Origin of the sequence: Veillonella caviae, assembly GCF_003992125.1 — a bacterium.
Lineage (GTDB): Bacteria > Bacillota > Negativicutes > Veillonellales > Veillonellaceae > Veillonella > Veillonella caviae.
This window is the reverse complement of record NZ_RQUY01000007.1, coordinates 56,688-103,671: the sequence shown is the minus strand read 5'-3', so window position 1 is coordinate 103,671 and position 46,984 is coordinate 56,688. Positions and strand designations below refer to the sequence as shown.

Annotated in this window: 47 protein-coding genes and 3 tRNA genes (1 of these 50 running past the window's edge); 40 read left to right on the top strand and 10 right to left on the bottom strand. The window is 39.9% G+C overall.

Annotated elements, in window-relative coordinates; genetic code table 11:
• Nucleotides 1-383: 383 nt before the first annotated feature.
• From nikB to EO120_RS04280, 6 genes are all read left to right on the top strand, one after another.
• Nucleotides 384-1,322 carry a nickel ABC transporter permease gene (nikB, locus tag EO120_RS04305; RefSeq protein WP_127134253.1) on the top strand — a complete coding sequence of 313 codons (939 nt, stop codon included), beginning with the start codon at nucleotides 384-386 and terminating at the stop codon, nucleotides 1,320-1,322.
• A complete protein-coding gene (gene nikC, locus EO120_RS04300; RefSeq protein ID WP_127134252.1) occupies nucleotides 1,322-2,143 on the top strand; it encodes a nickel transporter permease in 822 nt (273 codons plus the stop codon). The genes nikB and nikC overlap by 1 nt, the downstream gene beginning before the upstream one ends.
• A gap of 133 nt (nucleotides 2,144-2,276) precedes the next feature.
• A complete protein-coding gene (locus EO120_RS04295; RefSeq protein WP_127134251.1) occupies nucleotides 2,277-3,845 on the top strand; it encodes an ABC transporter substrate-binding protein in 1,569 nt (522 codons plus the stop codon).
• 12 nt (nucleotides 3,846-3,857) lie between these two features.
• Nucleotides 3,858-4,655, top strand: a complete 798-nt coding sequence (locus tag EO120_RS04290; protein ID WP_127134250.1) for an ABC transporter ATP-binding protein — start codon at nucleotides 3,858-3,860, stop codon at nucleotides 4,653-4,655.
• Nucleotides 4,648-5,463, top strand: coding sequence for an ABC transporter ATP-binding protein (locus tag EO120_RS04285; protein WP_127134249.1), 816 nt, complete (start codon nucleotides 4,648-4,650; stop codon nucleotides 5,461-5,463). Before EO120_RS04290 ends, EO120_RS04285 begins: the two co-directional genes overlap by 8 nt.
• A gap of 158 nt (nucleotides 5,464-5,621) precedes the next feature.
• Nucleotides 5,622-7,187 (top strand): ABC transporter substrate-binding protein, encoded by a 1,566-nt coding sequence (locus EO120_RS04280; protein WP_127134248.1) that lies wholly within the window; start codon nucleotides 5,622-5,624, stop codon nucleotides 7,185-7,187.
• Between the two features lie 171 nt (nucleotides 7,188-7,358).
• Here the strand turns inward: EO120_RS04280 and EO120_RS04275 are convergent, their stop codons facing one another.
• On the bottom strand, nucleotides 7,359-8,288 hold the full coding sequence (locus EO120_RS04275; protein ID WP_127134247.1) for a DUF3829 domain-containing protein: 930 nt from the start codon (nucleotides 8,286-8,288) through the stop codon (nucleotides 7,359-7,361).
• 437 nt (nucleotides 8,289-8,725) lie between these two features.
• Between EO120_RS04275 and EO120_RS04270 the strand changes: the two genes are divergently transcribed.
• The 5 genes from EO120_RS04270 to EO120_RS04250 all read left to right on the top strand — a co-directional run bounded on the left by EO120_RS04270 (nucleotide 8,726) and on the right by EO120_RS04250 (nucleotide 12,020).
• On the top strand, nucleotides 8,726-9,541 hold the full coding sequence (locus EO120_RS04270; protein ID WP_127134246.1) for a sulfurtransferase: 816 nt from the start codon (nucleotides 8,726-8,728) through the stop codon (nucleotides 9,539-9,541).
• Nucleotides 9,538-9,759, top strand: coding sequence for a hypothetical protein (locus EO120_RS04265; protein WP_127134245.1), 222 nt, complete (start codon nucleotides 9,538-9,540; stop codon nucleotides 9,757-9,759). The genes EO120_RS04270 and EO120_RS04265 overlap by 4 nt, the downstream gene beginning before the upstream one ends.
• Before the next feature lie 15 nt (nucleotides 9,760-9,774).
• Nucleotides 9,775-10,530 carry an exodeoxyribonuclease III gene (locus EO120_RS04260; protein ID WP_127134244.1) on the top strand — a complete coding sequence of 252 codons (756 nt, stop codon included), beginning with the start codon at nucleotides 9,775-9,777 and terminating at the stop codon, nucleotides 10,528-10,530.
• Nucleotides 10,531-10,655: 125 nt separating this feature from the next.
• The gene (queC, locus tag EO120_RS04255; RefSeq protein WP_127134243.1) at nucleotides 10,656-11,345 is read left to right on the top strand and encodes a 7-cyano-7-deazaguanine synthase QueC; all 690 of its coding nucleotides are present in this window, start codon (nucleotides 10,656-10,658) and stop codon (nucleotides 11,343-11,345) included.
• Between the two features lie 183 nt (nucleotides 11,346-11,528).
• Nucleotides 11,529-12,020 carry a QueT transporter family protein gene (locus EO120_RS04250; RefSeq protein ID WP_127134242.1) on the top strand — a complete coding sequence of 164 codons (492 nt, stop codon included), beginning with the start codon at nucleotides 11,529-11,531 and terminating at the stop codon, nucleotides 12,018-12,020.
• A gap of 153 nt (nucleotides 12,021-12,173) precedes the next feature.
• Here the strand turns inward: EO120_RS04250 and EO120_RS04245 are convergent, their stop codons facing one another.
• The 4 genes from EO120_RS04245 to ispE all read right to left on the bottom strand — a co-directional run bounded on the left by EO120_RS04245 (nucleotide 12,174) and on the right by ispE (nucleotide 16,869).
• Nucleotides 12,174-13,430: a Glu/Leu/Phe/Val family dehydrogenase gene (locus EO120_RS04245; RefSeq protein ID WP_127134241.1), complete on the bottom strand. Its 1,257-nt coding sequence runs from the start codon at nucleotides 13,428-13,430 to the stop codon at nucleotides 12,174-12,176.
• Between the two features lie 249 nt (nucleotides 13,431-13,679).
• A complete protein-coding gene (locus EO120_RS04240; protein ID WP_127134240.1) occupies nucleotides 13,680-15,140 on the bottom strand; it encodes an alanine/glycine:cation symporter family protein in 1,461 nt (486 codons plus the stop codon).
• Between the two features lie 140 nt (nucleotides 15,141-15,280).
• Nucleotides 15,281-15,976 carry a GntR family transcriptional regulator gene (locus tag EO120_RS04235; RefSeq protein ID WP_127134239.1) on the bottom strand — a complete coding sequence of 232 codons (696 nt, stop codon included), beginning with the start codon at nucleotides 15,974-15,976 and terminating at the stop codon, nucleotides 15,281-15,283.
• Entirely contained in the window at nucleotides 15,973-16,869 is an 897-nt protein-coding gene (gene ispE / locus EO120_RS04230; protein ID WP_127134238.1) for a 4-(cytidine 5'-diphospho)-2-C-methyl-D-erythritol kinase, read from the bottom strand. Before ispE ends, EO120_RS04235 begins: the two co-directional genes overlap by 4 nt.
• 140 nt (nucleotides 16,870-17,009) lie before the next feature.
• Between ispE and EO120_RS04225 the strand changes: the two genes are divergently transcribed.
• From EO120_RS04225 to atpC, 16 genes are all read left to right on the top strand, one after another.
• On the top strand, nucleotides 17,010-17,933 hold the full coding sequence (locus EO120_RS04225; RefSeq protein WP_127134237.1) for a YitT family protein: 924 nt from the start codon (nucleotides 17,010-17,012) through the stop codon (nucleotides 17,931-17,933).
• 84 nt (nucleotides 17,934-18,017) lie between these two features.
• Nucleotides 18,018-19,673 (top strand): phosphoglucomutase, encoded by a 1,656-nt coding sequence (locus EO120_RS04220; protein ID WP_127134236.1) that lies wholly within the window; start codon nucleotides 18,018-18,020, stop codon nucleotides 19,671-19,673.
• A 190-nt stretch (nucleotides 19,674-19,863) separates the two neighbouring features.
• Entirely contained in the window at nucleotides 19,864-20,139 is a 276-nt protein-coding gene (locus EO120_RS04215) for an ACT domain-containing protein (protein WP_127134235.1), read from the top strand.
• Nucleotides 20,140-20,147: 8 nt separating this feature from the next.
• A complete protein-coding gene (locus EO120_RS04210; protein WP_127134234.1) occupies nucleotides 20,148-21,506 on the top strand; it encodes a PFL family protein in 1,359 nt (452 codons plus the stop codon).
• Between the two features lie 44 nt (nucleotides 21,507-21,550).
• On the top strand, nucleotides 21,551-22,696 hold the full coding sequence (locus tag EO120_RS04205) for a glycosyltransferase family 4 protein (protein ID WP_127134233.1): 1,146 nt from the start codon (nucleotides 21,551-21,553) through the stop codon (nucleotides 22,694-22,696).
• A gap of 65 nt (nucleotides 22,697-22,761) precedes the next feature.
• Nucleotides 22,762-23,904 carry a non-hydrolyzing UDP-N-acetylglucosamine 2-epimerase gene (gene wecB / locus EO120_RS04200; protein ID WP_127134232.1) on the top strand — a complete coding sequence of 381 codons (1,143 nt, stop codon included), beginning with the start codon at nucleotides 22,762-22,764 and terminating at the stop codon, nucleotides 23,902-23,904.
• Nucleotide 23,905: 1 nt separating this feature from the next.
• Nucleotides 23,906-24,100 carry an AtpZ/AtpI family protein gene (locus EO120_RS04195; RefSeq protein WP_127134231.1) on the top strand — a complete coding sequence of 65 codons (195 nt, stop codon included), beginning with the start codon at nucleotides 23,906-23,908 and terminating at the stop codon, nucleotides 24,098-24,100.
• Nucleotides 24,101-24,110: 10 nt separating this feature from the next.
• Nucleotides 24,111-24,542: a Tat pathway signal protein gene (locus EO120_RS04190; RefSeq protein WP_127134230.1), complete on the top strand. Its 432-nt coding sequence runs from the start codon at nucleotides 24,111-24,113 to the stop codon at nucleotides 24,540-24,542.
• 189 nt (nucleotides 24,543-24,731) lie between these two features.
• A complete protein-coding gene (gene atpB, locus EO120_RS04185) occupies nucleotides 24,732-25,406 on the top strand; it encodes a F0F1 ATP synthase subunit A (protein WP_127134229.1) in 675 nt (224 codons plus the stop codon).
• A 16-nt stretch (nucleotides 25,407-25,422) separates the two neighbouring features.
• A complete protein-coding gene (atpE, locus tag EO120_RS04180; protein ID WP_127134228.1) occupies nucleotides 25,423-25,650 on the top strand; it encodes a F0F1 ATP synthase subunit C in 228 nt (75 codons plus the stop codon).
• Between the two features lie 18 nt (nucleotides 25,651-25,668).
• Nucleotides 25,669-26,166, top strand: coding sequence for a F0F1 ATP synthase subunit B (gene atpF, locus EO120_RS04175; RefSeq protein WP_127134227.1), 498 nt, complete (start codon nucleotides 25,669-25,671; stop codon nucleotides 26,164-26,166).
• A gap of 4 nt (nucleotides 26,167-26,170) precedes the next feature.
• Nucleotides 26,171-26,722 carry an ATP synthase F1 subunit delta gene (gene atpH / locus EO120_RS04170; RefSeq protein WP_127134226.1) on the top strand — a complete coding sequence of 184 codons (552 nt, stop codon included), beginning with the start codon at nucleotides 26,171-26,173 and terminating at the stop codon, nucleotides 26,720-26,722.
• Nucleotides 26,723-26,738: 16 nt separating this feature from the next.
• Complete coding sequence (atpA, locus tag EO120_RS04165) at nucleotides 26,739-28,277, top strand: F0F1 ATP synthase subunit alpha (protein WP_127134225.1); 1,539 nt, start codon at nucleotides 26,739-26,741, stop codon at nucleotides 28,275-28,277.
• Between the two features lie 3 nt (nucleotides 28,278-28,280).
• Nucleotides 28,281-29,135, top strand: coding sequence for an ATP synthase F1 subunit gamma (gene atpG / locus EO120_RS04160; RefSeq protein WP_127134224.1), 855 nt, complete (start codon nucleotides 28,281-28,283; stop codon nucleotides 29,133-29,135).
• 18 nt (nucleotides 29,136-29,153) lie between these two features.
• Entirely contained in the window at nucleotides 29,154-30,578 is a 1,425-nt protein-coding gene (atpD, locus tag EO120_RS04155) for a F0F1 ATP synthase subunit beta (RefSeq protein ID WP_127134223.1), read from the top strand.
• Between the two features lie 3 nt (nucleotides 30,579-30,581).
• The gene (atpC, locus tag EO120_RS04150) at nucleotides 30,582-30,989 is read left to right on the top strand and encodes an ATP synthase F1 subunit epsilon (protein WP_127134222.1); all 408 of its coding nucleotides are present in this window, start codon (nucleotides 30,582-30,584) and stop codon (nucleotides 30,987-30,989) included.
• 123 nt (nucleotides 30,990-31,112) lie between these two features.
• Here atpC and EO120_RS04145 read toward each other — a convergent pair whose 3' ends face one another.
• The 4 genes from EO120_RS04145 to EO120_RS04130 all read right to left on the bottom strand — a co-directional run bounded on the left by EO120_RS04145 (nucleotide 31,113) and on the right by EO120_RS04130 (nucleotide 32,348).
• Complete coding sequence (locus EO120_RS04145; RefSeq protein ID WP_127134221.1) at nucleotides 31,113-32,009, bottom strand: hypothetical protein; 897 nt, start codon at nucleotides 32,007-32,009, stop codon at nucleotides 31,113-31,115.
• A 100-nt stretch (nucleotides 32,010-32,109) separates the two neighbouring features.
• Nucleotides 32,110-32,185, bottom strand: a tRNA-Val gene (locus EO120_RS04140).
• 3 nt (nucleotides 32,186-32,188) lie between these two features.
• A tRNA-Glu gene (locus EO120_RS04135) sits at nucleotides 32,189-32,263 on the bottom strand.
• A gap of 9 nt (nucleotides 32,264-32,272) precedes the next feature.
• Nucleotides 32,273-32,348, bottom strand: a tRNA-Asn gene (locus EO120_RS04130).
• Nucleotides 32,349-33,008: 660 nt separating this feature from the next.
• On the opposite strand from EO120_RS04130, the gene EO120_RS04125 reads away from it, so the two are divergent.
• The 4 genes from EO120_RS04125 to EO120_RS04110 all read left to right on the top strand — a co-directional run bounded on the left by EO120_RS04125 (nucleotide 33,009) and on the right by EO120_RS04110 (nucleotide 36,747).
• Entirely contained in the window at nucleotides 33,009-33,851 is an 843-nt protein-coding gene (locus EO120_RS04125; protein WP_127134220.1) for a fumarate hydratase, read from the top strand.
• A 19-nt stretch (nucleotides 33,852-33,870) separates the two neighbouring features.
• Entirely contained in the window at nucleotides 33,871-34,431 is a 561-nt protein-coding gene (locus tag EO120_RS04120) for a Fe-S-containing hydro-lyase (protein ID WP_127134219.1), read from the top strand.
• A gap of 237 nt (nucleotides 34,432-34,668) precedes the next feature.
• On the top strand, nucleotides 34,669-35,220 hold the full coding sequence (locus EO120_RS04115; RefSeq protein WP_127134218.1) for a TIGR01440 family protein: 552 nt from the start codon (nucleotides 34,669-34,671) through the stop codon (nucleotides 35,218-35,220).
• 12 nt (nucleotides 35,221-35,232) lie between these two features.
• Entirely contained in the window at nucleotides 35,233-36,747 is a 1,515-nt protein-coding gene (locus EO120_RS04110; protein WP_127134256.1) for an LPO_1073/Vpar_1526 family protein, read from the top strand.
• A gap of 123 nt (nucleotides 36,748-36,870) precedes the next feature.
• On the opposite strand, the gene EO120_RS04105 is transcribed toward EO120_RS04110, so the two are convergent.
• On the bottom strand, nucleotides 36,871-37,596 hold the full coding sequence (locus EO120_RS04105) for a Crp/Fnr family transcriptional regulator (RefSeq protein ID WP_127134217.1): 726 nt from the start codon (nucleotides 37,594-37,596) through the stop codon (nucleotides 36,871-36,873).
• A 284-nt stretch (nucleotides 37,597-37,880) separates the two neighbouring features.
• Here EO120_RS04105 and hcp point away from each other — a divergent pair, with 284 nt between their 5' ends.
• The 9 genes from hcp to EO120_RS04060 all read left to right on the top strand — a co-directional run.
• Nucleotides 37,881-39,446 carry a hydroxylamine reductase gene (gene hcp, locus EO120_RS04100; protein ID WP_127134216.1) on the top strand — a complete coding sequence of 522 codons (1,566 nt, stop codon included), beginning with the start codon at nucleotides 37,881-37,883 and terminating at the stop codon, nucleotides 39,444-39,446.
• A gap of 172 nt (nucleotides 39,447-39,618) precedes the next feature.
• On the top strand, nucleotides 39,619-40,281 hold the full coding sequence (sdaAB, locus tag EO120_RS04095; RefSeq protein WP_127134215.1) for an L-serine ammonia-lyase, iron-sulfur-dependent subunit beta: 663 nt from the start codon (nucleotides 39,619-39,621) through the stop codon (nucleotides 40,279-40,281).
• Nucleotides 40,282-40,290: 9 nt separating this feature from the next.
• Nucleotides 40,291-41,163, top strand: coding sequence for an L-serine ammonia-lyase, iron-sulfur-dependent, subunit alpha (gene sdaAA / locus EO120_RS04090; RefSeq protein WP_127134214.1), 873 nt, complete (start codon nucleotides 40,291-40,293; stop codon nucleotides 41,161-41,163).
• 163 nt (nucleotides 41,164-41,326) lie between these two features.
• Nucleotides 41,327-42,736: a CCA tRNA nucleotidyltransferase gene (locus EO120_RS04085; RefSeq protein WP_127134213.1), complete on the top strand. Its 1,410-nt coding sequence runs from the start codon at nucleotides 41,327-41,329 to the stop codon at nucleotides 42,734-42,736.
• Between the two features lie 29 nt (nucleotides 42,737-42,765).
• Nucleotides 42,766-44,715, top strand: a complete 1,950-nt coding sequence (locus tag EO120_RS04080) for a penicillin-binding protein (RefSeq protein WP_127134255.1) — start codon at nucleotides 42,766-42,768, stop codon at nucleotides 44,713-44,715.
• A 35-nt stretch (nucleotides 44,716-44,750) separates the two neighbouring features.
• Nucleotides 44,751-45,578 (top strand): bifunctional 5,10-methylenetetrahydrofolate dehydrogenase/5,10-methenyltetrahydrofolate cyclohydrolase, encoded by an 828-nt coding sequence (locus EO120_RS04075; protein WP_127134212.1) that lies wholly within the window; start codon nucleotides 44,751-44,753, stop codon nucleotides 45,576-45,578.
• Complete coding sequence (locus EO120_RS04070; protein ID WP_127134211.1) at nucleotides 45,571-45,912, top strand: hydrogenase maturation nickel metallochaperone HypA/HybF; 342 nt, start codon at nucleotides 45,571-45,573, stop codon at nucleotides 45,910-45,912. Before EO120_RS04075 ends, EO120_RS04070 begins: the two co-directional genes overlap by 8 nt.
• A 7-nt stretch (nucleotides 45,913-45,919) precedes the next feature.
• A complete protein-coding gene (gene hypB, locus EO120_RS04065; RefSeq protein WP_127134210.1) occupies nucleotides 45,920-46,573 on the top strand; it encodes a hydrogenase nickel incorporation protein HypB in 654 nt (217 codons plus the stop codon).
• Between the two features lie 103 nt (nucleotides 46,574-46,676).
• Nucleotides 46,677-46,984, top strand: partial view of a hypothetical protein gene (locus EO120_RS04060; RefSeq protein ID WP_241234875.1) — the 5' end (the start) only. 1,216 nt of this gene lie beyond the right edge of the window; 308 of the gene's 1,524 nt are visible here — the first part of the coding sequence; its start codon is at nucleotides 46,677-46,679; its stop codon lies off the right edge, out of view.

Genomic DNA, 46,984 nt, shown 5'->3' with positions numbered 1-46,984 from the left:
TGGAATGAGCTACATATGTCTACAAATTTTCCAACTTATTGGGATTAGTCACACACACTTTTTGTCCTATAACCCGTTATATTCTATATGCTTTACTATAAAAATAATAGGTGAAGTGTGTAGAGCGTGTAAATGTTTATACAAATTTTTGATAATATATCTCATAATAAAGGTGGGTAAATAGTGATTTGTGGGATATTATTCAAAAATATTAATAACTATTAGAAAACGTAATATATTGTAAAGATTATAAAATTCTGATAATAACACATACCTATAGGGGGTATGTGTATTGTAATTAAGCAAGGGGTATAGTATATTTATAATCGCAAAAAAACGATAAACTAGAGCGTTGATGCATGTTTTTTAGTTAGGAGGTGCCTATGGGCAAACGCATTGTCAAGCAGTTAGGGCAATTTATTGTCACCCTGTTTGGCATTACATTTTTAACATTTTGTCTTACCTATTTGGCTCCTGGTGATCCGGTAACCATGTTATTGGAAACGGCAGATACCATCGTATCACAAGAGTTGATCGATGAAACGCGAGCACAATTAGGCTTAGACAAGCCGTTTCTTGTACAGTATGGCAATTGGGTGTTACATGCTGCACAGGGGGATTTGGGGATGAGCTATTCCTCTAAGAAACCCGTTGTAGACCGTATGCTTGAAGCATTGCCTGGTACGGTGTATTTGGCAGGAACTGCATTATTGTTTACATTGCTTTACGCTTTGCCGGCAGGTATTCTGAGTGCAGTAAATCGTAATAAATGGGTAGACTATGTATTACGTGCTATGTCTTTTGTAGGTATCTCTATGCCGACATTTTGGCTTGGTCTTGTGCTCATTTATGTCTTTGGGTTGAAATTAGGGCTAGTACCAATTGCATCATCTCGGATTACTGCGCTTGGTGTGATTTTGCCTGCGATTACTCTTGCCGTAGTAGTTGGTTCCAAATATATGCGCCAAGTGCGGCTCGTTATTTTGGAAGAAATGAGCAAAGACTATGTTATCGGTGCTAGAGCTCGTGGCGTAAGCGAAATTAAAATCTTATTTGGGCACATTTTACCAAATGCGGTGTTGCCTTTAATCACTATCCTCGGTGTATTAATCGGGTGGCTTCTTGGCGGTGTGGCGGTAGTAGAAATGGTATTTGCATGGCCTGGTCTTGGAAACATGGCGATTTACGCTATTACCATGCGTGATTATCCGCTTATTGAAGGTTTTGTATTGTGGGTGGCTTTAGCTTATATGTGCATCAATGCATTAGTGGATGCTTCATATATTTTATTGGATCCTAGATTAAAACGGGAGAGAGCATAATGGCAGAATGTATTCAGAAACATAAACTCTTCACGATTTATAGTGTGCTTATGCTCATCATCGTTTTTATCGCTGTATTTGCGCCGTGGCTCGCACCAGGTGATGCTTTTAATTCGGATATGACAAAAGCATTACAAGCGCCGAGTGCACAGCACTGGTTTGGTACTGATAAACTAGGGCGTGACGTTTTATCTCGTATTATTTATGGTACTCAATTGTCATTATTTATGGGCGTCACCATCGTTGTAGTCATGGTTTCCATCGGTACTATCATCGGTGCTGTAGCGGGTTATTTCGGTGGCAAAGTAGAAATGGTACTCATGCGCTTAGCGGATATCATGTTGTCTTTCCCTGGCGTTGTATTGGCTATCGCTATTGCAGGTATCCTAGGTGGTTCTATTTTTAATACTATCTTAGCGTTATCCATCGTAGGCTGGGCAAAATATGCTCGTCTCGTTCGTTCTATGACTCTGAAAGTGCGGCAGGAGGAATACGTAACTGCAGCGGTTATGATGGGGGCATCTACATGGACGATTTTGCGTCGTCATATCATCCCCAATATTTTGCCTCTTGTTGTTACTACAGGGGCACTTGATATTGGGGCCATGATGATTGAGGTAGCTGGTTTATCTTTCCTCGGTTTCGGTGCTCAACCGCCGACACCAGAATGGGGTCTCATGTTGAATGAAGGGCGTCAATATTTGCAAACTAGTCCTTGGCTCATGGCATTCCCAGGCCTTTCTATTTTAATTGTTGTATCCATTTTCAACTTGTGGTCCGACTCGTTGCGTGATGTAGTAGACCCTAAAAATGAAGGTTAATCAACAATAGTATATCCTCATGTGGGATGTAGTAAGCATGGTGTTGTCGTTGCAGGCTCGTATAGCTGTGACGGTAATATAAATTGTGCTGTTTGTGAAAGCATTATATGTATGTATTTACAGGAGATAAGAAATGAAAAAATCTTGGAAAAAAGCTCTCTTAGCAGGTCTTAGCATTGTAATGATGGGGTCCTTTATCGCTGGTTGTGGTTCTGATAACAATGGTGCAGCGAATAAGGACACATTGAAAGTAGCAGTAACTAACTTTGCGTCCACATTAGAGCCTACAGAGAATTTCTTTGCTTGGGTTGTTATGCGTTATGGTGTAGGCGAAACATTGGCGCGTTTCGACGAACAAATGAAACCACAACCTTGGATTGCATCTAAATGGTCCGTATCTGACGATAAAAAAACGTGGACTTTTACCATCGATGATAAAGTTAAATTCTCTAATGGTAAAAAAGTAGATGCTCAAGCTGTTAAGGAATCCATCGAGCGTACGTTTGCAAAATCTAACCGTGCAAAAACATTCTTTGAATATGACTCCATCGAAGCGAATGGTCAAGATTTAATTATCCATACATCTAAAGAATATCCTAATATGGCTGGTCTATTAGCCGATCCGTTGTTCCTCATAGTTGATGTACAAGCTGAAAAAGATGGTCGTAACTTTGCCAAAGAAGGACCTATCGGTACCGGCCCATATGTAGTGAAATCTTTCACAAAAGAACGTGCTGAAATGGTAGCTAATGAAAATTACTGGAATGGTACAGTACCATTTAAGACTGTTGAAATTCCATCCATTGATGACCCTAATACACGCGCTATGGCGTTGCAATCTGGCGATGTGGATATGGCTGTTAATATCGGCCCTGGTGAACTCGGTTTATTCCAAAACAATGATAAATTTAAAGTAGATGAAATCGCCTCTCTTCGTGTCGTATTGGCGCGTATTAACCAAAAAGGGATTCTTGGCGATGACAAAGTGCGTGCTGCTGTGATTTCTGCTACGGATCGCAAAAACTATGCTGATGTATTGCTGAAAGGTACATTCTTGCCTGGTTCTGCACCTATTCCTCCGTCCATGGATTATGGTTTTAATGAATTGAAAGACCCTAATGCTTATAATGTGGACCGAGCTAAACAATTACTCGCTGAAGACGGTTGGAAAGATACTGATGGCGATGGCGTTCTTGATAAAGACGGTAAACCATTGACTTTCAACTTTGTTGTGTATAATTCTCGTGCAGAATTACCATTATATGCTGAAGCAGTTCAAGCGGATCTCAAAAAAATCGGCGTAGATATGAAAATCAAAACTGTAGACTACAACTTGATTGATAAAATGGGTCAAGATGGTGACTACGATATGTTGATTTCTAATATCGTAACTGCTAATACTGGGGATCCAATTTGGTTCTTGGCTAATTACTGGCATACAAATATTAACGGTTCCAATCCACAAAATGGTTCCGGTTACTCCAACCCAGAAGTAGATGCATTACTTGATGCTGCAGAAAGTGAATTCGATCCAGCTAAACGCCGCACTTATGCTATTCAAATTCAACAATTATTGATGAACGATGGTGCTGCATTATACCTAGGTTATCCTAAAACTAATATCGTAACAGGTTCCTACTTGAAAGGTGCTGTTATGTTCCCAAGTGACTACTACTGGATTACTAGCAAAATTTCTAAATAATGAGGACAACTAATGGCAGACAATGTATTATCCGTTACTAATCTTCATATTGCATATCAAGGTAAACCTGCCGTTATGGATGTTAATTTCACCTTGGAAAGAGGAAAGGTATTGTGTATCGTAGGGGAGTCGGGTTCCGGTAAAACTACTGTAATCCGTGCCCTTATGGGGCTTTTACCAGTAGGTGGTGAAGTAACAGAAGGCAGTATTGTGTTTAATGGACGTGATTTGGCAAACCTTTCTAAATCCGAATGGCGATCTATGCGTGGCAAGGATATGGCCATGATTTTTCAAGATAGTGGTAGTGCTTTGGATCCAATTCAACGTATTGGTAAACAATTCCGTGAATTATTCCGTTCTCATGTGGATATGACTAATGATGAATGTGATGCTAAAGCCATTGCCTTACTTGAAAGCGTGGCACTGCCAAACGGTACTGACATTTTGCATCGTTATCCACATGAATTATCTGGAGGACAACGTCAACGTGTTGGTATCGCCATGGCGATGGCGTTAGATCCATTGCTCTTAATCGGTGACGAACCTACATCTGCATTGGATGTGACCACACAATCTCAAGTCGTGTTAGAAATGCTAGAAAAAGCGAAGGAGCATAATTCCACCATCGTTATGGTTACCCATAACCTAGGTGTAGCGGCATATATGGCCGACTACATTCTAGTTATGCAAAATGGTCGTGTTGTTGATGCAGGTTCTCCAAAAGATATTCTCGAAAATCCATCCAGCGATTATACGAAACAGTTGAAAAACGCTGTTCCAACATTGGGAGGAGGTCGTTACATTGAATAATTACGCAGTAGAATTCAAAGATGTATGTAAACGATTCCCGTTGCCAAATGGTGACACATTAGAAGCGTGTAAATCTATTAATATTACATTGGAAAAAGGCAAATCTCTTGGTATTGTTGGTGAATCTGGCTCTGGTAAAACCACTTTAGTACGAATGCTCATGAAAATGTTGCCTATCTCAGAAGGTGAAATTTACGTAGATGGTGTTGAAATTCAACACATGAATCGTGAACAAACAAGAGCGTACCGTCAAAAAATACAAATGGTATTTCAAGATCCAATGGCGGCATTTAATCCTCGTATGAAGGTAAAAGACATTATTTGTGAACCACTGTATAATTTTGGTTTACTCCCAAAAGGTAGGGAAGAACAAATTGCTGGTGATTATCTTGAAATGGTAGATTTACCTCGTGAGTTTATGCACCGTTACCCACACGAAATGTCCGGTGGTCAACGTCAACGTGTTGCTATTGCTCGTGCTATCGTATTAGAACCAGAAATTCTCGTATTTGACGAGGCTACTAGTGCACTTGATGTTTCCGTGCAGGATTCTATCGCGTACCTATTAGCAAGATTGCAAAAAAAACGCAATCTAACCTATCTATTTATTGCTCATGATATTGCTTTCATCCGCACCATGTGTCACAAAGTGGTAGTTATGTATAAGGGCGACATTGTAGAAGAATTAGATGCATTCCATCTATCTGATGCACAACATCCCTATACAAAGGTGTTGTTAAGTTCCATTTTTGAAATTGGACAAGAACATAGACCTTTGTCAATGGATACGGTGGTAGGCTATAAATAAGCTTGAAAAACTCCGCTTACGAGGTATATTGTAAGCGGAGTTTTTTGTTGTATTTTTCTATATTATTCGGTATGATTATAAATATAATCATACCCTATAGGGTATATAAAGTGTTATTCATATGAGCATATTTGAATGGGATTACGAAGGAGGATGCAATGAAACAATGGCAGCGCTGGCTCATGGTCGGCACCTTGATGAGCATGTCCATAATAGGGTTCTTTGGCTGTGGATTACAATTTAACGACCATGACAAGGACGTATTAAAAGTAGGTGCTATAGGTTTTGCGAGCACTCTGGAACCGACGGAAAACTATTTTAGTTGGGTAGTAGTGCGCTATGGTATTGGTGAAACCCTTGTTAAATTTAACGATACTATGGGGACAGAACCGTGGATTGCATTGAAATGGTCTGTTGGTGATGATAATCAAACATGGACTTTCACTATTAATGATAAAGTAACATTTTCAAATGGCCGTAAGGTAACGGCGCAGGCTGTGAAGGAATCTTTGGAACGGACATTTGAGAAGAGTCAACGGGCGAAGACCTTTTTCAATTATGATCGCATAGAGGCAAATGGGCAAACTTTGATTATTCATACAGATAAAGTATATCCTAATTTGCCAGGCCTGTTAGGGGATCCTTTATTTCTTATTGTAGATGTTCAATCAGAACGAGAAGGGCGTAATTTTGCTGTAGACGGCCCTATTGGGACTGGTCCTTATGTAGCTACATCCTTTACGAAAGAGAGAGCAGAGCTAGAGGCAAATAAACACTATTGGGATGGTACAGTACCTTTTAAACGTGTAGAGGTGCCTGCTATCAATGATGCTAATACGCGCGCTATGGCGTTACAGTCCGGCGACGTGGATATGGCAATTAATATTGGCCCTGGTGAATATGATTTATTCAAAGATAATAAGGATTATGTTTTTGAAGAATCGTCGTCTTTGCGTGATGTAATGGTTCGCATGAGTCAAAATGGAGCTTTGGCTGATGCTAATATTCGAGCTGCTCTTATTGCAGGTATTGACCGTGAAAGCTATGCAAAAACTCTTTTAAAGGACACATTTATCGCTGGTAAAGCTCCATTGCCACCGAGTCTTGGTTATGGATTTAAACAAGTAAAAGCATCCAACCAATATAGTCCTGAAAATGCAAGAAAGTTATTAGCTCAATCTGGTTGGGTAGATACTGATGGGGACGGTTACGTAGATAAAGATGGACAAGATTTAGTACTAGATTTTTATACATACACATCGCGACCAGAGCTCAACCTCTATGCAGAAGCCATGCAAGCAGATTACAAAAAGATTGGCATTGGTATTAATATCAAGATAGTAGACTATAGTGTTATTGATGAGTTGGCAAAATCCGGAGCTTATGATCTTATGATTTCTAGTGTTGTTACTGCTAATACAGGTAATCCTGTGTGGTTCCTCAAGCAATATTGGGGTTCTAATATTGATGGGGCAAATCCTAACAATGGCTCGGGATATAGCAACCCTCGCTACGATGAGTTACTAGCTTTGGCTGGTTCTACTATGGATTCTACGACGGCACATAACGCTATCATTTCGGCGCAACAAATTCTCCTCGATGATAATGCGGCTATCTATTTAGGTTATCCTAAAATAAATCTTGTTGGTAAAAACTACATGAAAGGTATTCATACGTCGCCTTGTGAATATTACATTATTACAAAAGACTTAAAGAAGGAGTAGGTGCAGTACTTTGTGAGCCTTCTTCAGCATTATATCTAAAGGATATATATAATAGCTCTTGTCTATACATGGCTATAAGTTCTATATATTAAAAGCCCAAGCATTGACTATTAGAAGTCAAATACTTGGGCTTTTGTATTATTTTCGAGGTATTATTTTGTCCTATAACCCTTATTTTGCCTCTATTGCATCCAGGTCATTTATATTTACTGCATTAGCACGGCTAATCATGTGGTTATATTTAATATATAATTGTGTGTACGCTTCGCCATAGGAGGAATTGACGGTAATGTAATTATGTGCCTCTGCTACAAATTCTTTTACAGCCTCTTGGTATAATGTAACCGCTGTTTGCGTATCAGATTTTGTTCCTAGTTGTAATTGGGACAAACGTTTGCCGACTTCTTGGAGATTACTTTCAACCTTTTGGGTATCAGTATTACCATCGGGATCGATGAAGGCGATAGTTTGAGCTAACAGGATATTGAGTTCGATGAAGTTCACCGCATTATGGCGTTTTTCTTCAGACAGTTCTTTCATTCGTTCCATGTACAACTCGTTGTTGTGGTTATCGAGGGCTAAATCAAAGGCGCTGTATGCCGCGTTGAATTGTTTGGCTAATGGTATGTATTGCTTAGATAGATTATCACCGCCTACAAAATTATCCTTTTCAAAGGTGCGTTCTTGATAATAGGCTGTTAATTGATCCGCAAGCGGAATTAATTGATTCAATAAGGATAATACCTCATCAGACGTCATATTCACATCTTCATAAGGCGTAGTAGACTTTTCCTTTGCCGCATCTAATTGGTTTTTCAGATTTTTATAATCTGGTAATGCAATAGTCTTATTCTGCATACCATTTCGCAACTCATCTAAGGTTAGTTGTGATTGATACGCATGAATTAGACTATTATTGTTGAAAGTATCTGCGGCATCGATGTAAGGATGCAAGGCATTGATTTTATCCTCTATGGACGAACGATATAAGATGGTTGTTGCCTTATCTCCAAAGAAATACAAGGCTCCATAAATACCGCCACTAATAACAGCAATGCTAAGTACCACTGCTAAGATTAATTTAATATACCCCTGTTTCAACGGAATGTACTCCTTGTTAAACACATTACGTAATGATTGGATATACACAAGAATCCAATTAACAATATTATTATAGCATATAATTATGGGGAAAAAATTAAAGAACTATATCTGGACCTTCTAATTAAGCCTGGTATAATTAAACACAGGATTAATGTACGTAGGGAGTGTTCTTATGTTTGAATCAAAAAATATGATAAATTTTGCTAATACAGAGCTGATTGCAAATGGGGAAGGACGTAATTTTATCAAGATGAATGCTTCAGATTATGCTATATAAAAAAATAGGAGCATTTTACTGCTGTCTTTTATTGGTCATATTGGTAAATTTTATTGTATATCCCATGCCCCTCGTATATAATAGAATTATACATTTATATTTTTCAATATGAATATCTAGTAGCTAGGTATATATAATCATAAAGAAAGGAGTTAGTATGTCAAATTTTATTACTCCTACTGAGTTGTTGTCCGTTATGGATGAGGTAATTCTTCTCGATGCACGAGGGTTTCATGATTATAATAAAGGTCATATAAAAGGGGCATTTCCCATTGATTTGGATAAAGATTTAACAGGGCCTCTTGGTGAGCACGGTGGTCGACATCCGTTGCCAGATATGGATCGGTTAGCGAAAACGTTCGAAACTTTTGGTATTACCATGAATGCGAAAGTTGTTATTTACGACTCTTGGTTGTTCTTAGCTGGTCGTTTGTGGTGGACGCTACGTTATATGGGACTCGCTGATGTACGTGTCTTGTCTGGTGGGATTGAGCGCTGGGTTCAGGACGGTTATCTGCTTACTAAGGCGCCTACGCCATTGCCAACGAAACCGACAGTGTTCAATTACAAATTACAGAAGCACATGATTATGACCCGTAATGAGGTTCTCACAGCGAGTGAAACAAAATCGCATGTTATCATTGATGCTCGTTCCCCTGAACGCTATTCTGGCTCAGAGGTAGACACTATGGATGGTATGACAGGCCATATTCCTGGGGCAGTAAATCATTTTTATGAAAGTGGATATACTGCAGAAGGTCCTCGTTCTATAAAGGATTTAGAAGTGGAATTTTACAATGAAATTCATCAAAATCGTCCTCTCGTGACGTATTGTGGCTCCGGTGTCACTGCTTGTAATGCATTATTGGCGATGAACGAAATTGGTCTCAAATCAGCCCTCTATGTAGGCAGTTCTAGCGATTGGGTTACCTATGAGGATTTTCCAATTCATACGGGGGTTGAAAACTTATGAATATTTTAAAACATTTGTTGTCCATAGTAGCCTTTATTTATTTGTGTTACCACATCTATACATTTGGTCCAGGGGCCTTTAATATTACGGTAATGGTGATATTTATTCTATCTGTAGTAGCCAATTATTTCACATATCGTAATAAAAACGAAATGAAAGCTAACGCTCAATCTCGGGAAAATCGGGGTATAAATAAAGGATATCATCATAAGAAATAATAAATAGGAGTCATAATGAAATTAGTATCTTGGAATGTAAACGGTTTACGCGCAGCGGTGACGAAAGGGTTCATGGATTCTTTTAATGAATTGGATGCGGATATTTTCTGTTTACAAGAAACGAAATTACAGCCTGAGCAGATTCAACTGGAATTACCTGGGTATGAGCAATTTTGGAATAGTGCTGTAAAAAAAGGGTATAGTGGTACGGCTGTGTTTACGCGTATTAAACCAATATCAGTAACGAATGGTATTGGTATTGAGGAGCATGATCAAGAGGGTCGAGTTATTACAGCTGAGTATGAGAAGTTTTACCTTGTGTGTTGTTATACGCCGAATAGCCAACGTGAGTTGGCACGCCTTGACTATCGTATGACATGGGAAGATGCGTTTCGCAATTACTTGCTTGAACTAGATGCGAAGAAACCAGTTATCCTCTGCGGCGACCTTAATGTAGCGCACAATGAAATTGATTTAAAAAATCCGAAAACAAACCGTAAAAATGCAGGATTCTCCGATGAAGAACGAGCAAAAATGACAGAATTACTAGAATCTGGTTTTACTGATACATTCCGTTATCTATATCCTGATGCGGTAGATGAATATAGTTGGTGGTCCTATATGGGGAAAGCGCGCGATAGAAATGTAGGGTGGAGAATTGATTATTTCATCACTTCTAAACACTTGGATAAGAACATCAAAGATGCACGTATTCATCAACAAATATTTGGTAGTGATCATTGTCCAGTGGAACTTGATATCGACTTATAATTGATAATGGATTATAATCAACATGAAAGCCCCATCTGTGGATGGGGCTTTCACATATTGTCAGAATCATAGGATTGTTCACCATGATAGAGGGTAAGATATGATTATTATGTATGGGAGGTATTATGGCACAGAAACAAAAAGCTGTTGTCTTATTTAGTGGTGGTGTAGATAGCACTACATGTTTGGCATTGGCTATTGAACGATTTGGCAAGGAACATGTTGTACCCTTGTCGATTCAATATGGCCAAAAACATAGTAAAGAATTAGAAGCTGCAAAGAATATATTGGCGTATTATGGTATAGAAGGTAAAACCATGGATGTAACAAAATTATTTGCTTTCTCTAATTCATCTTTGTTGACTCAATCGACAGAAGCGGTTCCTACAGGTTCTTATAAAGAACAGCAGGATGAGCATGGTGAAGGCCCTGTAAGCACCTATGTACCATTTAGGAATGGTTTATTCCTATCTGCTGCCGCATCCTTGGCGCTATCATTAGATTGTGGCTACATCTACTACGGTGCACATGCCGATGATGCTGCGGGCAATGCGTACCCTGATTGTACCGAAACATTCTATCAATCCATGGGTACTGCCATATTTGAAGGATCCGGTCGAGAATGTTCTCTTGAAGCTCCATTTATTAACTGTAATAAAGCAGATGTGGTAAAACAAGGCCTTCGACTCGGCGTTCCTTATGAACTTACTTGGTCTTGCTACCAAGGTGGCGATAAACCATGTGGGCACTGTGGTACATGTATAGACCGACTAGAAGCCTTTAAAGCTAACGGCGTCGAAGATCCCGCATTGTAATCGCTGCAGCTTGTATTGCTAGAACCGAATAACTATGATATGATTAAATACAGCCTAAAAGGCAGATAATCGAATAAGACAGTTTGAAACCATCCTGTCTATAAACAAAACTACGGAAATCATAAGCACGTATGAGCATGGTATTTTCGCCATGCTCTTTTTTATTACAAAGGAGGTGGGTGCATGATGACTACACGTAAACTGACTATTTCCGCCATGGTGGTGGCTTTGTATATTGTTTTGATTTATGTAACACAAGGTATTTCCTTTGGGGCGTACCAAATTCGTATTGCTACATCGTTATATGCACTTGCTTATGCCTTTCCGTTTTTAATTATTCCTATGGGCATAGGTAACCTCATTTCTAATTTCTTGTTTGGTGGCCTTGGCATTCTCGATATGGTGGGTGGATTTGGCGTCGGTGTGCTTACTACATCTCTCATCGTGTTGATGCGCCGTTTTGACCTCACTGCGTGGTGGGTGGCATTGCCAATTATCTTGGTGCCGGCATTATGTGTTCCATTGTGGCTAAGCCCACTTATCGGCGTTCCGTACTGGGCTTTGGTGATTAACCTATTAGTAGGTCAAACCATTCCAGGCATTGTAGGGGCAACACTGGTGAAAGCGCTTGTTTCTCGCCGTTCTATGGTGGCTTTCATGGGAAATATTAAATAACACATTTATATGTAAAAAGGGGAATACAGGAGCAACATATGTTGTCCTATAATCCCCAAATGGGACTGACTTGGTCGTATATTGATTCTTAATGTTTGATTTTGAGATCTAATATTAAGGAGAACAGTACACTATTGAGTCAGTCTTTTTTATTTAGCAATTGTATCCGCGAAGAGTAGTTTCGATAACGAGTCTTTCAAGGGCTAACATATATGCAGCTTGGCGAGGCGGCACTTGATATTTTTCTTGCATTTGCCACACTGCCTCAAAGCTGTTTTGCATGTTCTTAGTTAATCGTTCATTAACTTCTTCTTCGGTCCAGTAGTAGCTAGCCTTGTTTTGTACCCATTCATAGTAAGATACAATAACGCCACCGCCATTGGCGAGCACGTCAGGAATGATGTGGATGCCTTTTTCATAGAAGTATTTGTCCGCATCATTAGTAGTAGGACCATTAGCACCTTCAAGGATGATTTTGGCTTGGATATTTTCCATATTGTCTTTGTTCAATTGGTTTTCCAAGGCTGCCATAAATAATACATCAACTGGTTGTGCTAATAATTCTTGACCGCCAATCAATGTCATGCCTGGTTCGGAGTAGCCTTCTAAGGAACGACCATGAGAATTGGCATATTCATAAGCTTTCTCTACATCGATCCCATTAGGATTGTAAATATTGACGTATGCGTCGCCAATAGCTACTACTTTAGCCCCTGCTTGTGCGATGAGGCGGGTGCCAACGGAACCTACATTGCCGAATCCTTGTACAGCCACTGTCAAGTTATGGATATCGAGGTTTTTCTTAGCTAAGTAGCATTGCAATGCGATGAGGCAACCGCGCCCAGTCGCTTCATTGCGACCTAGGGAACCGCCTACTTCGATAGGTTTACCAGTAACGATACCGGGGCTCCATTCTCCTTTTAATACGCTGTATTCGTCAGCAATCCAGCTCATGATTTGAGCATTTGTATTTACATCTGGTGCAGGTACGTCTGTGTTAACGCCGATGATAGGTGCAATACGACGTACGAAATTACGAGTTAATCGCTCTAGTTCACGTTTTGATAATGTTTTAGGATCTACTTTGATACCGCCTTTACCACCGCCATAAGGAAGATTAGCGATAGCATTTTTGATAGTCATCCATGCTGCTAATGCGCGTACTTCATTTTCATCGGAATCTGGATGGAAACGTAACCCGCCTTTTGCACTGCCGCGCAATGTGGAATGTTGACATCGATACCCTTCATATACGCGTACTTCGCCATTGTCTAATTGAAGAGGAATAGATACCTTTAATTCCCGTTCAGGATGGCGTAACACTTCGTAATCATTGCGTGAATAACCTAGTTTTTCTGCTGCTACGTCTAATGTGTGTAGCATATTTTCATAAGGATTATAAGCTTTCATATAATGACCTCCGAAATTTGAGAAATGAATGTATTGGTTACGAAATTGATTGCTTACTATTTATATTCGACCTTGTATACATAATGCCCTGCATAAATAAGAAAATATATTCTATATAATTGCAGATTATTGATGTCTTGCAAGGAAGAGAGAAGTAAATAAAAATTGATGGGGCTGTTTCGTTACAGCCCCATCATAGACGGTGTCATCTAAAGTTTAAATCAGTACTTTTGATGATATATGAAATTATTATTTCTCTATGGTTTCCTCAAGAGGTGTAGCAGGTACGGAGGAGTCAGTAGTTTGACCATCGCCCCACCATACAATACCATAAGTATGATTTAAGACATTGCGGTTGAATACAGGTGTTTGAATACCTGCTTTTCGTTGTTTAATATAATCGTCTAATGCAAGACCAGCAGTACGGCCCATACGAAGAATAGAACTTACATTGGTAAGCACTAAGAATGCCATAAATAAATCTGCTAAGTTCCATACTAAATCAAGAGAGGCTATAGAACCGATAAACGCCATAGCCACAACGCCGATGCGGAAGAGATGAAGTACATATTTTTTATCTGTTAAATGATTAATGTTGATTTCTCCGTAGTAATAATTACCTACTAAGGAGCTAAAGGAGAACATAATAATAAATACAGTTACTGCATAAGGCGCCCAAGCACCGAGTTGGGCTTCTAAATTATGCTGTACTAATGCGATCCCAGTAAGACCTGTAATGCTATAATCACCTACGATTAGTACGATAAAAGCAGAGGAGGTACAAATGATAAATGTATCTAAGAATACACCGAATGCTTGTACAAGACCTTGTTCTACAGGGTGATGAACTGCTGCTGTAGCGGCTGCATTTGGAACAGAACCTTCACCGGCTTCGTTGGAGAATAGACCTCGTTTGATACCATTCATCATGGTAGCCCCCATGAAACCGCCGCCTGCTGCATAAGGATCAAAAGCGGATGATACAATTTTGTGAATCATGGCAGGGAATTCTTGAATGTTCATGAGGACCACAAAGAGGGCTGTCCCGATATAGAGTACCGCCATAATAGGTACAATAATTTCAGAAATTTTAGCTACTCGTTGGATACCGCCGAAAATGATGAGACCTAATAATACGGAGACAACAATACCTGTGTATGTTACGTCGATACCAAAGGTGTGTAAAGAAGCTGCTAAGGTGTTGGCTTGTACGGAATTATATATCCAACCAAATGTAATGGTAATGAGAATGGCGAAAAGAATAGATAAGAATTTGCTGTTTAAGCCATAACGGATATAATAGGCAGGACCACCATAAAATCCACCTTTAGCAATAGGTTCTTTGTAAATTTGAGCTAAGGTGCTTTCAATAAAACCTGTAGCAGAACCGATTAACGCAATGACCCACATCCAAAAAATAGCGCCTGGGCCACCGAGTACTACTGCGATAGCAATACCAGCGATATTGCCGACACCTACACGGGATGCGGTACTGACACAGAAGGCTTGGAATGATGAAACATGATTTTTGTCCGTTTTAGTTCCTGCTCCAGATGCGACGAGACGCACCATTTCTTTGAACATACGAATTTGCACAGCCCCCGTTGTCATAGTGAAAAATAGACCTGCGCCGATTAAGATAAAGATGATTAAATAGTTCCATAAATACAGATTGATATTGGATACTATTTGATTTAATATTACATCCATGTATCTTACCTTTCCTTTCTGAATTACAACATACTATTTTGTTTTATATAGCCTTTTTAGTCTTTTGCACGCATATGTATAGGATGTGCGTGTTATAAAGACTAAATTAGGTTACTAATAAATTGTGGTGCACTCGTAACTCATGAATGGGTATCAAAGTTTTGAGCCTCTTCCATACCTTTTAATAAGGTTTGTTCTGAATGCTCCATGTGAGTGCGCGCTAGTTTGCGAGCTTGCGTTGGATTATGAGAGGCAATAGCTTCAACTAATAAGCGGTGCTCTTCCCACGTTTTGCGCAAGCGACCTGGTTGGTTCATAGAAAAGCTGCGGAAGCGATAGGTTTGTTCTCGCAAGTTGTGAACGATGTCGGCTAGACGATCATTGCGGGATGCTTTGTAGAGAACTTCGTGGAATTCTACATCTGCTGCTACTACGCTATCCATGTCTTTGTTTTCCATATAATCCCCGATTTCGACGAGCATTCTTTCTAGTGTTTCAATTTCTTCTTCTGTAATGCGTTCTGCTGCAAGTCCAGCCGCTAACTCCTCTAGAGCAGAGCGAATTTCAAAGACTTGGGTAATATCTTTTAAGGTAATATTTGCCACATAAGCACCTCGACGAGGCACCATAACGACAAAACCTTCTAGTTCTAATTGGCGGATAGCTTCTCGAATAGGGGTGCGGCTTACACCTAATTCTTCGGCTAATGGAATTTCCATGAGCCGTTCTCCAGGCTTGAGAATACCATCTTGAATAGCCTGTCGAAGCGTTTCGCTTACTACTTCGCGTAGTGGTTTGTATGCATCTAAACGGATGGTCTGTAATCGTCTTGTCAATGGATATCCTCCTGTGTACATGTTTTTGTAATTAGTGAAAGCCAGTTGTGACCAGCGGATGTAATCTCTTCTTGTAAAGCGAGAGCTTCTGTTGCTTTATCGAGAAGTACGACCATAGTAGGACCGCTGCCGGTCATAATAGTTGGGTAGCCACGACTACTGAAGAACTCTTTACAAGTAACTAGTTCTTCGTGATCGGAGAACAGCAGTTCTTCAAAGGTATTGCTACTTGTTAGAAATGCTTGTTTCAAGTCGTTTTCTTTTATGTGCTGTAAGGTATTGGTAATCATGGTACTTGTTGCCTTTGAGTGGCTATTATATCGGCCGTAGGCGGTTGCTGTTGATACAGATACCTCTGGTTTAACTAATAGTAGCCAATGTGGCGCGGGGGATGGATGATAGGTTAGTATTTCACCGCGCCCTGTACCGCGTGCGGTGCCACCTTGTAGTAGGAAGGGAACATCAGACCCTAGTTTAGATCCTAACGTGAGTAATTCATCTGTGGTCAATCGCAAATCCCAAAATTTATTAAGCCCTAGTAACATAGCGGCTGCATCTGCACTACCGCCACCGAGACCTGCTGCAGCTGGTACACGTTTTAACAGATGAATTGCAGCACCTGCGCGGCATCCTGTGTATGATTGTACTTCGCGTAATGCCTTTAGTGCTAGATTGCGTTCATCGTAAGGAATCAAATCTTGAATGTATTGTGGTAATTCAGGGGCGATACCAGAGAAGACAACAGAATGATGTTTGGTGAAATAAATAGAGTCGCTTAGGCGAATCGACTGGAATATGCTATCAATATCATGATAGCCGTCATCTCGTTTTCCTGTGATGGCGAGACCGATATTAATTTTGCTAAATCCGAGTTGTTCAATGCTGTTTGACATAATTGCCTCGATGAAAATGATTGAAAATATATACTAAGTAGTTTATGATGAAATCATAGATATAATGATGTAGATTTACATAAATTATATTTAATTAATTATAGAATATTTATGGTGAAATGGCAATTTAGGAGGCTTTTATGTGGTCTAACTATAAAAGTGATATATACCAATTTCTTGTAGTTGCTATAGGATGTGCTGTTTTTGGTGCTGGTATTGATGCTTTTGTATTGCCTCATAAATTAGTTAGTACTGGTGTGAGTGGTGTGGGGTTGATTTTATATTATCTCACTGGATTGTCTGTAGGTACTTGGAATGTAATTTTGAATATTCCTATATTTTGGGCCGCTTATCATTGGTTAGGTAAGCGTGTTGTTATTAACACCTTGTATGGTACTATCATGGTGTCATGGATGATCGATTGGTTTGGGTTTCTTCAATACGATATGCTTATCAAAGACCCTTTACTGAGTTCAATGTTAGCAGGGGTTACCACCGGCGTTGGACTGGGCATAGTGTATCGAGTGGGAGGCAATACAGGCGGATTAGATCCTATTGCTCTTATCGTTCGTAAATATTATGGACTTCAAATGGGGTCAATTAATAGTATTATTAACGGGATTATCTTGATTGCCGCTATTTGGGTGGTAGGCATTGAAGCAGTGGCAGTAACACTTGTATCTTTATATGTATATACTATAATTACTAATAAAGTCGTAGTTGGATTTAATCAACGTAAGGTTGCGTTTATCATTACTTATCGCACTGATGAGGTATGTAAGGCGGTCATAAACAGGGTTGGTAGGGGTGCTACTATTATTGATGGTATTGGCGCTTACACGAGGACTCCTAAGCAAATCGTTATGGTAGCGGTGAATTTGTTGCAAGTGAACAAATTAAAAGAAGTTATCGAAGCAGCTGATGATCAAGCCTTTATTTTGATTACTGATGCTCAAGAGGTGATTGGTAAAGGATTCACAACACCATTAGTACCAACGCCGATAGAACATTTAGTTAAAGAGTGTGAAACAAATGCTCATTATGTAAAAAATCGAGAGCCTTAAGTGTTACGGATAGTTTATATTTAATGTAATCTATTAGAATTGTTAGAATATTCTGCATAGATGTGAAATCATGAGGAGGCTAGTATGGCTCATAAATTGGCAGGGAAACCTGTAGAAGAACGAGATATTATAGATATTCAAGAGTTGGTAGATGCGTATTTTGACAATGTGCCAGATACGTCAGACCCTACGCAATTGGTGTCCTTTGGTACGTCGGGACATCGTGGTACGTCGTTAAAAGGAACTTTCACAGATTTACACGTAGCAGCTATTACGCAAGCTATTTGTGATGGACGTACTCAATTTGGCGCTACAGGCCCTGTGTTTGTTGGTCAAGATACACATGCATTGTCTCAACCAGCCCTTGTAACGGTATTAGAGGTGCTAGCTGGTAATGGCGTAATAGCCATGGTAGATCAAGACATGGATTTTGTGCCTACTCCATCTGTGTCGCGTGCCATTATTCGCTACAATGAAACCCATGATGACAAGGCGGATGGCATTATTATTACGCCGTCTCATAATCCTCCAGATAATGGGGGAATCAAATATAATACTATCATCGGTGGTCCCGCGGACACGATAATCACGAAGTGGATTGAGGTGCGCGCTAACGAATATTTGTTGGCTTATTGTGAAAATGACGGTTTTAAACGTACTAGTATAGATAATATCGAACCTAGTGCACAAGTATCGTACGATTACAAAGGCTTATATGTGGAGGAATTAGCGTCCGTTATTAATATGGAGGCCATTAAAGCGGCTAATCCTCGTGTATTAGTAGATACACTGGGGGGCAGTGGAGCTAGCTACTGGCGATCTATTAAAGAACGATATGGCCTTAATCTAGATATCATTCATGATGAATATGATCCTACATTTAGTTTTATGACTTATGACCATGATGGTAAGGTTCGGATGGATTGTTCCTCTCCATATGCGATGGCAGCCGTTATTGAGCGCATTGGAGATTATGATTTAGCGGTGGGAAATGATCCTGATTATGATCGTTATGGTATCATTACAACAACAGATGGGCTTATACCGGCTAATGAAGTACTCACCATTGGTGCAAAATACTTGTTTACTACTCGTGGGTGGAAAAATAAAGGCGTAGGGAAAACTATTGTTTGTACAACTTTAATTGATAAATGGGCTGCTGACGAAGCTATCCCTGTTTATGAGGTGCCAGTAGGTTTTAAATATTTTTCGGAACTTTTGTTTAACGGTGAAATTGGCATCGGTGGCGAAGAAAGTGCAGGTGCTTCATTCCTTAAAAAGAATGGCACCGTATGGACTACTGACAAAGATGGTATCATTATGGCCTTATTAGGGATGGAAATTCTCGCAGTTATGGGGCACTCCGGTTTTAAAATGGCAGATGAATTTTATGAGCGTTATGGCAACCCTAAATTTGGTCGTATTGATGCAGCGTGTACGACATTACAAAAACAAACTTTGAAAAAGCTAGATGCGTCATCTATTACGGCGACTATTGTTGATGGCGATGACATCACTAGTATTCGTACTGCATCTATGTATAAGGATATGCCAATTGATGGTGTCCGTGTAGATACTGATAAAGGTTGGTTTGTGGCCCGTCCTTCTGGTACAGAAGATTTGTATAAAATTTATGGTGAAAGCTATAAAGGTGATTTAGGTCTTGTTGCTTTGTTAACAGCTGGAGAAAAAATCGTTAATGATGCATTGAATGCCTCTACATCTGATATTAATGAATAAAGAAATGGCGTATATGGTACGAAGGCTTTCACAGGAATTCTCACATAGAAATAATAGAATGTGATAATTTATGAGAAATCTCATAAAGTTTTTACCTCAATATAGAGATATGTGTGATATAATATACTAATATAGTTTATAAAATGAATTACCATTTTTATAGTTTGTAGTGGGTGGAAAAGGTGATATTATGAAATTAGTTGTTACCGTTGTCGGTGTAGACCGCGTAGGTATCATCGCAGGTGTTAGTACTATTTTGGCAAATCATAAGGTAAATATTTTATCTATTAATCAAACTATTTTAGATGGGTTGTTTAATATGATTATGATGTGTGAAACTGAATCTGAAGATGTAAAGGATTTAACATCTATTCAAGAATCATTAGTCGCATTGGGTAGTGAATTAGGCGTAGAAATTCGTGCGCAACATGCAGATATTTTCCTTAGCATGCATCGCGTAGGATAGGAGGCGCTATGTTATCTATCGACAATATTATTGAAACAAATCAGATGATTCACGACAATAAACTCGATGTTCGTACTATTACTATGGGAATTAGCTTGTTGGAATGTGCGTCTAGTTCCGGTAAACAGTTATGCGACCGTATTTACGATCGTATAACTACCGAAGCAGAACATTTGGTAAGAACTGGCGAAGATATTGAACGAGAATTCGGTATTCCTATTATCAACAAACGAATCTCTGTAACGCCTATTTCCTTGGTGGCTGGTGGTAGTGATTTGACATCCTATGTGCCTATTGCAGAAGCTCTTGATCGGGCTGCAAAAACAGTCGGTGTTAATTTTATTGGTGGCTTTTCAGCGCTCGTTACAAAAGGTGCTACACAAGCAGACCGAATTCTTATTGATTCTATCCCAGAAGCATTGGCAACGACTGATATTGTGTGTAGTTCCGTTGCTGTTGGTTCCACTAAAACTGGTATCAATATGGATGCTGTACGCGACATGGGGATTGTTGTTAAGAAAACAGCAGAACTTACAAAAGATAATGATGCTCTTGGTTGTGCTAAGCTCGTTATTTTCTGTAATCCTGTAGAAGATAATCCTTTTATGGCTGGTGCGTTCTTTGGTGTCACCGAAGGTGATAGTGCTATTTCTGTTGGTGTATCTGGCCCTGGCGTAGTTAAACATGCTCTTGAATCTGTACGAGGTGAAACCTTTGACGTAGTAGCTGAAACGATTAAGCGGACTGCGTTTAAAATTACTCGTGTTGGTCAATTAGTAGCACAAGAAGCATCTCGTCGTTTGAATAAACCATTTGGTATTATCGATTTGTCCTTGGCACCAACACCAGCAGTAGGTGATTCAGTAGCCCATGTATTAGAAGAAATGGGTTTGTCTTCCTGTGGCACTCATGGCACTACTGCAGCCTTGGCACTGTTAAATGATGCAGTGAAAAAAGGTGGCCTCATGGCATCCTCTCATGTAGGTGGATTGAGTGGAGCTTTCATACCTGTATCTGAAGATGCGGGTATGATTGATGCCGTATCTTGTGGCGCGTTATCGCTTGATAAATTAGAAGCTATGACTTGTGTGTGTTCCGTAGGTCTTGATATGATTGCGATTCCTGGCGATACTACAGCGGATACGATTTCTGCTATTATTGCCGATGAATCTGCTATTGGTATGATTAATAATAAAACAACAGCGGTTCGCGTAATTCCTGTACCAGGTAAAACAGTAGGGGACGTAGTAGAATTCGGTGGTCTTCTTGGACACGCTCCAATTATTGAAGTGAGCCCATATAGTGCAGCTGAATTTATTGCCCGTGGTGGACGTATCCCTGCACCAATTCGCAGCTTGACTAACTAATAAGTTTATCTCGATGAGAGAACTCTGTTGTTGGAGGTGTACTTATGAGTGAGTATATGCCTGATTATGTGTGGGCTTTTGTGCTGGCTCTAATCATAACGTATGCACTTACGCCCTTGGTAAAACGCTTTGCGGTTGCCGTAGGGGCTATTGATAAACCGGATGCTCGTAAAGTGCATCAAGGGGCGATTCCACGATTAGGTGGATTAGCTATTTTTCTTGGTTATATGGGGTCGGTGCTGTTTAATAACAGTATTCCTCACGACCATAAATTATTCGGTTTTGTTCTCGGTACAGTCATTCTCGTCCTTGTAGGGATTTGGGATGATATTAAACAAATTGAACCGAAAACGAAATTGATGGGACAAATCATTGCTGCTGCTATTTTAGTCGCTTATGATATTCGTGTTGATTTCATCAATCTTCCGTGGGGTGGTGTTGTCTATTTAAAATATTGGGCAATTCCATTAACTATATTTTGGATTGTAGGTTTTACTAATATCGTAAACCTTATCGATGGTCTTGATGGTTTAGCAGCGGGAATTTCTTTTATTGCGTGTATCGCTGTTTGTGCCATGACATTGCAATTGGGGCAAATCGATTTAGCTTGTATCGCCTTGGCATTAGCTGGTGCTACCGTAGGATTCTTGCGGTATAATTTTAATCCTGCTAAAATTTTTATGGGTGATACTGGATCCATGCTATTAGGTTATACATTGGCGGCTATTTCTGTTATGGGCGCTGTGAAAACAGCGGCTACCATTGCTCTAGTGGTGCCTGCTATTGTATTGGGATTGCCGATTTTGGACACGTTATTCGCCATCGTGCGACGTAAAATTAGTGGACGTCCTATTTTTAAACCAGATAAAGGACATGTCCATCATCGTCTATTGGCCCAAGGGTTATCGCAAAAACAAGCAGTTCTCATGATGTATGCCATCACTGCTTTGTTTGGTGGTGTATCCGTTATCGTAGCAGAAGTCAATGCTTGGGTTGGTGTTATACTTGTATTGGTTATATTCTTGTGCAGTATTTATGTGGCTCGTCGCTTAGGTGTTATCACTCATAGTGATGCTGCAGGACATCCGTTATATGGCCCTACAATTGAACGGAGCGATTTGGATGAAACTATATCCTTTGATCGCGATGAATTAACAAAAGCTTTTGAGAATCACGATGATTCGAAGTAATCTGAGCAATCACAGTAGGGGCGCTGAGCGCCCCTTTTTTATTAGACTCCTTGGAGGATGAATATATGTTAAAAGTAATGACAATCTTTGGTACACGACCAGAAGCGATTAAAATGGCTCCTCTTGTGAAAGCTTTAGAATCGGCACCTGATATGGAACCGATAGTAACCGTAACGGCACAACATCGTGACATGCTTGATCAAGTGCTTAACTTATTTCATATTACCCCTGACTATGATTTGAATATTATGAGTCAAGGTCAAACATTATATGATGTAACTAATCGTGCACTTATGGGATTAAAATCCGTATTAGAAGAAGCGAAACCTGATGTAGTCCTTGTTCATGGTGATACGACCACAACTTTTGCAGGTGCGTTGGCCTCTTTTTACCAAGAAATTCCTGTAGGGCATGTAGAGGCAGGTCTACGTACAGGGGATATATATTCTCCATTTCCAGAGGAAATGAATCGTAAATTGACAGGTTCTATTGCGACATATCATTTTGCACCTACTGCTAGTTCTGAAGCAAATCTATTGCGTGAAAACATAACATCTGATCATTTATATGTCACTGGCAATACAGTTATTGATGCACTGGATACGACAGTACAAGATGATTATGTATTTGATGATGACGCTATTAACACTCTTGCTAGTGATAAGCGGACTGTTCTAGTTACGACTCATCGCCGTGAAAATCTAGGAGAACCAATGCGGCATGTATACCAAGCGATTCGTCAATTGTTATCTGATTTTGATGATATTCAAGTGGTATTTCCTGTACATAAAAATCCTAAGGTGCGCCAAGTAGTAGAGGCGGAATTAGGGGGCGTAGACAGAGTGACGCTCATCGATCCACTCGATTATGAACCATTTGCGAATTTGATGGCTAAATCCTATTTAATCTTAACCGATTCTGGTGGCATCCAAGAAGAAGCGCCGGCTCTTGGTAAACCAGTTCTCGTATTGCGTGATACTACAGAACGTCCTGAGGCTGTTGAGGCTGGCACTGTTCGCCTTGTTGGCACCGATAAAGAGGTAGTGTACAAGGCCGCTCATGAATTGTTAGCAGATACAGTGGCATATCAAAAAATGTCTAATTCTGTAAATCCTTATGGTGATGGTAGAGCATCGGAACGGATTGTGCAGGCGTTGCGTCACGAATTTTTAGGCGATGTTGTTCGACCTAGCCGTTTTGGTAAATAATATGGATAAGGATATGGTGAAAGCCCTAGCGATGGCTACGTCAGCAGGGCTAACCCTTCTTTCTTGCATAGCTGGTTTTGTTTGGATCGGTTATGAATTAGATATATGGTTTGCATCAGCTCCGTTGTGCATGATTATATTGGGGCTGATTGGCGCCATAACAGGCATGTATATGATGTATAAACAGGTCAAATAGTGAGGTATTTATGAAAGAATATATACAATTCATTCGCCACTTGCTATGGGCCTGTTTTTTTATGGCCACAATGGGAAGTGTTATTCTATATAGCATTGGTTATGAATCTCATATATGGGGGTGGTTATGGGGCGTCATAATTATGATTGCCTACACATTATTGCTGGCTGTGCAGTCGAGTAAACTTATGTCTGCTACAGCAGAAAATGTTACCGCTCGGACGGCTATTAATGTAATACAACGTCTTATTCTAGTAGCTTCTATGGCTGTTATCGGTATTAAAATACCAAGTGTAGATGTTATTACTATGGGAGTAGCCATTGCATTAATGCAGCTTATTATGTTCTGTATGTATTGGTTGCTTGGAAATAGCGTTATGAGTGCTAAAGATAATGGTGATGTAAATATTGCAAAGCTATCTGACAATAATAAAAATAATTGATAGATTTGTACAATCTGCACAAATAGGGAGAGTTTTGAACCTATGAATTAAATTTTAATTATGCTAAAAATGCAAAACAATCATTCGTTATGCGAAATCAATACCATATAAGTATTGATAATCGATAGTAAACGATGTATGATTGTACATAGATATACATTTATTTTTTTATAGGAAGGAGTGGAGATTGTGGAATTGCATGCAGGTCACCATCAGGCCGTTCAATGGATGGGGTTAACATTCAATATCGATACCCTCATTGCAACATGGATTACGATGGCGATAGTCATCATCATAATGGTGTTGGCCACTCGAAGCCGATCTTTGGTGCCTTCAGGCATTCAAAATATGGTAGAGGCTCTCTTGCAAGCTTTAGAAAATCAATTTTCTCCTACAGTGGGAAAACATTGGCCCATGGTGAGCTCATTATTGTTTACTTTTTTCTTGTTTATTTTTGTAGGTAATGAATTGGGTTTGATGCCTGTATTGAAATCGGTTACGTCGCCGACTGCCGATATTAATACAACTGTAGCCCTCGCTTTATGTAGTAGCATTTCTGTTTGGATTATCGGTATTAAGGTGAAAGGCCTTAGCTATTTCAAGCACTTTGTACAACCATACAAAGCGATGTTTATTTTAAATATTTTTGAAGAATTAGCAAAACCTTTAACCTTATCATTCCGTTTATTCGGTAATATTATAGCCGGTGAAATTTTATTGGAACTGCTCTACAAATTACCGTGGTTTGTACCCCTTCCTTGGGTGTGGATTTTGTTTAGTTTATTCATTGGCATTATTCAAGCCTTTATTTTTACAGTGCTTACTACATCATATTTGAGTATGGCACTTACTGAAGAACATTGATTGAGGAGGATTAATTATGGAAGTTCAAGGTTTATACGCTATTGCTGTAGCGATTATTATGGGGTGTGGTGCAATCGCAGCTGGCTTAGGGAACTCTGCTGTAGCTAGTAAAGTTGTAGAAGGTATTACTCGTCAACCTGAATTAAGAGGTCAACTCTTAACAACTTTATTTATCTCTGTCGGTTTGATTGAAGCAATGCCTATCATCGGTGTAGTAATGGCGTTCATTTTGTTATTTAGATAATAGCTAGGAGGAATAACCTTGGTTGATTTAACGCTAGGGACAATTCTGGCTCAAATGCTAAACTTTTTTATATTAGTTTGGATTTTGAAGCGCTTTGCGTATCAACCATTAGTTGATACGATGAATGAACGTAAAACTCGTATTGCTAATGATTTAGCAAATGCAGAACAAGCACGTTTGGAGGCGGAGCAATTAAAAGTTGAATATGCTCAGCAAATGACATTAGCACGCCAAGAAGCGCAAGAAATCGTTGAAAAAGCACATCATCAAGCTCAAGTAACATCGACTGAGGAATTGGCAGCTGCTCGTGCTCATATTGAATCTGAAAAAATCAGAGCTCGTGAGGATATTGAGAATGAACGTAATCGAGCAATGTTAAGCTTGCGCAATGATGTAGTGTCTTTATCTATGGCTATGGCATCTAAAGTCGTGGCTAAAGATATGGACAGCGAAACTAATACAAAATTAATTGAAGACGCTATTCGTCAACTTGATAGTAAAACGATAGGGTTGTGATACGATGAGCACAGAAATTGTAGCAGATAAATACAGTTCAGCTATGTTAGAACTAGCCAGTGAACAAGGTAGTTTAGTGGATATAGAAACAGATTTGCTATATGTAGCATCTGTTTTAGAAGACCAACCAGAATTGCGCAGTTTCCTCAACAATCCAGTAGTTACAATGGATGCTAAAATTGCTTTAGTAGGCAAAATTTTTAGTAGTGCTATTCAAAAAGTGGTGCTTCATTTTCTCTACGTTATGATTAAACGTGGCCGATATCGATTTATCGATGCAGCTATTCGTTCTTTCATAAAAAAATCGAGAGAAGCTCGGGGGATTATCGAGGCTACGGTGACTGTTGCAGAACCGTTAACGGATGCGATGCGAGGAGAAGTAGAAGCTAAATTACGTGCTATTACAGGTAAAGATGTAATTTTGTCAGTGCGTCAAAATCCATCCATTATGGGGGGACTTATCATTCAAATTGGAGATAAACGTATTGACGGTTCCGTCGCTCGACGCCTAGAAGAATTGGAAAAATCTTTATTGAAAACTGACTCTATTAGATAGGGGTGATTGGGTATATATGAAAATGAAGCCTGAAGAAATTACTGCTATAATTAAACAGCAGATTCAGGACTATGATGTTGACCTCAATGTTGATGACGTTGGCACCGTTCTTGACGTAGGGGATGGCATTGCCCATATTTATGGTCTTGAAAGAGCCATGGCCGGTGAATTATTAGAATTGCCTCACGGCGTATATGGCTTGGCTTTAAACTTGGAATTAGATAATGTAGGTGCTGTTTTACTAGGCGATGACTTCCTAATTAAGGAAGGCGATGAAGTTCGTCGTACTGGTAAAATTATGGATGTTCCAGCAGGAAATGCCCTTATCGGTCGCGTTGTAAATCCTTTAGGGCAGCCTTTAGATGGAAAAGGTGTTATTCAAACAACAGATCGCAGACCTATTGAACATCCTGCACCGGGTATTGCAGATCGCCAATCTGTACATGAACCATTACAAACTGGTTTGAAAGCTATCGACTCGATGGTACCAATCGGTCGAGGTCAACGGGAGCTTATTATTGGTGACCGTGGTACTGGTAAAACTGCTATAGCCCTTGATACGATTTTGAATCAAAAAGGTAAAGATGTAATTTGTATTTACGTAGCTATTGGACAAAAAGAATCTACTGTAGCTCGGGTAGTACAAAAATTAGAAGAAGCAGGCGCTATGGATTACACCATTGTTGTATCTGCTAGTGCTTCCACAGGGGCACCATTACAATATATTGCACCATATGCAGGGGTAGCGATGGGTGAATATTTCATGTACCAAGGAAAACATGTACTTTGTGTATATGACGATTTGACTAAACAAGCTGCTGCGTATCGTGCGATGTCTCTATTATTGCGCCGCCCACCAGGACGTGAAGCGTATCCAGGGGACGTATTTTATTTACACAGCCGTCTATTAGAACGGGCTGCTAAATTATCACCTGAATTAGGTGGTGGATCTATTACGGCATTGCCAATTATCGAAACTCAGGCGGGAGACGTATCTGCGTATATTCCAACCAATGTAATTTCTATTACAGATGGGCAAATTTTCTTGGGCACTGATATGTTCTATTCTGGTATTCGTCCAGCTGTTGATGTTGGTTTGTCCGTATCTCGTGTAGGCGGTAGTGCGCAAACAAAAGCGATGAAGCAAGTAGCCGGCCAATTGCGTCTTGACCTTGCTCAATATCGTGAACTAGCGGCCTTTGCACAATTTGGCTCTGATCTTGATGCGGCAACTCGAGCTCAATTAGATCGAGGTGAACGATTAACAGAAATGTTGAAACAAGGTCAGTATGAGCCGATGAGTGTTGCGGAAATGGTTATTAATTTATACGCAGGTACAAAAGGTTATTTAGCAGATATCGAGGTATCCGATGTATTGCCGTTCGAGGCTGAATTAGTACGATTTATTCGCGCTAATTATCCAGAGATTATTAATAATATTGAAAAATCCCAAAAACTTGATGAAGAAACAGAAAGCTTGTTAAAACAAGCCATTCCAGAATGTGTAGAAGCTTTTGGTACTACACATACATTAGTGTCCCATAAGGAGGCGTAATGTATGGCTAGTGCACAAGATTTGCGAAAACGTATAAAAAGTGTTACCAATACGCAACAAATTACAAAAGCGATGAAAATGGTAGCCTCTGCTCGTTTGCGTAGGGCTCAAGGTAAGGCGGAAGCCACTCGGCCTTATGCAGAAAAAATAGGGCAAATCTTGCGTCGTATTTCGAGTAGTGATTTGCACGATTATTTGAGCCCGCTTCTTGAGGTGCGGCCAGTAAAGAGAACTTGTTATATTGTTATTGGTGCTGATAAGGGGTTAGCTGGTGCATTTTCTTCTAATGTTCTAAAAAAAGCGATAGAGCAAATAGGAGATAAAAGACCTGACCAATATCGTATCATTACAACAGGTCGTAAACCTAAAGATGCTTTGAAAAATCGTCATTATAAAATTGAGTATTCCTATAGCGGTTTTTCTGATAAACCGGCGTACGAACATGCTAGAATCATCATGGGTGAAGCCCTTTCACTATACGAACGTCATGAAGTTGACGAAGTTATAATGATTTATACGCATTTTTTAAATTCTATGACGCAAATTGCACAGGCAGAGCGTATTTTACCATTGGAACAGCCAGATGATGAGGTAAAAGATGAAGAATATGAATTCATGCCTAATCCTGAATCTGTGCTCGATGCGCTATTACCTAAATATTTAGAAATTACTCTGTATAATGGGTTGTTACAATCTGCAGCTAGTGAACTCGGTGCTCGTATGACGGCTATGACATCGGCTACGGATAATGCAGGGGAATTAATTAGTTCATTAGGTCTTGAATATAATAAATTACGTCAATCTAGTATTACTAATGAAATTTCTGAAATTGTTGGTGGCGCTAATGCCTTGCAATAGATAAGGAGAGACCTCTTAATGAGTAATAATATTGGGAAAGTAGTGCAGGTCATCGGTCCAGTTGTAGACGTGCGTTTTGAATCTGGTTATTTGCCAGCAATTTATAACGCCATTCACATCTACCATGACCATAAAGCACATGATAGACAAAAAATAGTAGTAGAAGTTATGCAACATTTGGGGGATGATACGGTTCGCTGTGTTGCAATGAGCTCTACTGATGGTATGACGCGCGGTATGGAAGCGGAAGATACAGGGGCACCTATTTCTGTTCCTGTTGGAGAAGGTGTATTAGGACGCATTTTTAACGTTCTTGGTGAAACTGTTGACCATGATCCAGCGCCAGTGGTGGCTGATGAAAAGTGGCCAATTCACCGCCCTGCTCCTAAATTTGATGATCTTTCGCCAGATACACAAATTCTTGAAACAGGTATCAAGGTTGTAGACCTTATTGCGCCATATGTAAAAGGTGGGAAAATCGGTCTTTTCGGTGGTGCTGGTGTAGGTAAAACCGTATTGATTATGGAGTTAATCCACAATATTGCTACAGAACACGGTGGGTATTCCGTATTTTCTGGTGTAGGAGAGCGTACCCGTGAAGGTAATGATTTGTGGAATGAGATGAAGGAGTCTGGCGTTATTAGCAAAACGGCGCTTGTATATGGTCAGATGAATGAACCACCAGGGGCTCGTATGCGTGTAGGTCTTACAGGGCTTACGATGGCAGAATATTTTCGGGATGTGAAAAAACAAGACGTGCTCTTGTTTATTGATAATATTTTCCGTTTTATCCAAGCTGGTTCTGAAGTATCTGCATTGCTGGGCCGTATGCCATCTGCCGTAGGTTATCAACCGACTTTGGCAAATGACGTTGGTGCATTACAAGAACGTATTACATCTACTAAGGAAGGCTCTATTACATCTGTACAAGCTGTATATGTACCTGCCGATGATTTGACTGACCCTGCGCCAGCAGCTACATTTGCTCATTTGGATGCGACCACCGTATTATCTCGCTCCATTGCGGAATTAGGTATTTATCCTGCGGTGGATCCACTAGATTCCACTAGTCGTATTCTAGATCCGCACATTTTGGGCGATGAACATTATGAAGTAGCTCGTGGCGTACAAGAAGTATTGCAGAAATATCGTGACTTACAGGATATTATCGCCATCCTCGGCATGGAAGAATTATCAGATGAAGACAAATTGACTGTATCTCGAGCTCGTAAAATTCAACGTTTCTTGAGTCAACCATTCTTTGTAGCCGAAGTATTCACTGGTTCTCCTGGTAAATATGTACCGTTACAGGAAACATTAAGGGGCTTTAAAGAAATTCTCGATGGCAAGCATGATGATTTGCCAGAAGGTGCGTTTTACATGGTTGGTAATATTGATGAAGCTATTGCTAAAGCGAAGGATATGCAAGAGAAGGGGGAATAATCCATGGCGGAACCTATGACCCTTACAATTATCACACCTGATGCTGTAGTATATAATGGATTTGCCAATTTTTTCGTAGGTAGAGCTGTAGATGGGGAATTTGGCATATTGCCAAATCATGCTCCCATGATTATTGCCTTAGATATGGCTCCATTACGTGTGGACTCGCCAGATAGTACATCGCATACATTTGCTATATTTGGTGGGTTCGTTGAAATCGAGCATAATCAGGTGAGCATTGTAACCCCAAACTGTGAACTATCATCAGATATTGATATAGATAGAGCTAGCCGAGCTAAGCAACGTGCAGAAGAACGGTTGTCAAAACGCACACCAGATATCGATATAGAAAGAGCAGAGCATGCATTGGCTCGCTCGCTATTGAGGTTAAAAGTAACAAAACAAATATAATCATGATAGGGGCTCTTTGTGTAGACTTGATTTAGTCGTACTATGATAGAGTGATATAAGAACAAAAAATCCACCTGTTGAGGTGGATTTTTGTTCTCATTACCATTACTCGTAATGGAGGGTCTATAACACGCTTACTCCTTGTAAAGAATAGCGTGTATTTTTAGGTTGTTCTACTTGGAAATCTGTTGCCTCTGATCTTTTTGTATTGATAGTAGGTGATTGATAGCGATCATGATCGGTAGGAATACGTTTGTATGGTAATTTATCGAGCAGTGTTTTAGATACTTTGTTCCAAATGGATTCATGTGTTGGCATTGTGAGGACATCATCAGTTTGGCTGAATCTGCTACGTATGGTATGGACTACTCTTTCGCTAGTGTCATAGTAGTAAATTAATGCACTTACGTTAGCTTGGATATACATATCATCGATGTCATCAAAGTACATTTGATTAATGAAATGCATTGGACGTTGTACGTATACGTCTTGTAATGGGATTGGCATGATGACTATATCTGACTGTTGTTCAGTTGCAATTTGTGCCAAATCAACGGACGTTAGCTGTGGCAAAGGTACATGGGTGTTCAGAATTGTAGTATTGTAGTATGGGTATTTTAACACATTAGCAATAGAATCGGATAAATATTTACCAAATGCTGCAGTGCTTTGATGTTTTAATGCTGTTGGGATTACGAGTGTTACCGTGCGCAATGGGAAATTTTTTAAATGACCATCGTAGCTTGACGAAGTGTTGTGATCTGTTAGTTCTTGGCTGCTTTCAATGGCAGTTGCACTATCTTTGGTAGATGTAATTTGAATAGGGCTTATTTCTACTTGTGATTGCTTTAATTGATTAGACTCGATTGTGTTTTGTGACATTGTTGCTTTTGCAGGTGCTATTGGGATAGAATAATTGCCTAAGGGTTGTATATCGATGTTAGCTGCGCTAGCTGTGGTGAAAGTAAATGTTATAGCTAACATAGTATGTGTAATGATGCGTTGTAATGTATGTGTCATAATAAACTCTTTCATATATATGAGATTAGTAATATATTATAGAATAAAACAAATTATAGAATAAAACAAAAAAGAAGCAAGCTACAGCTTGCTTCTACATTGGTGGACGATGACAGGATCGAACTGCCGACATCCTGCTTGTAAGGCAGGCGCTCTCCCAGCTGAGCTAATCGTCCATGTGGTGACCCGTCCGGGAATCGAACCCGGGATACCGCCGTGAAAGGGCGGTGTCTTAACCGCTTGACCAACGGGCCATATAAAGTTGGCTCCTCGAGTAGGACTCGAACCTACGACCGATCGGTTAACAGCCGATTGCTCTACCGACTGAGCTATCGAGGAATAATATATTCGTAATTATAAACGAATATATATATAATAGCAAGTCTTTTTTTTAGAAAAAAATAAAATTCCTATGCATAGGTTATGATAAAAACACATAGATAATGATTGCTGATGAGTTATCAAAAAAATCTGATAATATAGTTATAAAAACCAATGCATTCGATAGAGTGTTATAAATCCTTTTATTATGCGGATTGTAGGGGGATTTTTAAAAGTTGCTCTTCAGTTAATTAGCAATTTAACTATATTGAATTACATCGTTATGCAATATCATAATTGAAAACTTACTTCGTGAAAATGAGAAATGTTCTTATTGCAAAAAAGAATAAATTGTACTAATTTATCTGATAAGTAACGGTAGCGAAGCATATGCGTTTTGATATTGTGAGATTTATTACAGTATTTATCTACTTTTATAGAGTGTGAACCTACTAAGAGTGTCTCAGAAAAGTGAATAAAAACAGTATAATTAATCATTGATAATTAATATCAAATCGATAAATTTCATTGTGAAAAGTGTATAGGTAAAGCGTTGAAAGCCTTTCAGTAGTGTGCTAGTATGGAGACATAGAGTTAATCTTAGCTTAACGCTTTGAGAAAAATGTATCTCATGGTATTAGAGTTAATATCCAATTATTTTCCTGAGGAGGGATTATCTTGCGCGAGATTAATGTATCTGAAATCACAAAAACAATCCGTCAATTATGTATGGATGCAGCTTACCACTTGCCAAAAGACATTTATGAAGGCTTGAAAAAAGGCCGCGAAACAGAAGAGTCTCCAGTAGGTCGTATTGTTCTTGATCAACTTATCGAAAATGCAGAAATTGCTGATAAAGAAGATCGTCCATACTGCCAAGATACTGGTATGACAATGGTATTCCTAAAAGTAGGTCAAGATGTACATTTCGTTGGTGGCGATCTTACTGAAGCTATCAATGCTGGTGTTGCAGCTGGTTACATCGAAGGTTACCTTCGTAAATCCGTTGTAGGTGAACCATTGTTCAACCGTAAAAATACACAAGACAATACACCTGCTATCATCTACACAGACATCGTTCCTGGCGATAAAGTAGATATCCAAGTAGAACTTAAAGGTTTTGGTTCCGAAAACAAATCTGGCGTAGCTATGCTTGTTCCAGCTGACGGCGTTGCAGGCGTTAAAAATGCGGTTCTTGAAATCGTTAAAAAAGCTGGTCCTAACCCATGCCCTCCAATCGTACTTGGCGTAGGTATCGGTGGTACTATGGACCAAGCTGCTGTATTGTCCAAAAAAGCTTTGCTTCGCGACATTAACGCACCTCACAAAGATGCAGACTATGCAAAATTGGAAGAAGAAATTTTGGAAATGGTTAATAAAACTGGTATCGGACCACAATTGGGCGGTACTACAACTTGCATTGGTGTAAACATCGAATGGGGCCCAACTCATATCGCAGGTCTTCCTGTTGCAGTTACTATTATGTGTCATGCTGCTCGTCATGCTCACGTAGAACTTTAATCGATAGGAGGTAAATAATATGTCTGAAACAATTCGTATTAATACTGAAGAATATAATGAAGAGTTTTCCCGTAAATTAAAAGTTGGTGATAGCGTTCTTATCACTGGCAAAATTTACTCCGCTCGTGACGCTGCTCATAAAGTTATGACTGAAGCTTTGGCACGTGGTGAAAAATTACCAATCGATTGGACTAATAAATTCGTTTACTATCTTGGCCCAACACCTGCAAAACCTGGTGATCCAATTGGTTCCGCTGGTCCTACAACTTCCGGTCGTATGGATGCTTACACACCAACAATGCTTGATCAAGGTATCAAAGGCATGATTGGTAAAGGTTCCCGTAAACCAGAAGTAGTTGAATCCATGAAGAAAAATGGTTGCACATACTTCGCAGCAGTTGGTGGCGCTGCAGCATTGATTGCTAAATCCATCAAAAAATACGAAGTACTTGCATATGGTGAACTTGGTCCAGAAGCTTTGGCTGAATTGACAGTTGAAGACTTCCCATGCATCGTAGTTGGTGATACTGAAGGTAACAACTTCTACGAAGAAGGTCAAAAACCTTACAGAAAAATCTAATATCACCATTGAGTGATTGAAAGAGGCTTGGTAACAAGCCTCTTTTTGTATTTTACATACAAGAGCCAATATTACTATGCGCAGATCCTGTTATAACAGCATAATGGTATAAGCCCTTTTAGTATTATATAAAGTCTTATGCAATTTAATGTATTCCTTTTTAGTAAACTCTACAAATTGACTGCATTTTGTGTTAACATACATATAGACTATTTAGCAACGAAGAGGGGCGAGATTATGCATACTATAGATGGAATTCGCGAGTCTACTCGTGTAGCTATGTCAGAGTTATTGGCTGTAGCAAAAATGGAACCAGGTCAATTTTTTGTAGTTGGCTGCTCGACTAGTGAAGTACGGGGAAATAAAATCGGCACCGATTCTCATATCGATGTGGCTGAGGTAGTATTCGATGAAATATATAAGGCAGTGCACGAATATGGTATTCAATTAGCAGTGCAATGTTGTGAACATTTAAACCGTGCGCTCATTGTGGAGCGAAGTGCTATCACTTGGGAAGAAGAAGTTAATGTAGTACCTCAATTGCATGCTGGTGGTGCCATGGCGATGACTGCCTATGCGCGGTTTAATAACCCGGCAGCAGTGGAATATATTGAAGCTCATGGTGGTATCGATATAGGAGATACTTTCATTGGCATGCATATGAAACATGTGGCGGTGCCGGTTCGCATGTCCATTAAAGAAATTGGCAATGCTCACGTAACAGCATGTCGTGTGCGCCCTAAGAGTATTGGTGGCAGCCGAGCTGTGTACAATGAATCATTGTTGTAAGAGGAGACCATGATGTCAGGTTTGATTCCCTATGTCGTATTAGCTGGTGTAGCGATTGGATTTTTTCTGGTGTGCTACGCGGTATTTAATAAAAATGAAAATTTTGAAAGTTTAGAACCAACTAAAAAACAAAATGACCATCGTACCTTGTATGAACAAGAAAAGGTGCATATTGCGCCGAAATATAAAGAGCCTAGTAAAAGCAACATTACTACTGAATCTAATCATGTAGAGGATGCAGGTACTAGTGCTACAGCGGAGTTATTAGATTGTGATACAGTTACTGCAAATGGTGATGATAGTCAATGTATCTCAGTTGAACCAAGTGCAGTAGAGGACACAATCGCCCTTGGCGAGTCTGTGGATGTACTAGAAGCTACTCGTGAAATTTCCTTAGAATCAACTCAAATGATTGGTGCTGAAGGAGTGGAAATATCTAAACCACAAGGTCCTTCCATGTTAGAAGAAACGCGATTATTTAATGCTGCGGAAATCGATGCAGAGTTAATGCAATCAGTAGTGGAAGACGAAGAACCAGCTACTGGACAATGGGCACAAGCGGCGCAAGAGGATAAGCGTGTAGCTATGGCTGTAGAACCATTTATACAGGCTTTTGGTGTCATTCGTGGAGATTCGCTACATTACGTTGAGGATATTACTCGTGAAGCTTTGGCGGCCCTAGGAATTTTAAAACTTAGCGAAGTCAATGCATTGCTTCACAATATCATTATTCAAGAAGCGTTGATGGCGATGCAAAAAGCTTATGCTGCGACGCCTACAGATTGGATGAAAATGGCAGCTCTTGAGTCATTCCTTGATGTAGTGCAATCACCTAAATCGAGTACGCCATACTTAGTGGCCTTCGATGCGTTGCGCGTGTTGCCACATCTTACATTGGGGCATTTCCAAGTGATGGCGTTAACTTTGATGTTACAGTACTCCCGTAATTCTAATAATTATGGGCGAATTCATTTTAAACATTATGTGGAAAAATATATCGAACCTTTTATCTCAGATTTGCCATTAGATAATTCATTCTATCGTCAACTTGAATATTTACGCTGCACGCAGTCCGAACGGGAACAAGTAACATTGACGCAATTATTGAGCAATTCTTATCCATTTGTATTCAATTTCCGCGGTTTTACAAAAGAAGAATTGTTCCGTGTTACCGATGGCCGTGGCGTAGATTCGCGGTTTGTAGTACGTAGTTTAAACTCAAACCTCTATAAATTGGCTATGGTTGATGAATCGTTAGCACCGCGATTCTTCCGTGAAACGCGTATTTCTGATGCTGTGGTACAACGTGATTTGTTGGCGCTTATGAAAAGTAAACCGACTGCCTTTAGAGGAGTAGAGGCACGGGAAATTATGGATAATATTTCGCCAGTTCTATCAGATTTGGCTGACGTATATGATACAAGCCCAATGAGTCGTATATCCCTAACATTGTTAGGGCTTTATTTAGGACGTGCTCATGTGAAAGCCACGATTGGAGAAGAATTCGATTTATCTCGTTGGTTCTAAAGTATATAAAATATATAGTGTTGTTGGATTGCACTAAGCATGCAAAAAACGCCTGTAACAGTTAAGTTGCAGGCGTTTTCTGTATCTGAACGATTATAAGAATCGATTGTGGGTGACTTTTATTTAGTTATTAAATCCAAATTCCATAATTTCTTCTAATTCTAATAGTGTTACTGTTTTGCCGCTAATATCGATAATACCTTCATCGCGAAGGCGACCAAGCTCACGGCTAAGGGCTGTGCGAGATACATTGAGAACTTCCGCCATTTGCTCTCTATTGTGAGGTAACAGAAGGGTTTCACTATGTTGGATGGTATGTAAATCTGTAAAATAAGCAAAGATTTTTTCGCGCATGCCCTTTAATGTTAAATAATGTACTTTACGAGTTAAGAGTAATGCTTTTTCTGATAAATCTTCTAATAGATTAGAAAGGATTTTTGTTTGACATTGATGACAATCTGGTAATGTTTCAATAAAGGTCTCTAAAGGGATGAACATGATTTTTGATGGTTTCATAGCTTTTATGGTAGCTGGCCAGAGAGGGAGTTTACTAAATAATAATGCTTCACCGAACATGGCAGATGATTCAAGGTTGGCCATAATGACGCGTTGGCCCAGTACATTTTCTCTAGTAAGCATAGCGCTACCTTCCAAAATGACACCGATGCCTTCCATAGAATCTCCAGAAATAGCAATGAAATCATTTTTCTTATAAGATTGGATGATAACTTTCGCGTTTTGTAAATAGCTTTTTAATTCAGGTGTGTCTAAACCTTTAAAGAGAGGGCATTTTTTTAAGACAGGCATATATTGATTGATGATAGTTTCCGATAAGATTTGTTTAATCATGGAAACCTCCTATATTTTTATAATGAAATGTATGCTTAATCGATTCATCTTGTTTGTGATGATTGATACCGATAAATAGCAATAATTATTGTATAATAATTGTAAATAGTCATAGGACTATAATATTTTCTAAAAAGTTTTATTTTTGTTGCTCAAGCTACAGAAATTGTAACACGTATAGGGTATACTTTCAATGTAATCACGAATCATACTCGTAAAAACGAGCGTATCGTATATGTGTTAGAGTCTAAGATGCGAGGAAGTCTCGCAAAGGAGGAACTATAATGAGCATGTTCTGTTATCAATGTGAACAATCGGCAGCACCAGGTGGCTGTACTGTACAAGGCGTATGTGGTAAAACTGCTACTGTTGCAAATCAACAAGATGAGTTAACGGCTGCTTTGGTTGGCTTAGCTCGTGCATTAGATGTTAAAGGTCACACAAAAGAAGGCATTGATTATTTAATGCGTGGTTTGTTCATGTGTGTAACAAACGTAAACTTCTCTGAAGATCGTATGCAAGAATTCATCGACGAAGTAAATGCATATCATGCGAAAATTGATAGCACTCAACAAAATTTTGATTGGGAACAATTGTGGAAAGGTGAAGAAGATATCGTATCTCTTCGCTCTACATTATTACTTGGTATGCGCGGTATGGCTGCTTATGCATGGCATGCAGCACGCCTCGGTTTTCATGATGCTGATGTTGATGCATGGTTCGTAAAAGGTATGGTTGAATTTGCCAAAGACCACAGCGCAGAAGAATGGTTGAACCTATTGATGGAATTCGGTCATATCAACTTGAAATGTATGGCTATCCTCGATAAAGCAAATACTGAAACATATGGTACTCCAGTGCCAACAACAGTACCTTTGACAATCGAACCAGGTCCTTTCATCGTTGTAACAGGTCACGATTTACACGATCTTAACATGTTGTTAGAACAAACAGATGGTAAAGGTGTTAACATTTATACCCATGGTGAAATGCTTCCTTGCCACGCTTACCCTGAATTGAAAAAACATCCTCAATTGAAAGGTAACTTCGGCACAGCATGGCAAAACCAACAAAAAGAATTCGTTGATGTTCCTGGCGCATTCTTGTTCACTACAAACTGCATTATGCCACCTAAAGAAAACTACAAAAATAATATCTTTACTACAGATATGGTAGGTTTTGATGGCTGTGCACACGTAGAAGAAAAAGCTGATGGCACTAAAGATTTTAGCGCAGTTATTAATCGTGCTATCGAACTTGGTGGCTACAAAGAAGCTCAACATTTCACTGGTATTAATGGCGGTCACGAAGTAACTACAGGTTTTGGTCATGGCACCGTACTTGGTATTGCTGATACTGTTATTGATGCTGTGAAAGCTGGCGCTATTAAACATTTCTTCCTTGTAGGCGGTTGTGACGGTGCTAAAGTAGGTCGTAACTACTACACAGAATTCGTTAAACAAACACCACAAGATACAGTAGTATTGACATTGGCATGCGGCAAATTCCGTTTCAATGACCTTAATATCGGCGAAATTGGCGGCATCCCTCGCATCCTCGATATGGGGCAATGTAACGATGCATACTCTGCTATTCAAGTGGCTGTAGCATTGGCTGGCGCATTTGAATGCGACGTAAACGATTTGCCATTGACACTTGTATTGTCTTGGTACGAGCAAAAAGCTGTGTGCATCTTGTTAACATTATTGGCTTTAGGAATCCGCAATATTTACATCGGACCATCCTTGCCTAAATTCTTCTCTAGCAATGTACTAAACATTCTAGTAGACAAGTTCCAATTGCATCCTATTACAACACCAGAAGCTGATATGAAAGCTATCTTGGGCTAGTAAAAATCGAAAGTATTAACAATAGACTAATCTCGACTCCTCTATGATAGGGCTGTTGTTATATTGACCACATCGTCTTTGGGCGGTGTGGTCTTTTTGTGTTGTGTGTTTAATTTTCTTGATATAATATAGATATAACATTTACATTTGTATTATCTGTAGAGGTCCTACAATGAACAGCATTTTTGATATTATAGGCCCCGTTATGATTGGGCCGTCTAGTTCGCATACTGCAGGGGCGGCGCGGCTAGGAAAAATGGCGCGGTGTATTTTCGGTGCTACGCCACAACGTGTAGAAATGACTTTGTATGGGTCATTTGCAAAAACTTATAAAGGTCATGGCACGGATCGTGCTTTGTTGGGCGGTCTTTTAGGGTTTAAAGAGGATGACGCTCGTATTCGCCATGCTCAGGAACTAGCAGATGAATCTCGATTAGACTATACTTTCATAGAATCCCCTCTCGATATTGGACATCCCAATGTGGTGAAATTCGATATGTTCGGTGCCAATAATCGACATATGTCAGTGGTGGGCCGTTCTATCGGGGGCGGTCAAATCATGATTACCGAAGTGGACGGCAACGATATGTCAATTACTGGTGACGAGTTTACTCTTGTTGTGTTTCACGAGGATCGGCCAGGCGCGATTTCCCTCATTAGTCAAGCGCTTAGTGAGTCGGATATTAACATCGCCTCTATGCGGGTATTTAGAAAAGAAAAATATAAGGACGCGGTGATGGTCATTACCACTGACACTGTGGTGAATCCTATTACGGTACAATTTATGCGCGAATGCCCAGGTATACAAGATGTTATGACCTTTGAGGCATTGTAGGAGGATGATATGAGTTATACATATGAATCTATTGGTGATATCCTCCGCCTTAGTGAGGAACATAGAATTTCCTTTAGTGATGTCATTTTGCGTAATGAACTAGAAAAATACGACCGCAACGAAGCGGAAATTACTGCTGAAATTGAACGTCGTCTCGCTATTTTTGAAAGCTCTATCAAGGATGGTTTAACTCACCTCGATAGAACACAATCGGATATGTCTGGTGGTGATGCGGCAAGGTTGTATGAACGTAAACCTCTATTTATGAGCGATATCGCATATAAAGCAATGACCTATGCCATTGCGGTAAATGAAGCAAATGCTAAAATGTTTCGTATTGTAGCATGTCCTACAGCTGGGTCCTGTGGTGTTATGCCCGGTGTGGTACAGGCCGTGGCGGAGCATTATGACATCGATAGGCAGGGCATGGTAAAAGGTTTTCTTGCAGCAGCTGGTGTGGGGAATGTGGTAGCCAACCGCGCTTGTGTTGCTGGTGCTGTTGGTGGTTGCCAAGCGGAAATTGGCACTGCTGCATGTATGGCGGCGGCAGCTATCGTAGAAATGATGGAGGGCACACCGCATCAAGTAGGCAATGCTATTGCGTTGTGTATGAAAAATCTCCTCGGTCTTGCCTGTGATCCTGTGGCAGGTCTCGTTGAGGTGCCTTGCGTGAAGCGAAATGGTATTTATGCGGTTCATGCTATTACAGCTGCAGAACTCGCATTGGCAGGTATAGAAAGTCAAATTCCACCAGATGATGTTGTGGAAGCGATGAATAATATCGGTCGTGCTATGCCGGCGGCGTTGCGCGAAACAAGCGATGGTGGTCTTGCTGTGACACCGACAGGATTGGCTATTGCGGAAAAGGTAAGGTCTTTATAATGCAATCGTAGATATCTGCTCTAGATGATAGTCATTATAGCGGGTGTTTATCATAAAATAAGAAGGCTTGTATATCATGTCTTGTGGTATACGAGCCTTTTTTCGTTTATCTATTTGTAGTACAATGAATAGATGAGACGGATTCGGCAGAAAGGAGGTTCCTATGGAACGCGCATTACGCTTGTTAACAATTTTAGAGGATGCTGGCTTTGAGGCGTATATTATTGGTGGTGCTGTGCGCGATATGATTATGCATGTGGAGCCTCATGATTTTGATATCGTTACGTCCGCCCGACCAGAGCAGGTTGTAGAGATTCTAGGAGAATATGGTATCGATACGCCTGGCGTAGTAGGCAAATCGTTTGGTGTTGTAGTAGCTGTCGTAGATGGTGAACATTATGAAATTGCTACATATCGAAAGGAGCGTTATGGTGTAGATAGTCATCGTCCAGAGGAAATCATCTATGCCGATAGTTTAGCAGAAGATGTGAAGCGCCGTGATTTCACTGCCAATGGTATAGCCATGAACCGCTATAAAGAAATTGTCGATTTTGTCGGTGGTCGTCGTGATATAAAGCATAAAATTTTGCGTACTATTGGTAACCCTGAGGATCGGTTCCAAGAAGATGCACTTCGATTGTTCAGAGCTTGTCGTTTTGTAGCAAAGCTTGATTTTTTGCCGTCTAGAGATTTGCTAGATGCCATGCCAAAGGCATTTCATCGAGTATCAGGGCTTTCACTAGAAAGAGTGCGCAATGAATTAAATCGGCTGTTGTTAGAACCAGCAGTGGCCAAAGGGCTGGATGTATTAGTTCAGTCAAGATTAGCGGAATGCTCTTGTCGAGTTGTGGAGAATGGTGTCATTCGAGAAGTGCCCATTTTACCAGAGCTATATCATTTGGTGGATTTGCCACAAGAAAAAGCATTTCATGAATTTGATGGATGGTATCATACATTAGCTGTTGTAGCTCATACAGAGCCAGATTTAATATTACGATGGGGAGCTTTGTTGCACGATGTAGCAAAGGGAATGCCTGCCATTCGCGAGATTATTAATGGACGCCTCACAGACAGGGGCCATGACATAATGGGAGCCAATATGGCGTATGATTTGTTGATTCGATTGGGATATAATAAACAATTTGCTAGTCGCGTGTCATGGATTGTGAAAAATCATATGCGATTTCATTTCTTTTCACAGCATCAAGAAGCGGACGAAAAAAAGTGGTTGCGCAAGGAAGCGCGTAGTGGTGAATTCAGAGATAGTGCCATTATGCGTGAAGCATGGCAACAACTAGCAAAGGTTTGCGCCGCTGATGTACTGGGGTGTGGTAAATCGTATGCTAGTACAGATGGTACCTTAGCCTTTGGTGAGTGTATGGCTGATTTGAGTCTAGTTATGCCTGTGCACACTAAGGATTTGAATTACGACCAACGGGTTTTTGATGTGGCAGGCAATCGCGTGGCAAAGGGGTTGCAATATTTATTACAACAGGTACAAAATGGGGTCATACAAAATGAGCCAGATGCTTTGTATGCGGCGTTAGTTCATAAATTTCAACGTACCGAATAGGGAATAGTATAATGAAATTCAAGTTAAATATAAATCTGTCAGGGAGTCAGAATAAACGAATCGAATTTTGTGCACGAGCATTTTTAGTTGTCGTACTCGTTTTGGTGTATCGTTTGGTAGACTTGCAAGTGATAGACCAGTCTGAGTTACAAGCGAAGAATTTGAGCCAAGTGCAGGTGGATAGAAAATTACAGTCACCGCGAGGCACTATTTATGACCGTCATGGCAAGCCATTAGCCATGAGTGTGGTTACAAAATCACTATATGCGGATCCGAAAATGATCAATAAATCACCTCAGGACATGGCGGAACTCCTTGCTCCTTATGTAGAGATGAGTAAGGATGATATTGTGAAGGCTTTGCAAGAGGATACTGCATTTGTGTGGATTAATCGCATGATGGAACCAGCACAATCAAAAGCTGTACAAGCTATCATTGATGAACAAAAACTGGTGGGTATCAATTTTGTAGAGGAATCTAAACGATATTATCCAAATGGCAATTTAGCTGCACAAGTGCTGGGGTTTGTAGGCACTGATGATAAAGGATTAGATGGCCTTGAAATGGTATTGGATGACGAACTCAAGGGTGGTACACAGCAAGAACTAGTGGCCACTGATAATAAAGGGTACGCTATTTTTGGGTCTGTATTGTCGAAATTTTTACCTGACAAGGGTAAAAGTGTGACACTTACTATTGATGCAAATGTTCAATTCATTGCGGAACGAGCTCTTGATAAAGCCATGGAATATACTGCTGCCAAACATGCTAGTGTTATTATTATGGACCCTAAAACAGGGGAAATTTTGGCTATGGCAAACCGACCAACATATGATCCAAATCATTATAATCAAGGGTCAGAAGAAGACTTTAAGAACATTGCAGTCACTAATTTGTATGAACCTGGCTCTACCTTTAAACCGCTTATCGCATCTGCCGCATTGGCATCTGGTAAGTGGAAATTAGAACAAGTGTATAATGATAAAGGCGCTTTTGTAGCTAATGGTCACGTGATGCAAAACTGGAATGGAGAAGGTTATGGACCTGTTAAGCTTCTGGATATCCTAAAATTCTCTATCAATACAGGGATGGCAGAAATTGGTACTACTACAGGGGCAGAGATTTTATCTAAATATGTGCGTGCCTATGGATTTGGATCTACTACGGGTATTGAACTTCCTGGGGAAGGGGAAGGGATTCTATACGACCCAACGGATATGAGTAAATTAGATGTAGCAACTATGTCAATTGGTCAAGGTGTGGCTGTAACACCGTTGCAAATGGTACGTGCTTTTGGTGCTTTATCCAATGGGGGCACCATGATGAAACCGCATATCATTAAATCTTATAGCGATGTAAAAGGAGAGGTGACTAGCACTACAGAACCGCAAGTGGTAGGTCAACCGATTCCTGCAGAAACGGCTAAGACTGTTGTAGATATTCTTGAAAAAGAGGTGTCCGAAGGTGGTGGTACTAAGGCGATGGTAGAGGGCTATCATTTCGGTGGTAAAACAGGGACAGCTGAAAAATTGGATACTCAAAACGGTGGCTATTTAGATGGACAATATATTGCATCCTTCATTGGTTTTGGACCTGTAGAAGACCCAAAATTTGTAGTCCTCGTCGCTATCGATGATCCGCAAAAAGGTTCTATTTATGGTGGGCAAATTGCGGCGCCTGTGTTTAAAGATATTATGGTTCAGCTAGTAAGGTATTACCAATTATCTCCTTATGTAAAGGATGAAGTAGCCGTATCTACAGTGCCAGTAAAAACATTGCCACCTGTGAATTCAAGTAGTTCAGGTAGTATTACGTTGCCAAATTTTACAGGATTTACTTTCGGAGAAGTACGGGATTGGCTACATCAGGCGGGCCTTAATTTTAAACCTGATGGCACGGGACGTGCTGTATCACAAGATGAAATGCCAGGCACCACTGTTAAACAGGGCACAGCTATAACGGTTCATTTTAATCATTAATATAAATTTCACAGATATAAGAATTGGAGATAACAATGTTAGAATTACGAGGAAAAGCAGTTGCTGATGCACATAAAACGATTTTGCAAGAGAAAATGACATCCATTGGTGAAGGCGTAATCACGATGGCTATTTTGCTTGTAGGGGATGACCATGGGGCCAATATGTATGCAGATTTTATGGAAAAAACAGCAAAAAATTTTGGTTATGGCTTTGTTCGTAAACAATTACCTGCTACGGCAACGAATGAAGAGGTATTCGCTGCTTTAACAGATTTGAATAATGATGATGCGGTACATGGTATTTTGCCACTTATGCCTATGCCGAAACATATTGATACAGAAGCGCTTATTGATGCGTTAAACCCTAAAAAGGATATAGACGGACTAACAACCCATAATATTGGTCTTGTAACGGCTGGTAAAGGCGGTTTTGTTCCTTGTACAGCCAAGGCATGTATCGCTATTCTCGATCATTATGGTATTCCTTTAGAAGGGAAACACGTGGTGGTTATAGGGCGTAGCCAAGTGATTGGTAAACCAGTGGCATTGATGGCACTAGAACGTCATGCAACGGTGTCTATTTGCCACTCTCGCACTGCCGATTTGGCGAGTCATGTAAGAGAAGCTGATATTGTTATTGCCGCAGCAGGGCGTGCTCATATGATTACGGACAACATGGTGAAATCCGGCGCTGTTGTTATCGACGTAGGTATTAATGAATTAGATGGAAAAACTGTAGGCGATGTAGATTATGTTGCTGTTAGTAAAGTAGCTAGTGCTATTACACCTGTGCCTGGCGGTGTTGGTTCTGTAACAACTACTATGATGTTAGAAGCTGTATTTGAGGCTTATCATGCATGAAATGTCCATTGCTGAAGGTATTTTGGATATTGCTTTAGATACGATGAGACAAAATAATGGAATTATCATTCACTCCGTGCAACTCGATTTGGGTCTTATGAGTGGAGTTGAACCAGATGCGCTTTTATTTTGTTGGGATGCTGTTGTCAAGGGAACAGCTGCTGAAGGTTCGAAAATTGATATTCACACCATTCCTATTACTGGACAATGTTTAGATTGTGATGCTGTATTTGATGTGCAAAATTATGCCTTTATTTGTCCACATTGTGAAAGTAAATATATCAATACTATTGGAGGGCGCGAATTGCAAGTCACATCAATTGATATAGATTGAGGTTAGTATGCAAGTAGAAGTTAAAACAAATGTGCTCGCTAAAAATGATGCCATTGCTAGCGATTTGCAACGATTGTTTAAAGAAAAAAACATATTCGTATTTAATTTAATGGGGTCTCCAGGGGCTGGTAAAACATCTTTGCTTGAGGCCACTTTACAAGAGCTGGTGAAAGATTATAACATCGCTGTTATTGAAGGTGATCTATTTACTAACCAAGACGCAGAACGTATTCATGCATTGGGAGTGCCTGTTATTCAAATCAATACGGTCGGTGGGTGCCATTTAGATGCTCACATGATTCAAGATGCGGTGGAGGACTTAGACCTTGATACATTGGATATGATTATCATTGAAAATGTTGGTAATTTAGTATGCCCTGCAGAATTTGAAATTGGCGAATCTATGAAAGTAACAGTTTTATCTGTTACAGAGGGGGAAGATAAACCTCTTAAATACCCATTGATTTTTAAAGAATCAAAAGCAGTATTGCTGAATAAAATAGATTTGCTACCATATGTGCCGTTCAATAAGGATAAAGCGGTGAAGGACATTCGGAATTTAAATCCTCAAGGTTTTATATTTGAAGTGAGCTGTATTGCGAAAGATGGATTAGCAACTTGGATTGATTGGCTAAAAGAACAATTGAAGATGTACCGATAAGAACTCAGTTAGAATAGAAATACACGATACATCTGCAGCGTAAATTTAGTGATGCAGATGCTGTAATGAATTTCAAATGAGTTGTATAAATGGAGAATAATTAATGAAATATGTACTATCTAAGATGGCGTTAGCTGCTGCGTTTGTATCGATTGTAGTCCCTGCGTCGGCGACTTCTGTTGTAGATGATGCTATACGCTTAGCTAATGATATCAATACAACGCGTGTTGCATCTGTTGCAGCAGATACGGTGGTTGGTGATGTAGGGGACAGTACTGTACCTCATGCAGTAGATGATACGGCCCGTGAAGTTAGCGATGATAATGTTAATTATGCTACGGAAGAGCCGACACCAATTATTATTATTAAAACTAATGATGAAACAATACGCTCTAAAAAAGGTTGGCTAGC

Excerpts from the sequence above, each read along its gene's own strand:
- nikB (WP_127134253.1), top strand. The coding sequence starts at position 384 with ATGGGCAAACGCATTGTCAAGCAGTTAGGGCAATTTATTGTCACCCTG.
- nikC (WP_127134252.1), top strand. The coding sequence starts at position 1,322 with ATGGCAGAATGTATTCAGAAACATAAACTCTTCACGATTTATAGTGTG.
- EO120_RS04295 (WP_127134251.1), top strand. The coding sequence starts at position 2,277 with ATGAAAAAATCTTGGAAAAAAGCTCTCTTAGCAGGTCTTAGCATTGTA.
- EO120_RS04290 (WP_127134250.1), top strand. The coding sequence starts at position 3,858 with ATGGCAGACAATGTATTATCCGTTACTAATCTTCATATTGCATATCAA.
- EO120_RS04280 (WP_127134248.1), top strand. The coding sequence starts at position 5,622 with ATGAAACAATGGCAGCGCTGGCTCATGGTCGGCACCTTGATGAGCATG.
- EO120_RS04270 (WP_127134246.1), top strand. The coding sequence starts at position 8,726 with ATGTCAAATTTTATTACTCCTACTGAGTTGTTGTCCGTTATGGATGAG.
- EO120_RS04265 (WP_127134245.1), top strand. The coding sequence starts at position 9,538 with ATGAATATTTTAAAACATTTGTTGTCCATAGTAGCCTTTATTTATTTG.
- EO120_RS04260 (WP_127134244.1), top strand. The coding sequence starts at position 9,775 with ATGAAATTAGTATCTTGGAATGTAAACGGTTTACGCGCAGCGGTGACG.
- queC (WP_127134243.1), top strand. The coding sequence starts at position 10,656 with ATGGCACAGAAACAAAAAGCTGTTGTCTTATTTAGTGGTGGTGTAGAT.
- EO120_RS04250 (WP_127134242.1), top strand. The coding sequence starts at position 11,529 with ATGATGACTACACGTAAACTGACTATTTCCGCCATGGTGGTGGCTTTG.
- EO120_RS04245 (WP_127134241.1), bottom strand. The coding sequence starts at position 13,430 with ATGAAAGCTTATAATCCTTATGAAAATATGCTACACACATTAGACGTA.
- EO120_RS04240 (WP_127134240.1), bottom strand. The coding sequence starts at position 15,140 with ATGGATGTAATATTAAATCAAATAGTATCCAATATCAATCTGTATTTA.
- ispE (WP_127134238.1), bottom strand. The coding sequence starts at position 16,869 with ATGTCAAACAGCATTGAACAACTCGGATTTAGCAAAATTAATATCGGT.
- EO120_RS04225 (WP_127134237.1), top strand. The coding sequence starts at position 17,010 with ATGTGGTCTAACTATAAAAGTGATATATACCAATTTCTTGTAGTTGCT.
- EO120_RS04220 (WP_127134236.1), top strand. The coding sequence starts at position 18,018 with ATGGCTCATAAATTGGCAGGGAAACCTGTAGAAGAACGAGATATTATA.
- EO120_RS04215 (WP_127134235.1), top strand. The coding sequence starts at position 19,864 with ATGAAATTAGTTGTTACCGTTGTCGGTGTAGACCGCGTAGGTATCATC.
- EO120_RS04210 (WP_127134234.1), top strand. The coding sequence starts at position 20,148 with ATGTTATCTATCGACAATATTATTGAAACAAATCAGATGATTCACGAC.
- EO120_RS04205 (WP_127134233.1), top strand. The coding sequence starts at position 21,551 with ATGAGTGAGTATATGCCTGATTATGTGTGGGCTTTTGTGCTGGCTCTA.
- wecB (WP_127134232.1), top strand. The coding sequence starts at position 22,762 with ATGTTAAAAGTAATGACAATCTTTGGTACACGACCAGAAGCGATTAAA.
- EO120_RS04195 (WP_127134231.1), top strand. The coding sequence starts at position 23,906 with ATGGATAAGGATATGGTGAAAGCCCTAGCGATGGCTACGTCAGCAGGG.
- EO120_RS04190 (WP_127134230.1), top strand. The coding sequence starts at position 24,111 with ATGAAAGAATATATACAATTCATTCGCCACTTGCTATGGGCCTGTTTT.
- atpE (WP_127134228.1), top strand. The coding sequence starts at position 25,423 with ATGGAAGTTCAAGGTTTATACGCTATTGCTGTAGCGATTATTATGGGG.
- atpH (WP_127134226.1), top strand. The coding sequence starts at position 26,171 with ATGAGCACAGAAATTGTAGCAGATAAATACAGTTCAGCTATGTTAGAA.
- atpA (WP_127134225.1), top strand. The coding sequence starts at position 26,739 with ATGAAAATGAAGCCTGAAGAAATTACTGCTATAATTAAACAGCAGATT.
- atpG (WP_127134224.1), top strand. The coding sequence starts at position 28,281 with ATGGCTAGTGCACAAGATTTGCGAAAACGTATAAAAAGTGTTACCAAT.
- atpD (WP_127134223.1), top strand. The coding sequence starts at position 29,154 with ATGAGTAATAATATTGGGAAAGTAGTGCAGGTCATCGGTCCAGTTGTA.
- atpC (WP_127134222.1), top strand. The coding sequence starts at position 30,582 with ATGGCGGAACCTATGACCCTTACAATTATCACACCTGATGCTGTAGTA.
- EO120_RS04145 (WP_127134221.1), bottom strand. The coding sequence starts at position 32,009 with ATGACACATACATTACAACGCATCATTACACATACTATGTTAGCTATA.
- EO120_RS04120 (WP_127134219.1), top strand. The coding sequence starts at position 33,871 with ATGTCTGAAACAATTCGTATTAATACTGAAGAATATAATGAAGAGTTT.
- EO120_RS04115 (WP_127134218.1), top strand. The coding sequence starts at position 34,669 with ATGCATACTATAGATGGAATTCGCGAGTCTACTCGTGTAGCTATGTCA.
- EO120_RS04110 (WP_127134256.1), top strand. The coding sequence starts at position 35,233 with ATGTCAGGTTTGATTCCCTATGTCGTATTAGCTGGTGTAGCGATTGGA.
- EO120_RS04105 (WP_127134217.1), bottom strand. The coding sequence starts at position 37,596 with ATGATTAAACAAATCTTATCGGAAACTATCATCAATCAATATATGCCT.
- hcp (WP_127134216.1), top strand. The coding sequence starts at position 37,881 with ATGAGCATGTTCTGTTATCAATGTGAACAATCGGCAGCACCAGGTGGC.
- sdaAB (WP_127134215.1), top strand. The coding sequence starts at position 39,619 with ATGAACAGCATTTTTGATATTATAGGCCCCGTTATGATTGGGCCGTCT.
- sdaAA (WP_127134214.1), top strand. The coding sequence starts at position 40,291 with ATGAGTTATACATATGAATCTATTGGTGATATCCTCCGCCTTAGTGAG.
- EO120_RS04085 (WP_127134213.1), top strand. The coding sequence starts at position 41,327 with ATGGAACGCGCATTACGCTTGTTAACAATTTTAGAGGATGCTGGCTTT.
- EO120_RS04075 (WP_127134212.1), top strand. The coding sequence starts at position 44,751 with ATGTTAGAATTACGAGGAAAAGCAGTTGCTGATGCACATAAAACGATT.
- EO120_RS04070 (WP_127134211.1), top strand. The coding sequence starts at position 45,571 with ATGCATGAAATGTCCATTGCTGAAGGTATTTTGGATATTGCTTTAGAT.
- hypB (WP_127134210.1), top strand. The coding sequence starts at position 45,920 with ATGCAAGTAGAAGTTAAAACAAATGTGCTCGCTAAAAATGATGCCATT.